Here is a 57,671-nt window from a genome sequence, read left to right as displayed (position 1 = left end):
CACCGTACAGCAGCAGTGATACGCCGCCCATAACCGGCAGTGGGATAATTTGGATCGCCGCCGCCAGTTTACCCACGCAGGAGAGCAGAATGGCGAAAATTGCCGCACCGCCGATAACCCAGGTACTGTAAACGCGGGTAATCGCCATTACGCCGATATTTTCGCCGTACGTGGTGTTCGGCGTAGAGCCGAAGAAACCAGAGATTACCGTAGACAGACCGTTGGCAAACATAGAACGATGCAAGCCAGGATCGCGAATCAAATCTTTTTTCACGATATTCGCCGTCACCACCAGATGCCCGACGTGTTCGGCGATGACCACCAGCGCCGCTGGCAGGATGGTCAGAATGGCAACCCATTCAAAACGCGGCGTGTAGAACGTCGGCAGCGCGAACCAGTGGGCCTGCGCAATCGGCGTAGTGTCCACAACGCCCATCACGAAGGAAAGCGCATAACCGGCCAGCACCCCGATCAGAATCGGGATAATCGCCATAAAACCGCGGAACAATACAGAGCCAAATACGGTTACCGCCAGCGTTACCATAGAAATGATGATGGTTTTCGAATCCGGTAATTGCCCCTCAGCAGGCAGTAACCCCGCCATACCCGCAGCAACGCCAGCCAGCTCCAGACCGATGACGGCAACGATTGCGCCCATCGCCGCAGGCGGGAACATGACATCCAGCCAGCCGGTTCCTGCCTTCTTAACAATAAAAGAAACCAGGCAGAACAGGACGCCACACATAATGAAACCGCCCAGCGCCACTTCATACCCTAACGGCAGCAGCAGCAGTACCGGGGAAATAAAGGCAAAGCTGGAACCCAGATATGCGGGAATTTTACCCTTACAAATAAAGAGATACAGCAACGTACCAATGCCGTTAAACAGCAGAACGGTAGCCGGGTTGATGTGGAACAGGACTGGCACCAGTACCGTTGCGCCAAACATGGCGAACAGGTGCTGCAAACTAAGCGGGATTGTCTGTAAAAGCGGCGGTCTTTCACTCACCCCGATAGCACGGCGCGTCATAGTGTTTTCCTCTGAGTGTTGTTTGTTATTAGCCATTGGGTTGTTTTATTCAAAAAAAAGCCGACTCTTAAAGTCGGCTTCTTTTCACTTATTCGTTTACTTAGTACCAAAAATCTTATCGCCGGCATCGCCGAGCCCCGGAATAATGTATCCGTGCTCGTTCAGTCCCTGATCGATGGAGGCGGTGTACAGCTCCACATCCGGGTGCGCTTTTTCCAGTGCCGCGATACCTTCCGGTGCTGCAACCAGGACCAGCACTTTAATGCTGGTGCAGCCTGCATTTTTCAGCAGATCGATAGTGGCGATAACAGAGCCGCCGGTTGCCAGCATTGGGTCAACGATCAGCGCCATACGCTCATCGATGTTAGAAACCAGCTTCTGGAAATACGGAACCGGCTCCAGCGTCTCTTCGTTACGGTACATACCAACAACGCTGATACGCGCGCTCGGAACGTTTTCCAGAACGCCTTCCATCATGCCCAGACCCGCACGCAGGATAGGCACAACGGTGATTTTTTTGCCTTTGATTTGGTCAACTTCAACTGGACCGTTCCAGCCTTCAATGGTCACCTTTTCGGTTTCCAGACCAGCGGTTGCTTCATAAGTCAGCAGACTGCCAACTTCCGAGGCGAGTTCACGAAAGCGTTTAGTGCTGATGTCGTTTTCACGCATCAGTCCCAGCTTGTGTTTGACGAGTGGGTGTTTGACTTCCACGATCTTCATACTCTTCTCCTTTCCTCAGACGAATGGCAACCACAAAAAAAATCGCCGGATTATACCGCTTTTCCTCTCTGGCGCAACACTGCATACGCTTGATATGGATCAACCAAAGTCATTTGCGTCTGAATGATGAGTATAAAACAAGCCCCGCACTGATGGCGGGGCTCGCTGTCAATGCTATGAATTTTAAAGATATTCAGCATTGGTCTGGATGACTTTTTGATACCACGAAAAAGATTTTTTAGGTGAGCGCGTTAATGTCCCGCCACCGTCATTATTTTTATCGACATAGATAAACCCGTAGCGTTTTTTCATCTCCCCTGTCCCGGCAGAGACTAAATCAATGCAGCCCCACGGGGTATATCCCATCAGATCCACGCCATCTTCCACCACCGCTTTTTTCATCTCACGTATGTGGGCGGCAAGGTAGTCGATACGGTACTGGTCGTTAACTGTACCATCGTCCTCGCGCACATCAATGGCGCCAAATCCATTCTCCACAATAAATAGTGGCAGTTGATAATGATCCCAGAACCAGTTCAGTGAATAACGCAGGCCAACCGGATCAATCTGCCAGCCCCAGTCCGATTTCTGCACGTACGGGTTGGAAACCAGGCTTTTCGACTCGTCGTAATCCAGCTGTGGGTTGTCCGCCGTTGCCTGGGTCGCGAAAGACATATAATAGCTAAAGCCGATGTAATCAACGCAGCCCTTGGCCAGCGCCTGACGGTCTTCCTCGGTGATATCCAGTTCAAAGCCACGACGGGCAAAGTAGTTGAGAAGATGCCGCGGGTATTTGCCGCGCACATGGACGTCAGTAAACCAGTAACGCCGGTGCATGGCATTCATCGCCATCATCATATCGTCTGGCGCGCAGGTCAGCGGATAGATTGGACACATGGCAATCATGCACCCTATTTGTAATTCCGGGTTAATCTCACGCGCGACCTTTACCGCCAGCGCGCTTGCCACCAGCTCATAGTGCGCCGCCTGGTACATGACCGGCTCGCGGTCTTCGCCAGGCTGGTATTTCAGACCTGAGTTAGTAAAGGGCGCGAAATCTTCGTGATAATTTGCCTGGTTGTTAATCTCATTAAACGTCATCCAGTACTTCACTTTGTGCTGGTAACGAGTGAATACCACCCTGGCAAAACGGACAAAGAAATCGATAAGCTTGCGGTTGCGCCAGCCGCCGTACTCCGTCACCAGATGGTAAGGCATCTCAAAATGCGACAGCGTAATCACCGGCTCAATGCCATATTTCAGGCATTCGTCAAACAGGTCATCATAGAACTGTAGGCCAGCCTCATTGGGTTGTTCTTCATCGCCTAAGGGGAAAATACGTGTCCAGGCAATAGAGGTGCGAAAACATTTAAACCCCATTTCGGCAAACAGCTTTATGTCGTCTTTATAGCGATGATAAAAATCGATGGCCTCATGGTTAGGGTAATTTTTACCGGCAGTCACACCGTCGGTAATTTCACGCGCCACACCATGCGCTCCCGCGGTCATGACATCAGCAACGCTGACGCCTTTTGCGCCCTCCTGCCAGCCACCTTCCAGTTGATGAGCAGCGACAGCACCACCCCACATGAAATCTGCTTTAAATCCTGACATACCCTTCCCCTATCATGATGACTCTGCGCAAAACGCTGTTGATGAGGTCCGCAACAGAAAACAGAAACCGGTTTCAGTACGATACTGTGCATTCGGCTAACAGGATTCAAGCACAAGACTGTACCCGGTTTCATTTTCGTGGCGCAGCTCAAACAAATAGATAAATGATTGTAAAATGCTGAAAAAACCAGCAGATAAAACTTGATGCAGAGCAGGCTCGCAAACGTTTGCTTTCCCTGTTAGAATTGCGCCGAATTTAACTTTTACTGCAAGTAAACATGTGGGGAAGCAGGCAGTGACCGATAAAACCTCTCTTAGCTACAAAGATGCCGGTGTTGATATTGATGCAGGTAATGCTCTGGTTGATCGAATCAAAGGCGTAGTAAAGAAAACTCGTCGTCCGGAAGTTATGGGTGGTCTGGGTGGCTTCGGTGCGCTGTGCGCATTGCCGCAAAAATATCGTGAACCGGTACTGGTTTCCGGCACTGATGGCGTTGGTACAAAACTGCGTCTGGCGATGGATCTGAAACGCCACGACACTATCGGCATTGACCTCGTCGCAATGTGCGTCAACGACCTCGTGGTTCAGGGCGCTGAGCCGCTGTTCTTCCTCGACTACTATGCAACCGGCAAACTGGATGTGGACACCGCAGCCAGCGTCATTAACGGGATTGCCGAAGGCTGCCTGCAGTCTGGCTGTGCGCTGGTCGGTGGGGAAACAGCTGAAATGCCGGGGATGTACCACGGCGAAGATTACGACGTGGCAGGTTTCTGCGTTGGCGTCGTCGAAAAATCAGAGATTATCGACGGTTCAAAAGTGGCTGACGGTGACGTACTGATTGCGCTCGGCTCCAGCGGCCCGCACTCCAACGGCTACTCTCTGGTGCGTAAAATTGTAGAAGTCAGCGGTTGTGACCCAGAAACCACCGAGCTTGAAGGCAAGCCGCTGGCCGATCACTTACTGGCCCCTACCCGCATTTACGTGAAATCCATTCTGGAACTGATCGAGAAGGTTGATGTGCACGCCATTGCCCACCTGACCGGCGGCGGCTTCTGGGAAAATATTCCACGCGTTCTGCCAGACAACACGCAGGCAGTGATCGACGAATCTTCATGGCAGTGGCCAGCCGTCTTCAACTGGCTGCAAACGGCGGGTAACGTCAGCCAGCATGAGATGTATCGCACCTTTAACTGCGGTGTAGGTATGGTTATCGCCCTGCCAGCTCCGGAAGTGGACAAAGCCCTTGCTTTGCTCAATGAGAAAGGTGAAAACGCATGGAAAATCGGTATCATCAAAGCTTCTGATTCCGAACAGCGTGTGGTCATTGAATGAAAAACATTGTGGTGCTCATTTCCGGCAACGGAAGCAATTTGCAGGCGATAATCGACGCCTGCGAACAGAAAAAAATCAATGGCACCATACGTGCAGTATTCAGTAACAAGGCCGATGCGTTCGGCCTTGAGCGCGCACGCGAAGCGAATATTCCGGCACACTCGCTGGAAGCCGCCCAGTTTGCCAGTCGCGAAGCATTCGACCGCCAACTGATACAAGAGATTGACGCCTATGCACCCGATGTCGTGGTGCTGGCCGGTTATATGCGTATCCTCAGCCCGGCGTTTGTCGCTCACTATGCTGAACGATTGCTGAATATCCACCCGTCTTTATTGCCGAAGTATCCCGGCCTGCATACGCACCGCCAGGTACTGGAAAACGGCGATGAAGAACATGGTACCTCAGTCCATTTCGTGACGGATGAGTTGGACGGCGGACCGGTCATTCTCCAGGCCAAAGTTCCAGTATTTGAAGGCGACAGCGAAGATGATGTCACGGCACGGGTTCAGGCTCAGGAACATACCATTTACCCGCTGGTGGTAAGCTGGTTTATCGATGGTCGCCTGAAGATGCGTGATAACGCTGCATGGCTGGATGGCGTTCGTTTGCCTCCACAAGGCTACGCCGCCGACGAATAATAAAAAAACAACCTGTAAGCCGAATGTCACCATCCGGCTTACAGGCATAACTACCTTTTCCGGTTAATACCACCGGTATTCATCTACGCTCCCCCTTTCTCTTTGCTATCAGACGGTTTATTGTCATATTTTTCTGGCACAGTTGGACATCTGAGAGCAATGCTCGCCATAATAAATCGGTAGTGTCCCGTGAATGAAACGGAGTAAAAGTGGTAATGGGTCAGGAAAAGCTATACATCGAGAAAGAACTCAGCTGGTTAGCGTTCAACGAACGTGTACTCCAGGAAGCTGCTGATAAGTCAAACCCGTTGATCGAACGGATGCGTTTCTTAGGCATCTATTCCAATAATCTCGACGAGTTTTATAAGGTTCGTTTTGCCGAACTGAAGCGCCGAATCATTATTAGCGAAGAACAGGGTTCAAACTCTCACTCCCGCCATTTGTTAGGCAAAATCCAGGCCCGCGTATTAAAAGCCGATCAGGAATTTGACGGCCTGTACAACGAGTTGCTGTTGGAAATGGCGCGCAATCAGATTTTCTTAATCAACGAACGCCAGTTGTCGGTCAATCAGCAAAGCTGGTTGCGTCATTACTTTAAGCAATATCTTCGCCAGCACATCACGCCGATCCTGATTAACCGCGAGACGGATTTAGTCCAGTTTTTGAAAGATGACTACACCTATCTGGCGGTAGAAATTATCCGTGGCGATACGATCCGCTACGCGCTGCTGGAAATTCCTTCCGACAAGGTTCCTCGTTTTGTGAATCTGCCGCCGGAAACCCCGCGCCGTCGCAAACCGATGATCCTGCTGGACAACATATTACGTTACTGCCTTGACGACATTTTCAAAGGGTTCTTTGACTACGACGCACTGAACGCCTATTCGATGAAAATGACCCGTGACGCCGAATACGATTTGGTGCATGAGATGGAATCGAGCCTGATGGAGCTGATGTCATCCAGCCTGAAACAGCGTCTGACCGCAGAACCTGTACGTTTTGTCTATCAACGCGACATGCCCAACGCGCTGGTCGAGGTACTGCGTGAAAAACTGACGATTTCTCGCTACGACTCGATTGTTCCCGGCGGGCGTTACCATAACTTCAAAGACTTTATTAACTTCCCTAACGTTGGCAAAGCTAACCTGGTGAACAAACCGCTGCCGCGTCTGCGCCATATCTGGTTCGACAACGAGAAGTTTCGTAACGGCTTTGACGCCGTTCGCGAACGCGACGTGCTGCTGTATTACCCCTATCACACCTTTGAGCACGTTCTTGAACTGCTGCGCCAGGCCTCTTTCGACCCGAGCGTGCTGGCTATAAAGATCAACATCTACCGTGTAGCAAAAGATTCACGCATTATAGATTCAATGATCCATGCCGCGCACAACGGTAAGAAAGTCACCGTGGTGGTGGAATTGCAGGCCCGCTTCGATGAAGAAGCCAACATCCATTGGGCCAAGCGTCTTACCGAAGCAGGCGTTCACGTCATCTTCTCCGCGCCAGGCCTGAAAATTCACGCCAAACTGTTCCTTATCTCGCGTAAAGAAGGTGATGAAGTCGTGCGCTATGCGCATATCGGGACGGGGAACTTCAACGAAAAAACGGCACGCCTGTATACCGACTACTCGTTGCTAACTGCCGATTCGCGCATTACCAACGAAGTGCGTCGGGTGTTTAACTTCATCGAGAACCCGTATCGCCCGGTGACGTTCGATTATCTGCTGGTTTCCCCGCAGAACTCACGCCGTCTGCTGTACGCGATGATCGACAAAGAAATCGCCAACGCGCAGCAAGGACTGCCTTCCGGCATTACGCTAAAACTGAATAACCTGGTCGATAAAGGTCTGGTTGACCGCCTCTATGCGGCCTCAAGCTCTGGTGTGCCGGTCAATTTGTTGATTCGTGGTATGTGTTCTTTGATTCCGAATCTGGAAGGTATCAGCGACAATATTCGCGTTATCAGCATCGTTGATCGCTATCTTGAACATGACCGGGTCTATATCTTCGAGAACGGAGGTGACAAGCAGGTGTATCTCTCCTCCGCTGACTGGATGACAAGAAACATCGACTATCGTATCGAAGTTGCCACACCGCTTCTTGACCCGCGCCTTAAGCAACGCGTGCTGGATATTATCGATATCCTGTTCAGCGACACGGTGAAAGCCCGCTTTATTGATAAAGAACTGAGTAATCGCTACGTACCGCGCGGAAACCGCCGTAAGGTTCAGTCACAATTGGCGATTTACGATTACATCAAATCACTCGAGCAACCTGACTAAAGATATGCCAATACACGACAAGACTCCACGACCGCAGGAATTTGCTGCGGTCGACCTTGGTTCAAACAGTTTCCATATGGTCATTGCCCGCGTGGTTGATGGCGCAATGCAAATTATTGGGCGACTGAAACAACGCGTACATCTGGCGGATGGCCTCGGCGAAGATAACAAGCTGAGCGAAGAGGCCATGGAGCGCGGGCTAAGCTGTTTATCACTGTTCGCCGAACGTTTGCAGGGGTTTCCTCCATCAAGCGTATGTATCGTGGGAACCCATACTTTGCGTCAGGCACTGAATGCGACTGATTTTCTCAAGCGAGCGGAAAAAGTCATCCCCTACCCAATTGAGATTATTTCCGGCAACGAAGAAGCCCGATTGATCTTTATGGGCGTTGAACATACGCAGCCGGAAAAAGGTCGCAAGCTGGTTATCGATATCGGCGGCGGCTCAACAGAACTGGTGATCGGCGAAGATTTCGAGCCTAAACTGGTCGAAAGCCGCCGTATGGGTTGCGTCAGCTTTGCCCAGATGTATTTCCCGCGCGGTGTAATTAACCGCGAAAACTTCCAGCGTGCCCGCATGGCGGCTGCGCAAAAGCTCGAAACCTTAACCTGGCAGTTTCGCATTCAGGGCTGGAACGTTGCGCTGGGCGCATCGGGCACCATTAAAGCAGCCCATGAAGTGCTGCTGGAGATGGGTGAAAAAGACGGTTTTATCACCCCCGAACGTCTGGACAAGCTGACATCTGAAGTGTTGAAGCACGCGTCATTTGATGCGCTCAGCTTGCCTGGGTTGTCAGAAGAAAGAAAAGCAGTGTTTGTACCCGGACTCGCGATTCTGTGCGGCGTTTTTGACGCGTTAGCTATTCGCGAACTTCGCCTTTCTGATGGTGCGTTACGTGAAGGCGTGCTGTACGAGATGGAAGGCCGTTTTCGCCACCAGGACGTTCGTAGCCGTACCGCCAGCAGCCTGGCGAACCAGTACAACATTGACAGCGAACAGGCCCGGCGCGTACTAGAAACGACGATGCAAATGTACGACCAGTGGCATACGCAGCAGCCAAAGCTGGCCAATCCCCAACTGGAAGCGTTACTGCGTTGGGCAGCAATGCTGCATGAGGTTGGGCTGAACATCAACCACAGCGGTTTGCATCGCCACTCTGCGTATATCTTACAAAACAGCGATCTACCTGGTTTCAATCAGGAACAACAGCTGATGATGGCAACATTAGTTCGTTATCATCGCAAAGCGATTAAGCTCGACGACTTGCCCCGCTTTACGCTGTTTAAGAAGAAACAGTTTCTGCCGTTAATTCAGCTGCTGCGCCTGGGCGTGCTATTGAATAATCAGCGTCAGGCGACCACCACACCGCCGACTTTGACCCTGATAACCGACGACAGCCACTGGACCTTACGCTTCCCGCATGACTGGTTTAGCCAAAATGCGCTGGTGCTGCTCGATCTGGAGAAAGAGCAGCAATACTGGGAAGCCGTAACAGGCTGGCGACTCAAAATTGAAGAAGAGAGCTCACCCGATATCGCCGCATAAGATCTCAGCAGGTGTCAGTTCATCTGGCACCAGCTTTTCCAGAGTTTCACTCAACGGCAGTGGCTCACCAATCAGATACCCCTGCATGTAATCAATCCCCAGTGAAATCACCGCACTGCGTATTTCTTCGCTTTCGACGTACTCCGCAACCACCAGCATTCTTTTCATCCGCGCCAGATGGCAAATAGAGGCCACGATTTGGTAGTCGAGGCTGTTCGAAACAATATTGCGAATAAAGCTACCGTCAATTTTCAGGATATCGGCATTCACATTTTTCAGCCGCGCATAGCTGGCATACCCAGTACCAAAATCATCAATCGCAATCTGACAGCCCAGTGATTGCAGCTGCAGCAACGTTGCCTGTGCCTGTTCCGCATTGGTCAAGGCATTGCTTTCCGTCACTTCAAAGATAAGTTGCCATGCTTCAACCTTGTACTTATTCAGTAACTGATTGATGTCATTAGGAAGTCGCGCGCGACATACTGAGGTGGGTGATAAGTTGATAGCAAACCGGTGGGCGGGCATTTTTTCCCGATTCTGCGCCATAAATTTCAACGTATTTTCAATCACCCACAGATCGATACGGGATGACAAACCAAACTCATGGGCTACCGGCAAGAAGCTATCAGGGGCGATAGTTTCACCGTCATCCCCCTCAAGCCGCAGCAGGATTTCGTGATAAACGTCGCCACGCACGCCAAAAATCGGCTGCGCCTTCAGGAAAAAGCGATTGTTCTCCAGCGCCTGCTGAATACGGTTCATCATCGCAACTTTATCTTTCAGGTCGCGTTGCAGGTGCATCACACCACGCCGCTGCAAATTCTCTGGTGAATTGGTTGCCAGCGATAATTCGGCAATGGTACTTAACTCTCCCAGCAACAAATAGATATGGTTAACAGGAGAACGGACATAGCAAAAGCTGATCCCAACCTGCGGTTGCAAAGGCATTCCGTCCCAAACAAAACGAAACTGCTTGATATGCCTGTCCAGTGCTTCAATGCGTTCCTGGTGTAGCTCAGTGTTAAAACGCAGGATTAAATCATTACCTGACAATTGATAGACATGCTCATCCTGTTCAAGCAACGGTGTTATCCACTGAGCCAGTTTTTGCTTGTACTGGATACGCAGCATAATGCCGTAATTTTTCACCAGCACCTCCATGCCCGGAACACCCAAAAAGCAAAGCACTGACCATGGCGCGTTTTTCAAATCCCGGTTCAAAGCGCGCAAATTCGGAATATGCACCATAGGGTCAAAGAAGGCCAGGCGATGGTTGCGCCGGGTAACAAAACGTTGACGCGTTGCCAGGACAGCAATGAAATTCACGATGAAGGAAAAAACCAGATAACTTGATGAGGTAATGGCAAGCTGCGTATCATAACCCGAATACCAGGGCATATAGCGCTGATAATAATGGATTGCGGTAATAAGTACGACCGCCCATATTAACGAAATAAATTTATAACCGTAACGCATTGCCCCCCACAGCATGACAGGCAGTAACAGTGACAGTGTATAATTCGTGCTGAATATTGAGCTTTGTTCATTGAGCGGCATACACAACATTGCCATTAGCACAGTCAATATAATCAACCAGACCGCAAACTCTGTTTTAGTCACTTTGGTATCAAACTGCTGCTTTAACTGAGAAAAATAGCCTCTCAGATGCAAGGGGTTGCGAATTGTTCGAATGATGAAATAACACAGCGGCACACCTACAAGATTCCCCGCGAGTATGGACTGATAGTTGATCAATGTGCCTGTATTGAAGGGCATAACGCCCACCATGCCGGATTTGCTTTCATAAACACCCACAAATGCAGCAAACTGGAAGAGTATCAGAAACAGCGTTGCCGGGCAGAAGACTTGCCAGAACATACGCTGAAACAACAGATGAGAGTCGCCGTGGGAAACGTTGTTTCGTCGGGGAGAAAATACTTTATATCCTCCCCAGCTAAGCACGATTGTAACTATAAAGTGCGAAATTATTGAAAGTGTTTCAAATAACCCGACCTGCGGATATTTGTACCAGATAATGGAAATGATAATACCTGGCAATGCCGCCCAGCCAAAAAAAAGCATCAGGCTAATCATCAGCGCTAACGGCAGGTAGAAAAGAATTACGGCCCCCGTACTAATATGGGCATAGGTGGTGGCAGTGCTCAATATAGGCAACAACAAAGAAGGTAAGATGAGAGGTAATGCCCACCATCTATCTCTAATACCAATATAATTTTTATTGAGTTTCATAGATGCTCAGTAGAATCCCACACATCCTGTAGGGGGTATTCAGACAGGCATCCCACCTGACCTTAAAACGATAAAGTAAAATACATCACAATGATTCATCAATTTTAGTTGTCAGCAAAGTGTGATGCTTGATACATATCAAAAAACATGCCCCTCATTCATCAATTATTACTCTTTTCATTATTTTTTATCGTTAATACATTATTCATGCAAATAATAATATTAATTTCCATAACATAAGAAGATAAAACAACTGAAGCAATTTTACATAAGGAAGAATTGACCATTCCCTCTCAGTGTGCCTTAATGTGAGTATCGCCCTCAGTTGGGTACACTACAAGGAACCTTTTGTGAGCCAGGTTACCAGCCTACGCAAACGACACCGATTTAACAGTCGCATGATCCGGATCGTACTGCTTATCAGCTTTCTCTTCTTCTTCGGACGCTTCGTCTACTCCGCCATTGGTGCGTGGCATCACCACCAGGACAAAAAAGAATCTCAGCAGACCACTCAGCCGCAACAGACAGCTCCTGCGCAAACCGACGAACATTGATCGCTCGCCCCTGTGATATCCCCAGCATTAAGATTCCTTACCGGATGGCTAATCGCCTGACATTTAACCATCCGGTAAGGGATTTGAGTGATGAAACTTTACACACCCCTCCCCCTCTCTCGCTTAATTATCAGATAATCGACCGTATTTTTCGCACAAATGCACAATCTTTTCATCCCACTTCACCGCACCATTCGCGCTGATTTTTACGTTACGATTTAACGGACATAAAAAGACAAACAGTGCTCAAATAAACGCTAATTAATATCACCAGCAAATATCACTGACGCAAGCATTTATATTTCGCATGAAAATTAAATAGTTATTTGAATTGTTATCATTTTTAAATACTACAGGGTAATACCATGAGTGGTTTTTTATTATTCCCGAAAATAAGAAGCGGCCTTGAGTGGATCGCCGGGCACAGCGATGCTGTCATTCAATTCGGCTGGAATATCGTTGCCGCCGTGATCTTATTGTTTATCGGTAAATTTATCGCTCGTCTGCTCTCTCGTGGGCTGGAAAAGTTACTGCTTAAACGTAAAGTCGACAGAACGATCATTCAGTTCTTCACCGCGCTGGTACGTTACATTACCCTCGCCTTTTCCGTCGTCGCCGCATTAGGTCGCATCGGTATTGAAACATCCTCCATTATTGCCGTCATCGGTGCCGCCGGACTAGCCATTGGCCTCGCGCTACAAAGCTCGCTTTCCAACTTTGCCGCTGGCGTGCTGTTGGTTTCCCTGCGGCCTTTTCGCGCCGGAGAAGTAGTGCAGATTGGTGCAGTCACCGGAACAGTAGAAAAGGTGCACATCTTCTCCACCACCCTGCTAACCGCGGACAGCAAAGAAGTGGTGATTCCAAACGGTAAGATCATCGCTGACAACATCATTAACTATTCCCGTCACCCTTTTCGTCGTATCGATCTGGTGATTGGTGTGGGTTATCAGAGTCGGATTGCAGAGGTTAAGCAAGTTATTAATCACATTATCGAGCAGGACAGCCGCATCGATAAGCAACGTGGGGTAACCGTTCGTCTGGGCGAACTGGGCGCTTCAGCGTTGAATTTTTACGTGCGCGTATGGGTGCCCAATATCGAATACTGGAATACCTATTACGATCTGCTGGAAAACATTAAAGAGGCGCTGGACGCCAACCACATCGACCTACCCTATCCACAGATGGATGTGCGTATTCAGAATGTCGCACCTCAGCAACAGTCTCAGCTGCAACTGGTCGATTAGCGTACTTTCCTGCAGAACATGCGCCTGAAGTATTTGCTGAAATGCGTGCAATAAAAAACCCTCTGTAAACAGAGGGTTTTTTGCATATTACCGGTTCAAAAACCGCTAACGGAAAGGGATATTATTCCCACTCAATGGTAGCTGGCGGCTTACCGCTGATGTCATACACCACGCGGGAAATACCGTTCACTTCGTTGATAATGCGGTTAGAAACGCGGCCTAAGAAGTCATACGGCAGGTGTGCCCAGTGCGCGGTCATAAAGTCGATGGTTTCTACCGCACGCAGGGAAACAACCCAGTCGTACTTGCGGCCATCGCCCATCACACCAACGGAACGAACCGGCAGGAACACGGTGAACGCCTGGCTTACCTTGTTGTACAGGTCAGCTTTGTGCAGCTCTTCAATGAAGATAGCATCCGCGCGACGCAGCAGGTCGCAGTACTCTTTCTTCACTTCGCCAAGCACACGTACGCCCAGACCCGGTCCCGGGAACGGGTGACGGTACAGCATGTCGTACGGCAGGCCCAGCTCCAGACCAATCTTACGCACTTCGTCTTTGAACAGCTCACGCAGCGGCTCAACCAGACCCATCTTCATCTCTTTCGGCAAACCGCCCACGTTGTGGTGAGATTTGATAACGTGCGCTTTACCGGTGGCAGATGCCGCGGATTCGATCACGTCCGGGTAGATAGTGCCCTGCGCCAGCCACTTAACGTCTTCCAGCTTCAGCGCTTCTTCATCAAATACTTCCACGAATACGCGGCCAATGATTTTACGTTTAGCTTCTGGGTCGTTCTCGCCTTTCAGCGCGTCCAGGAAACGCTGCTCGCCTTCCACGTGAACGATGTTCAGGCCAAAGTGGTCGCCGAACATATCCATCACCTGCTGAGCTTCGTTGAGACGCAGCAGACCGTTGTCGACGAACACGCAGGTCAGGTTTTTGCCGATAGCACGGTGCAGCAGCATCGCGGTCACGGAGGAGTCAACGCCGCCGGACAGACCGAGGATAACTTTATCATTGCCAACCTGCTCACGAATGCGGGCAACGGCGTCATCGATAATTTTTGCCGGCGTCCACAGCGCTTCACACTGGCAGATGTCGCGCACAAAACGCTCCAGCATGCGCATACCCTGACGTGTGTGGGTAACTTCCGGGTGGAACTGCACGCCGTAGAAGCGTTTTTCTTCGTGCGCCATGATAGCGAACGGGCAGTTGTCGGTGCTGGCAACGGTCACGAAACCTTCCGGAATGGCGGTCACTTTGTCGCCGTGGCTCATCCACACGTCCAGCAGCGGTTTGCCGTCTGCGGTCAGGGAGTCTTCAATACCGCGGACAAGCGCGCTGTCGGTCTGAACTTCAACCTGCGCATACCCGAATTCACGTTCGTTAGAACCTTCAACATGACCACCGAGTTGCATTGCCATGGTCTGCATGCCGTAGCACACGCCGAACACCGGCACGCCCGCGTTGAAAACGTATTCCGGCGCACGCGGGCTGTTTTCTTCGGTGGTACTTTCCGGACCACCGGAAAGAATGATACCGCTTGGGTTGAATTCGCGAATTTGTGCTTCCGTAACATCCCATGCCCACAGTTCACAGTAGACGCCCAGTTCACGTACGCGACGTGCAACCAGCTGAGTGTACTGCGAGCCGAAATCGAGGATGAGAATGCGATGTTTATGAATATTGTCTGTCATTGACGCTAATTCCGAGGCAAGTGAAACAAATTCGCCCGGCATATAGCCGGGCGCGGAAACTTATCAGGAGCCCATGCGGTAGTTAGGGGACTCTTTGGTGATGGTCACATCGTGAACGTGACTTTCCTGAATACCCGCACCGCTGATGCGTACAAACTCTGCTTTCGTTCGCAGCGCGTCGATAGTACCACAGCCGGTCAGACCCATACAGGAGCGCAGGCCGCCCATCTGCTGGTGAATGATCTCTTTCAGGCGACCTTTATAGGCAACGCGACCTTCGATACCTTCCGGGACCAGTTTGTCAGCAGCGTTATCGCTCTGGAAGTAACGGTCAGAAGACCCTTTGGACATCGCGCCCAGAGAACCCATACCGCGGTAAGATTTGTAAGAACGGCCCTGGTACAGTTCGATTTCGCCCGGGGATTCTTCAGTACCCGCCAGCATGGAGCCAACCATCACTGCGGCAGCACCAGCAGCAATCGCTTTAGCGATGTCGCCGGAGAAACGAATACCGCCGTCGGCGATAACCGGAATACCGGTGCCTTCCAGCGCTTCAACGGCATCAGAAACGGCAGTGATCTGCGGAACACCGACGCCGGTCACGATACGGGTAGTACAGATGGAGCCAGGGCCGATACCCACTTTAACTGCGCTACAGCCAGCTTCAGCAAGCGCGCGAGCACCTGCGCCCGTAGCAACGTTACCGCCGATGATCTGCAGGTCAGGATATTTAGCGCGAGTTTCACGGATACGCTGCAGAACGCCTTCAGAGTGGCCGTGAGAGGAGTCAATCAGCAGAACGTCTACGCCAGCGGCAACCAGCGCGTCTACACGCTCTTCGTTACCTGCGCCAGCACCTACCGCTGCACCAACGCGCAGACGACCATGCTCGTCTTTACAGGCGTTAGGTTTACGTTCTGCTTTCTGGAAATCTTTTACGGTGATCATGCCGAGCAGGTGGAAGCTGTCATCAACAACCAGCGCTTTCTCAACGCGTTTTTCGTGCATTTTGGCAAAAACGACATCGCGCGCTTCGCCTTCACGAACGGTCACCAGACGCTCTTTTGGCGTCATATATACGCTAACCGGCTGGTTCAGGTCAGTCACAAAACGCACGTCACGGCCGGTGATGATGCCGACCAGTTCGTTATCTTCAGTCACTACCGGGTAGCCAGCAAAGCCGTTACGCTCGGTCAGTTCTTTCACTTCGCGCAGAGTAGTGGTTGGCAGTACGGTCTGTGGGTCAGTTACCACGCCAGATTCGTGTTTCTTCACGCGGCGAACTTCTTCAGCCTGGCGCTCGATGGACATGTTTTTGTGGATAAAACCGATGCCGCCTTCCTGGGCCAGGGCAATTGCCAGGCGCGCTTCCGTCACGGTGTCCATTGCTGCGGAGAGCATAGGAATGTTCAGGCGAATGGTTTTCGTCAACTGGGTGCTGAGGTCAGCAGTATTCGGCAGAACGGTAGAATGAGCGGGAACGAGGAGGACGTCGTCAAACGTCAGGGCTTCTTTTGCGATACGTAGCATGGGCAATATCTCACCTGGGAGGTTATTAAATATTGCCGCGGCATTATACAGAGCGTAACCGATTGCATCCACACTTTTTTGCAAAAAAACCTTGCGCTCCTCTGTGAGCATGTTACTTTCGACTGAATAACTTGCTGATTTAGAATTTGATCCCGCTCACATGTTATCCTCTCAGACCACCTCAATTTTTACCGTAAGCCGCCTTAATCAGACGGTTCGTTTGCTGCTTGAGCAGGAAATGGGACAAGTTTGGATCAGCGGTGAAATCTCGAATTTCACTCAGCCGTCCTCCGGTCACTGGTATTTCACGCTCAAAGATGACACCGCCCAGGTACGCTGCGCGATGTTTCGCAACAGCAATCGACGGGTAACGTTCCGCCCGCAGCACGGTCAGCAGGTCCTGGTACGCGCCAACATTACGTTGTACGAACCGCGTGGCGACTATCAGATAATTGTTGAGAGCATGCAGCCAGCTGGTGAAGGCTTGTTGCAGCAAAAATATGAGCAACTCAAAGCCAAACTGCAGGCTGAAGGGCTATTCGATCAGCAGTTCAAAAAATCACTACCCTCTCCGGCTCACTGCGTTGGGGTCATTACCTCGAAAACCGGGGCTGCGCTGCACGACATTCTCCACGTGCTGAAGCGCCGTGACCCATCCCTGCCCGTTATTATCTACCCGACCGCGGTCCAGGGCGACGATGCGCCAGGACAGATCGTTCGCGCCATTGAGCTGGCGAACGCGCGGGGCGAGTGCGATGTGCTTATCGTCGGGCGCGGCGGCGGTTCTCTGGAAGATTTGTGGAGTTTTAACGACGAACGCGTAGCACGGGCAATCTTTGTCAGCCGCATTCCGGTAGTAAGCGCCGTCGGCCACGAAACAGATGTCACTATTGCCGATTTTATTGCAGATTTACGGGCGCCTACGCCATCAGCAGCGGCGGAAATTGTTAGCCGCAATCAATTGGAACTGCTGCGTCAAATTCAGCATGGCCAGCAGCGTCTGGAGATGGCGATGGACTACTACATCGCCAACCGTACTCGTCGCTTTACCCAGCTTCATCACCGTTTGCAACAGCAACATCCGCAACTGCGTCTGGCCCGTCAGCAGACCGTGCTGGAGCGGCTGCGTCAGCGGATGAATTTCGCTCTTGAGAATAAGATTAAGCAGGCCAATCAGCGCCAACAGCGCGTAAGCCAACGCCTGAGCCAGCAAAACCCACAGCCGCGAATTTATCGGGCGCAAACCCGTATTCAGCAACTGGAGTACCGTCTGGCAGAAAATATCCGCGCGCGTTTAAGCGCACAGCGAGAACGCTTCGGTAATGTGGTGACGCACCTTGAAGCGGTGAGTCCTCTCTCGACGCTCGCTCGCGGCTATAGCGTCACTACCGCGACGGACGGCAAAGTGCTGAAGCAGACCAAACAGGTAAAAACCGGTGATGTGCTCACTACCCGCCTGTCAGACGGCTGGGTAGAGAGCGAAGTGAAAGGCGTAACGACGGCAAAGAAAACGCGTAAGAAAAAGCCAGATTAAACCGGCACAAATTCCACACGTTTCTTCGAGATCAGACCATGGCCATTCTGACAGAAGTAGTCCACCGCACCGCAGGCTTTTAACACCTGGAGTGGCTGATGGCACTCCGGGCAGCGCGCTTCTAACGGAATATCTTTTTTACAGTTTTCACAGTGTGCCACACCGTTTTGTGGTTCCAGTTCTGCATGACAATCCGGGCAGGTCATCGACATGGTGACTCCTTTAAATGGCGTTCAATTCTGCGCTAATTTTACCATGATACGCTTAGTGTGAACCACGCAACTGTTGCTGTAGGATCAGTAATCGTTCTACCTCCTCCAGCCTGCGCTGCGTCGTGCGGCTCACCTCCTGCGGGCTGCGTTCAAACAGACTTTGCGTCCCCAGAATATGTTCCGCCAGACAATGGGCATAAATCGTACCAGGCAGACACCAGCGTTGCACAACATCACCGTCAATCAATTCGAGCACATCGTCGGCACCCCGTCGGTCGTAGCTGATGATACGCCCATCACGCAGATAAAGGCGCAGACCTTTTTGTCCGCCAGCAGGCCCCGCGTATTTATTCAGCCAGATATCCAACGGTACACCGCTAATCAGTCCTTGCAGATGCGCCTCTCCTTCAGCCGTGGTCAGGTCACCCTGGATGATGTTACGTCCCAGACGGTCTTTAGCGCTCTTCACCTGCAGGGTCATGCTGTCATTACCGCCCAGGTAACGCACTGTTTCACGCAGCATGGCCAGTACGTGTGTGCCAATGTCCAGAATCACACCGTCCGGGTGGCGAAGCTCACGCGTATCTGGCTCACCAGTGGCAAAGTTGAGCGCGATCGGCTCTCCTGTAGCGTTATATCCGCTCGGCTCCTGCAAAAAACCGTCGATTTTAACAACGTCTGAAAAGTGAGAGACAAGTGCCTGTTGTGGGTTATCGCCCTGCCACTGCGCACCGAGTTTTCCCAATGCCAGCTGCATTGCGCCATTACGCGCCATCCAGTGGTCGAGCGCCAGCACACGGTCGGCAGCGTCGGGTTGCTCCAGCAGCGTTTTCAGTTTTTCAATTTGGGAAAGCGTGGCAACAATCGGTTTTTCAACCACGATTCGTGCGATGGGAGCGGCCAGCGCCTGTTCAAGCACATCGAGATGATGCAGAGAAGCGGTGGTGATAAACAGGGTTTCAAGCGGTGTTGCAAGAAGTTCAGCGAGCGATGCACAGCGTGTCACACCAGCGGGCTGTTTTGCGGGTTGCACGTCAAATCCCACACAGCACAGGGAATCACCGTAAAGTTTACGCAATGCGGGCAAGTATGCCGTTTCAACGACTGCGCCAAGCCCAACAAACCCTAACAGCATGTTCTCACCTCGTAAATGAATTGGCCGGGACATCACGTCTGCCCCGGCACAATCGAGGTGTTATCAGGCGCTAGTAGCCGGTTTAGTTTGCGTATTCTCCAGCATGCGACGGATCGGCACAATGAGGACGATCAGTACCGCGGCGCAGATAAGCAATGCAATCGAGCAACGAGCGAAGAGATCCGGCAGCATATCCAGTTGGTCGGCCTTCACATGACCACCAATCAGACCTGCGGCCAGGTTACCCAGCGCACTGGCGCAGAACCACAGGCCCATCATCTGCCCGCGCATTCTTTCCGGGGCCAGCAGCGTCATGGTCGCCAGACCGATCGGGCTCAGGCACAGCTCACCAAGCGTCAGCATCAGGATACTGCCCACCAGCCAGAATGGGGAGACGCCTGCGCCACCGTTACTGAGAACGTTTTGCGCTGCCAGCATCATCAGACCAAAGCCTGCAGCGGCACAGAGAATACCGATAACGAACTTGGTGATGCTGCTCGGGCGAATGTTCATGCTCGCCAGTTTCGGCCACGCCCAGCTGAATACCGGTGCCAACAGAATGATAAACAGTGCGTTTATCGACTGGAACCAGACCGCCGGGATTTCAAAATCGCCGATCATACGGTTAGTGTAGTCGTTAGCGAACAGGTTGAACGAGGTTGGCTTCTGCTCAAACGCAGACCAGAAGAACGCGGCGGAAACCAGCAGGATAAAGCAGACCAGCAGTCTGGCGCGCTCTTTACGGTTCAAACCGGCAAAGATGAACAGGTAGATAAAGTACAAGGCAACGGAGGCTGCAATCACGTATACCAGTATGCTGGCAACCGCGACCGGATTTATCACAATCACGCCCTGCGCAATCAGCGTAACGATAACAGCTACGCCGACGGCCAGCGCCAGCAGCCACGCGCCCACACCGTTACGTTTCACTACCGGGCTGTTCCAGGTTGAGTCCAGACCCACTTCGCTGTCATAACGTTTCATCGATGGAACGGCAAACACGCGGAAGATGATCAACGCCACCAGCATCCCGATACCACCGATGCCAAAGCCCCAGTGCCAACCGTGGGATTTAATCAGCCAGCCGGAGATCAGCGGCGCGATAAACGATCCCATATTGATGCCCATATAGAACAGCGAGAAACCGCCGTCGCGACGCGCATCGCCTTTTTTATACAGCGTGCCAACCATCACTGAGATACAGGTTTTAAACAGACCGGAACCGAGCACGATAAACATCAGGCCGATAAAGAACAGGTTGTTCCCCATAATGGCCGAGAGCGCGATCGACAAGTGACCGAGCGCAATCAAAATGGAACCGTACCACACCGCTTTCTGTTGGCCGAGCCAGTTATCCGCCAGCCAGCCACCTGGCAGCGCGGCGAGATACATCGTACCGGCAAAGATACCCACAATCGCCGAGGCATTTTCACGCGCCAGCCCCATGCCGCCGTCATAAACGGTAGCAGCCATAAACAGGATCAGTAACGGGCGAATGCCGTAAAACGAGAAGCGCTCCCACATCTCTGTGAAGAACAGCGAGCCGAGCGGGTAAGGATGACCGAAGAAAGTTCGGCTTTCTTTTTGATTAACAGAGGATTGCATAATTCTCCCGAAAGTTATGTCGTCGTGCGTGTAAACACCGCGATGTACGCCAGCCAGTTACGTATCTGACCGATTTTTTACATGCGGCGAAAAGTTATTTAACCATTTGATAACCTAAGGCTAGTTTTGTCTAGTACCAGCCCCCGGACTTTAAGATGAAAACTCGACAAATGTCTACTTTCTTAGATTTAAACTTGGCAAAAAACGAATAGTGATTGACTTTACACAGGGGGAGATCAGCAATGGGCAGACGAAAAAAAACCCGCGACAAGCGCGAGTTTTTATCTGCATCAGCAACAGTTACTTGCTTTTTTTGATGTGCTTAATCAAACGCTTACGCTTACGCATCTGAGTCGGCGTCAATGTATTACGTTTGTTCGCAAACGGGTTCTCCCCTTCTTTGAACTGAATACGGATCGGCGTCCCCATCACGTCCAAAGACTTGCGGAAATAGTTCATCAGATAGCGCTTGTAGGAATCCGGCAGGTCTTTGACCTGGTTGCCGTGAATCACCACGATTGGCGGGTTATAACCACCGGCATGGGCATATTTCAGCTTCACACGACGACCACGCACCAGAGGCGGCTGATGATCTTCTACTGCCATGGTCATGATGCGCGTCAGCATCGCGGTGCTCACGCGACGTGTAGAGCTATCGTATGCTTCACGGACCGATTCAAACAGGTTACCCACGCCGCTACCGTGCAGAGCTGAGATAAAGTGTACGCGCGCAAAATCAATAAAGCCCAGACGGAAGTCCAGCGTCTCTTTGACCTGCTCTTTTACTTCCTGCGTCAGGCCATCCCACTTGTTCACAACGATAACAAGTGAGCGCCCACTATTGAGGATAAAGCCCAGCAGCGACAGGTCCTGATCGGAAATCCCTTCACGCGCGTCAATCACCAGCATCACAACGTTGGCATCTTCAATTGCCTGCAGCGTTTTGATTACTGAGAATTTTTCTACCGCTTCGGTAATTTTGCCGCGCTTACGCACGCCCGCGGTATCGATGAGCACATATTCGCGTTCATCGCGCTGCATCGGAATATAAATACTGTCACGCGTGGTTCCCGGCATGTCGTAAACCACCACGCGGTCTTCGCCGAGAATACGGTTAGTAAGCGTGGACTTACCTACGTTCGGACGGCCGACGATTGCCAGTTTAATCGGCAAATCCTGCGGGTTGAAATCGTCCTCAGGCTCTTCTTCGCCGTTTTCTTTGGCTTCAAGCTGCGCCCAGTATTCTGCGTCTTCATCCACTTCTTCCTGAGGAGCAACGTCATCCATCCACGGCAGCAGAACATGCTCCAGCAGGCTGAGAACACCACGACCATGGGACGCCGCGATCGGATAAATTTCACCCAGACCCAATGAGTAGAAATCAACAACCGCCTGGTCAGGATCGAGTCCGTCAGTTTTGTTGGCGACCAGGAACGTCGGTTTCTGGCGCGAACGCAGATGTTTAGCAATAGCTTCATCCGCTGGCATCAGGCCAGCACGCGCATCCACCATGAACAGCACAACGTCTGCTTCTTCGATAGCCAACAGCGACTGTTCCGCCATACGGGTTTCAACACCGTCTTCGGTGCCATCAATACCGCCGGTATCAATACAGATAAACTCACGGCCTTCAATTTCCGCACGACCGTACTTACGGTCACGAGTCAGACCCGGGAAATCCGCAACCAGCGCATCTCGGGTGCGAGTTAGACGGTTAAATAACGTGGATTTGCCAACGTTAGGGCGCCCGACAAGCGCGACCACAGGTACCATGTTTAAAGCCTCATTTAAAAAATCATCAGACAACGGGCACATTTTTTGCCCCGTTGTTAAAAACAGTAAAACGGCCCCTGCACCAGGAGCCGTTTTTCAAAGCGAGCGGCCGGGACGATTAACGCGTAATAGAGTACAGCGTACCGTCTTTCGCCTGGATCAGCAGTTTACCATCAGCAGAGACCGGCTCGGTCAGGAAACCTGAGCTGTCGACTTTCTGCTGGGCCACAAAACGACCATCGTCAACGTTAATCCAGTGCAGGTAGCCTTCGCTATCACCGACGACCAGATTGCCATTATACAATACCGGGGACGTCAGCAGACGGTGCAGCAGATCGCTTTGCGTCCACAGCGTCACGCCGCCATCGGTGGTCAGCGCCAGTACGCGGTCATTCTGGTCAACCAGGTAGATACGGTTACCGTCGACGATGAAATCATTCACCGAGCCCAGTTCGCGTTTCCACATAATCTGACCGCTGCGCAGATCCAGCGCCGTCAGGTTACCATTATAAGCCAGCGCGTAAACAACGCCATTGACGATAACCGGCGTGGTATCAACGTCGCTCAGACGATCGATTTCCGTTGGGCCTGTCGCCTGTGAGATACGCTGCTGCCAAATCATCTGGCCTTGCTGCATCAGCACGGCGCTCACGCGACCGTTATCACCGCCGACAATAGCTGCGCCAAAGGCGGTTGCCGGAGCGGATTCACCACGCAGAGACAGGGAAGGCATGTCGAGGTTAACGGTCCATTTGATGGCGCCATCAGCTTCGTTTAATGCCTGCAACTGGCCGTTGCTGGTGTGGATCAAAACTACGCCATCGCTCACAACAGGACGAGACAGCGCTTCACCGGCGACTTTCGTCTGCCATGCGGTGGTACCGTCGCTGGTATTCAACGCATAAACCTGTGCTTTTTCGCTGCCAATGTAAACATGTCCGCCAGACACGGTTACACCGCCAGAAAGCTGTGCAGATGCACGGGAGAACCAGCCGTCTTTCTCACCCAGATTCACAGACCAGACTTCTTTACCGTCGCCTGCGTTCAATGCTTTCACTACACCAGCGCGATCGGCTGCATAGACAACGTTATCCGCCAGCGCAGGGTGAAGATTGGAATAGAAATCACCAATACCGTTACCTACGGAGGTGCTCCATTCCGTAGACGGAGTAAACTGGTTTTCAACCACCGGTAATGGGGACATCTTAACGACATCTTCTTCGCCACTAAACAGTGAACAGCCGCTCAATAGGGTAACGGAAAGCAGCCCTGGCAGAAGTAATTTACGCAATTGCATCGGGTCCCTCTCAGATGGACAAATTATTGATTTTCATCTGCATCATTTCGCTCAGAGCAGGAGAGGCATCGCTTTTCACACCCGCTTCCCATGCGCTACGCGCACCTTGTTTGTCGCCTTTGCTCAGCAACGCTTCACCGCGCAGATCGGCAACAATGGCCGTCCACCCTTCACCTTTAATGGTGTCGAGTGTTTTCAGCGCGGTATCAGCCTGTTTAAGCTGAACCTGAACACGAGCCAGACGCAGGTTAATCACCGCTTTGAGATTTTCATCGCTGGTCGCAGCCAAGCCCTGTTGCAGCTGACTTGCGGCTTTCTCAAGTTCATTTTGGTCAACAAACTGCTGCGCAAGTTCCAGTGAAGCTAGCGCGCCGTAGGTATTTTTATTCTCTGCAGCAAATTTCTCAGCGGCAGGAATGCTGTCCGGTTTACCCGCGCTAACCGCAGTCACCGTATTTTGATATGCCAAAGAAGCAGAGCGTGCGGACTCCGTCTGATGGCTGGTCCAGTAACGCCAACCAACCAGCGCGCCAACCCCTAAAATGATCCCAACAGCCAGCGCCTTGCCGTTTTCAGCAAAGAAGCGTTTTACCGCATCAACCTGGTCGTGTTCGTTCTCGTAAATTTCCACGCTGTCCTTCTCCTTAGCCCAGTAAAGTGCGCAAATGCGCGGCAACGCTATCCTGCGCTACTGCCGTTTGCTCACCAGAGCGCAAATCCTTCACTACAACAGTACCGTCAGCCACTTCGGACTCGCCCAGTACCAGTGCAACGCGGGCGCCCCACTTATCGGCACGGGCAAACTGTTTCTTAAAGTTGCCGCCACCGTGGTTTGTCATCAGTTTCACACCAGGAACTTCATCGCGCAGACGTTCTGCAAGCGTCATTGCCGCCGACTGCGTGTCCGCCCCTGAAGCGACCAGGTATATATCGACAACAGGATCTGCGTTAAATTCCGGATTAACTGCCTGAACTAACAAAACAAGTCGTTCCAGCCCCATAGCAAAGCCCACGGCTGGCGTTGCACGACCGCCAAGTTGCTCTACCAGACCGTCGTAACGACCACCGGCACACACGGTGCCCTGAGAGCCCAGGCTGCTGGTGACCCACTCAAATACGGTGCGGTTGTAGTAATCAAGACCACGAACCAGACGCTGATTGACGGTGTAGGCAATGCCTGCGGATTCCAGCAGTTTGCACAAGCCCGCGAAGTGCTCGCGAGAGTCGTCATCAAGATAGTCGCCCAGTGCAGGCGCGTCGTTGAGCAGCGCCTGTACTTCCGGGTTTTTAGAGTCGAGAACGCGCAGCGGATTGGTGTACATACGACGCTTGCAGTCTTCGTCCAGTTTCTCTTTGTGCAGTTCCAGGTAGGCGACCAGCGCATCACGGTAGTTAGCGCGGGCTTCAAGTGAACCGATTGAGTTCAGCTCAAGGCTGACATGCTGAGAAATACCCAGCGCGCGCCACCAGCGAGCGGTCAGCATAATCAGTTCCGCATCGATGTCCGGGCCTTGCAGGCCAAATACTTCGACACCCAGCTGATGGAATTGACGATAGCGTCCTTTCTGCGGACGTTCGTGGCGGAACATCGGCCCGATATACCACAGACGCTGTTCCTGATTGTACAGGAGACCATGTTCGATGCCGGCGCGTACGCAGCCCGCAGTCCCTTCAGGACGCAACGTCAGGCTGTCGCCATTACGGTCCTCAAAGGTATACATCTCTTTTTCAACCACGTCGGTGACTTCACCGATCGCGCGTTTGAATAACGGGGTCTGCTCTACAATCGGCAAGCGAATTTCACTGTAACCGTAGCTACCGAGCACGTTTTTGAGAGTGCCTTCAATGCGCTGCCAGATGGCGGTTTCGCCAGGCAGATAATCGTTCATGCCGCGAATGGCTTGAATGTTTTTTGCCACGTTTATTCTCTTTATGAATATAAAAATGAACCCTCAGCGCTAACCCGAACAATGCGGGCGCCATGCGGGTTCAATCATACACGGGAAGCACGCCGCTTCCCATCACGTTGTTATTTTTCAAGCTGCTGCACGTCGATACGACGCGCTTCGTCCAGAATACTCGCTTTAGCGCGGATGCGGGCTTCAAGCTGCGTAATCATGTCGTCGTTATCGAGTCTGTCCTTACGCACGCCGTCTTCATACAGGCCGCTTTTCTTGTTACCGCCCGTCACGCCCAGCGTAGAAACCAGCGCTTCACCAGGACCGTTTACCACGCAGCCGATGATCGAAACGTCCATTGGCGTAATGATATCTTCCAGGCGTTGCTCCAGCGCGTTAACCGTACCAATAACGTCAAACTCCTGACGCGAACAGGTTGGGCAAGCGATGAAGTTGATCCCGCGCGCGCGAATGCGCAGCGATTTCAGGATATCGAAACCCACTTTGATCTCTTCCACCGGATCGGCTGCCAGAGAAACACGCAGCGTATCGCCGATCCCTTCAGATAACAGCAGGCCAAGGCCGATCGCGGACTTCACCGAACCACTACGCAGGCCACCGGCTTCGGTGATCCCCAGATGCAGCGGTTGATCGATCTGTTTCGCCAGCAGGCGATAGGATTCTACGGCGAGGAAAACGTCAGATGCTTTAACACTGACTTTGAATTGATCGAAGTTCAGACGATCGAGGTGATCCACGTGGCGCATAGCGGATTCCAGCAGCGCCTGCGGCGTCGGTTCACCGTATTTTTCCTGCAGATCTTTTTCCAGCGATCCGGCGTTGACGCCGATACGGATTGGAATATTTTTATCACGAGCGCAATCCACCACCATGCGAATACGCTCTTCACTGCCGATATTACCTGGGTTAATACGCAGGCAATCAACGCCGTATTCCGCCACCTTCAGCGCGATACGATAGTCGAAGTGAATATCGGCAACCAGCGGGACGTTAACCTGCTGTTTGATAAGCTTGAACGCTTCTGCGGCATCCATTGTCGGTACAGAGACACGAACAATATCTGCGCCTACGCGTTCCAGCGCTTTAATCTGATTAACCGTCGCTTCCACATCCGTGGTACGCGTGTTAGTCATAGACTGTACGGCGATGGGCGCACCATCGCCGATCGGCACGTTCCCAACGTAAATGCGTGTCGATTTTCTACGTTGAATTGGAGCCTGGTTATGCATTAAAAAATCTCCCGCATTGCCGTCTGTTACTGAGCCGGTGATTGTTCGGCATTAACGGTCAGACGCGCAACCTGGTTAGTTCTGATAAAACGACTCAGATCGACAGGTTTACCCTGGAACTGAATCTGCACTGCCGCCGGGGCGCCAATTTTCAGTTTGTACGGCGCTTGACCGGTCAGGTTTAGATTGCCGTCTTTACGCTGCATCCCGCTGAACAGTTTTTTACCGGTCGCATCGGTTACTTCCAGCCAGCAATCGGCGGTAAAGTTCATCACCAGCGCGTTAGGATCGGCTGCAGGTGTAGTCACACCTGCCTGATCGGTCGGCAGAGGAGCCGCTGTAGCTGGCGCTGTTGGCGCTGCGGTTGCGGTATCGACGTTAGCCTGAGAAGGGGCAACAACGGCGTTCTGTTGCGCATCAGCGGCGGGTGCCGGGGTCGCAGCAACGTCTGGCGTTGGCGCTGCGTCCGCTACCGCACCATCGTCAGGAGCCGGAGGGGTATCCTGCCCTGCTGCTGCGCTGGTATCTAACGGTACGTTCTGCGCACCCTCTTTACCGGCATTCAGCTCAGCAGAGGATTGATCGGCCATGGTGGTGATCTCTTCCTGCTGTGCTTTATGGTTCTGCCACCACCAGGCGCCTGTCAGTCCGACAACGACAAACAGTACCAGCCAGGTAAAGGTCATTAACCAGCCGTCGCGTTTCTTACGACGTTTGCCGAGCGAGAAGCTCTGCATCGGTGCGACTTTAGCTGGTCGAATCGGAGCCTGTTTTTCCAGCCCTGGCAACAGTTCTTCTTCAGGAATATGCACCAGACGCGCATAAGAACGGATATACCCGCGCAGGAATGTTGAAGCAAGATCGGCTGGCGCCTTATCTTCTTCAATATCGCGTACCGTGGAGACCTTCAGGCAAAGTCGCTCCGCGACTGCCTGCTGGCTGAATCCGAGTTGTTCACGGGCATTGCGCAGACGAACGCCGGTGGATAGTGTTTCATTTTTGTCGTGCGTGGCTTCAGTATTCATTCGCTACAGCTGCGTAAATTTGGGTTCTGATGCCGGCGAGCCACAATGCTCACCCACACCGCGAAACATCTGGTCAGTTAACCTTCGTCAGACAGTATAAAACGGTCAGACTATCAATGACAAAACGGCGTAAACCTGAGGGCTAAACACTTGTTACGCCGTTACATACTGCCTTAAAGTCGACAAAAACGCACCGTTATTATTGACCTGACGACGACAACAAAAAACCTCATATGGCTTACGTTGCACTACGGTACAGGAATTATACCGTAGTGCGCCAACATCAAACGGTCTTAATCTCGATAGCGTCGCCCTGCATACGCTTACGCAGAGTACGCTTGGTACGGTCGATAACGTCGCCCGCCAGCTGACCGCAGGCTGCATCGATGTCATCACCACGTGTTTTACGCACGATGGTAGTGAAACCATAGCTCATCAACACTTTGGAGAAACGATCGATACGGCTGTTAGAACTACGGCCATACGGCGCGCCCGGGAACGGGTTCCACGGGATCAGGTTGATCTTACACGGCGTATCTTTCAGCAGTTCTGCCAGCTGATGCGCGTGTTCAGTGCCATCATTGATGTGATCTAACATCACATACTCAATGGTTACACGACCCTGGTTAGCGTTGGACTTCTCCAGATAACGACGAACCGCGCCAAGGAATGTTTCGATATTGTACTTTTTGTTGATAGGTACAATTTCGTCACGAATTTCATCGTTCGGCGCATGCAGAGAAATCGCCAGCGCGACGTCAATCATATCACCCAGCTTATCCAGCGCAGGGACAACGCCTGAGGTGGAGAGCGTGACGCGACGCTTGGACAGCCCAAAACCGAAGTCATCGAGCATGATTTCCATCGCCGGAACCACGTTGGTCAGGTTGAGCAGCGGCTCGCCCATCCCCATCATCACCACGTTGGTAATAGGACGCACGCCCGTAGCCTTTACCGCACCAACGATCTTCGCCGCGCGCCAGACCTGACCAATGATCTCCGATACCCGCAGGTTACGGTTAAAGCCCTGTTGCGCCGTAGAGCAGAATTTACACTCTAATGCGCACCCGACCTGTGAAGAAACACACAGGGTCGCACGATCGTCTTCCGGGATATACACCGTTTCAACGCGCTGATCGCCAACCGCGATAGCCCATTTGATCGTACCGTCAGAAGAACGCTGCTCTTCCACCACTTCCGGGGCGCGAATTTCAGCCACTTCTTTCAGCTTGTTACGCAGCACCTTGTTGATGTCAGTCATGTCATCAAAGTTGTCGCTGCAATAGTGGTACATCCACTTCATGACCTGATCGGCACGAAACGGTTTTTCGCCCATCTCTTTGAAGAATTCGCGCATTTGCTGACGGTTCAGATCCAGCAGGTTAATTTTTCCATTTTTATTTGGAACCGCAGGAATGACGACTTCAGAGGTGTTAACTAATTCAGACATAATTTTTTCCGGCCTCGTTGTTACACGTTGTGGCCCGTGGAGGGTTAAAAAGAAACGCCCCGGCAAGCGATCTGCTCTTCCAGGGCGTTGCATTGTACAAAGTCTGGCGCAGGGATGCCACGTTTGCACGAAGCATTAGCGAAAATAATATGTAAAGGAAGATCGTAGGCCTGATAAGACGCATCAGCGTCGCCATCAGGCAAAACAGTGCCGGATGCGCAAATGCTTATCCGGCCTACCCCACGAGCTTATCAGCGAGTGCGCGGGCAAACCTCACCTTCACCAAAGAAATAGGCGATTTCGCGCGCCGCTGACTCAACGGAGTCGGAACCGTGAGTACCGTTCTCGGTGAAGCTGTCAGCATAGTCTGCACGCAGAGTACCGGCCAGCGCATTCGCCGGGTTGGTTGCGCCCAGCAGATCGCGATGACGCTGTACGGCATTTTCGCTTTCCAGAACAGAAACAACGATCGGACCGGAGGTCATGAATTCAACCAGACCGTCAAAGAACGGTTTGCCATCGTGCTCAGCATAGAAGCCACGTGCCTGCTCAACGGTCAGGTGCAGCATTTTAGTGCCGACAATTTTGAACCCTGCTGCTTCAAAGCGCGCAAAGATGCTCCCAATAACGTTTTTTGCCACCGCGTTTGGTTTGATGATGGAAAAAGTACGTTCAATAGCCATGATAACCTCTGTAATGTGTTCTGTTGTTGTCTATATAGATGTACGACCTGGCGCGGATTATAAAGAGCATCCCGGCAATTGACTATTGATGAAGGTAACATTTCTTTAAAATAAGATGAATTTTAGCAACAAACAGTCACCAACTGGTCTACTGCATCGAAAATCTCACCGTCGCTACCTGACCAGCGTCATCCATCACCAGCAGTTGATAATCCCCTTTAGTCGCCAGCCGTAGCGTAAGACGACGTTCACGTTCTTCCAGCCTTTCACCGTTAAGAAACCACCAGCGTTCACCGCTCCCACCACTGGTTTGCACCGGCAATGAGGCTTGAGCAGAACCGGGTAAACGCTTCACAATCGCGCCATCACGAATGCCTGTCAACTGCAATGGCTGCGAAGCGTCTTGCCCCAGCGGCGGACACGTGGCAGAAACTGGCGGTAATCTCGCCCCACGGCGTTCTGATTCCGGTAGCCATGGCTCCAGCGGCAATGGCCAGACGATTAACGTTTGCTCGTGCGCCTGCGGGCAATCCGCCGCCACACGTTTGCCTTCATCATCCAGCCAGACAGGAAAACGAATGCCATTAACCCCTTCCTGCTCGGGCAATAATAACGTTGGCGGCTGACTGCCATCCAGTAACCAGGTTGCCAGACGGCGACGGCAGTTGCTGTCTCCTGGGGCAAGGGATTGCCCGCCCGGCCAGCACACCACGCCGCGACTCACGGAATCAGGACGTGGATCTTCCGGCTGATTGGTCCCGCGAGAGAGCAAAAGATTGTTGACCTGATTGAGCAGCGGCACGGCGCTGGCAAATCCAAACTGGCCCACCACCGGCGTTCCGTCTGGTCTGCCAGTCCAGATACCGATCACATAACGGGCGTTAACGCCAATCGCCCAGGCATCGCGATAGCCATAGCTGGTACCCGTTTTCCACGCCAGCGGAACCACTCTGCTCAGTGCGTTATCCGGCAGCGGTTGCGCTTCGTCGGCCATAATACGGCGAATAATCCACGCCGCGCCCGCCGACATCAACGGACGTTCAAGCAGTGGGTCACCCGGCTGCAGACGCAGTTTTCCCGCTTTTCCCTTACGGGCAAAGGCGCTGTACGCTGCGGCCATATCTTCCAGCCTTGCCCCCGCGCCACCTAAAATCAGCGACAGATTCGGCGCAGCCCCTGCGGGCAGATACAGCGGTAAGCCGACGTTACGTAACGATGCGGCAAAGCGCTTCGGACCATAGGCTTCGAGCACCTGCACGGCGGGTAAATTCAACGACCTTACCAGCGCTTCGCTCATACTCACCGGGCCATGAAAACCGCTGTCAAAATTCCCCGGTCGATAATCTCCGGTTCGCCGCGGGACATCCTGCAACAACGAAGCGGGATGAATGAGTCCGTCATCCAGCGCCAGACCGTAAACAAACGGCTTCAGCACCGAGCCTGGCGAACGGATCGCATTCACCATATCCACATGACCAAAGCGGGAGTCGTCATTCATATCTACCGACCCCACCCAACCACGCACGCTCATATCGGTGTGATCGACCACAATCATTGCCAGCGAACTGCGTGCAGGTAAGCGCCCCTTCCAGTTCTGCGCCAGCTCTTCCAGTTGACGCTGCAATCCGGCATCAAGGGTAGTCACGATTTTATCGCTCCGGCTTTTTCCCAGCATCATGCGCGAGAATAACGGCGCTAACTGCGGCATTTGCCGGGGCGACAGCCAGACTGGCTCTTCACGTGACTCCTGTACCTGTCTGGCAGGCCAAATACCCTGGCTCGCCATACGTTCGAGCACTTTATTACGCGCCGCTTCAGCACGGTCAGGCCAGCGATCCGGACGCAGGCGACTCGGTGCCTGTGGCAAAACAGCCAGCAGCGCGGCATCGGAGTAACTCAATTGCGCGGGTGATTTACCAAGATAGGCCCAGCTTGCCGCCCCGACGCCCTGTAGCGTACCGCCAAACGGCGCACGGTTGAGATACAGTGTCAGGATGTCGCGTTTGGAGAGATGCCATTCCAGCTGCAATGCGCGCCAGAGCTGGCGAAACTTGCCGCCGAAGGTTCGCGGATGGGGATCGAGTAATCGTGCGACCTGCATGGTGAGCGTACTGCCGCCCGAAACCACACGCCCAGAGGAGAGGTCCTGCCATGCTGCGCGCAGTACTGAAAACGGATTGACGCCGGGATGCTTCCAGAACCAGCGGTCTTCATAGTTAATTAACGCCTCAAGGTAGCGGGGCGACACCTCATCAATCGTTACCGGATACCGCCAGATACCTTCGGCATCGGCAAAGCGCCAGAGTGGCGTACCATCATGTGCCACCACGACCCGTGCCGGATCGACTTCGTGCAAGGGCAGCGGCCAGATTTTATCTGCCGCCCAAACTGCCGCCACAATCAATAGCGCAACGGCTGCCAGCCAGAGCCAGCAGCCGCGTTTACCCAACCGGCGCATCATTTACGGTCTGACAATCAAAAGTCCCTCTGTCGCACCGGTCGCGCGCCACTGCGGAACATACATTGATTCCACCTGTGGGACGGGAACCTGGTAGGTCCCCGGCGTTACCGCTCGCGCCAGATACACCAGCGTAACCGGTTGTCCTTCATTGACCGCCACCGCAGCGACAAAGCGATCGTCACGGAACTCAACGTGCTGGATATCTGCCTGCTGCATCTGATTAAGCAGATTCGCCACTTCGCTACCGCTATCCTGCAGGCTGGCGCTGCCGTTGGCCAGATTCTGGTTTTCCAGTTCCAGTCCTGCTGGCAGTAAGTCAACCACCAGCGCATCCGGCACGTTCTGGCTGGCTTTCACCTCCAGCCAAACCAGCACCAGCTCGCCGCTGCGCAGCGAATCCAGCGATTTGCTGTTTCCGTCGAGCCCCAGAATTTGACGCTCAATATGCAGAACGTTGCTGGCAGGCGTCGGTGAGGTTTGCGGATAACCGCTCACATCCAGACGCAGCCACAGCGGTTGATTACCGGTATTGGTGACGCTCAGCGTAGACAGCGCATCGGCATCCAGATTACGCGTCTGTGATTTCTCCCCGGCTAACGGTTGCTCCGAGAGTGACGTTTGCGCCTGCCATGTGCCTGGCAAGTCCTGTAACGTACGCGCGGCAAGGAACAACGCATTATTTTCCTGAGTCGAGAGCCAGCGCTGCCCAAAGGCCTGTTCTGACAACGTGTTCAGCAGCGTATTCTGCACGTCAGGTTTGAGCTTGTTCTCTTCGAGCAAGGCCAGCATCAACGCGTTATCCCGTAACGCACTGCCGTAATCCGCCATCCACTGTTGCGTATCGCGGCGCGGCGTATTCAGCGCCAGCGTCAACGCCTGTTCACTGCGGTTAGCATCGCCCATATTTTTCAGCGCGATTCCCAGTTGTAACAGCGGTAAACCAGAGGCCGCTTGCGCACGACGCTCCCAGATCTCACGCAGTGCGCCAAGCGGGGCTTTTTGCTGACGCGCCAGAACCAACGCGGCGTAGGCTTGTACGGCAAACCGGCTTGCTGAAGAGTCGTCGGTATAGCGAATCGACAACATTCCTGGATCCTGCAAATAGCGCAGCAGCCGCTCGTTGCCACGGTTAATCACCTCAACCGGGACGCTGTAGCCTTGTTCGTTCGCACGGACGAGGAAATCCATGACATACGCAGTCAGCCAGTACTCTTCTGATCCGTTTTTATCCCACAGCGCGAAACCACCGTTATCACGCTGCATCTGCACTAAACGAGAAATCCCAATATCGACTGCCGCGCGGCGTTTTTCATCGCTGTCGCCCACAATACCTAACGCCTTCAATTGCGCAGCATTGGTGTATAAGGATGGGAACAACCCGCTCGCCGTTTGCTCCAGGCAGCCGTAAGGGTAAGCCTTCAGTTCGCGGATATAACGCGCCAGATTCAGCGGCGGCTTGCCGCTGAACAGCAGTTGTCCCTGCATCGTTGCAGGGGAGAAGTTGGTCAGTTCTTCGCCCGGAAGCTGCCAGGTTGCGCCCGGCTGAAGTGCGACACCGTTATTAACGGTTTGCGCCGGGAACGCCGGACGCACGCCAATCTTCCACTGTTTATGCTGAACTGGCAGCGTTTCACCCGGTAAAGTCAGACCGCTAATTTCTGCCTGAATTTCGCCATCGCCAAACCCCTCCCGCGCACGCACCGGAATAAACAACGTAGTCCGTACGCCTGGTGCCAGATTCAATGGAGCAGGATCTTGTCCCATCAGCTCCAGTAAACCGCTGGCCGCGAGCTTAATATTCAGTGTTTGCGGTTTGTCAGTCAGGTTAGTAACGTCCAGCGTCAGTCGCGAGGTATCGCCTCCCGCCAGAAAACGCGGCATATTCAGTTCAGCAATTACCGGCGCGGCAACAATCACCTTGCTTTCACTGCTGCCAAAGTCATCCGCCGTCCAGGCCTGTGCCATTACCCGTAGCTCGCCGTTGAAATCACCAATCGGTAGCGTCACCGTACCTTCGCCCTGCTCGTTGAGCGTGACCGGCAGCGCCTGTTGCGCCACGATATTGACGTGATTGACCGGTGGCTTACCGCCGCGCTTTAATTCATCGCCATCACCACCAAAACGCAGCGCCGCCAGCCGACCTTGCCCTTCGATCACCTGGCCGTAAATATCATAAATATCCGCGCCATAGCGTTTTTGTCCGAAAAATGCCTGCCACGGATCTGGCGTGGCGTAATCGGTAATGTTCAACACCCCGCTATCAACGGCAGAGACCAGCACGTTGACCTGTTTTGGTATGTCGCCATTTTTGACGCTGGCTTTAATCTTGACGGTCAACGACTGGTTTGGACGTATTTTCGCCGGGTTTTCCAGCGCCAGCGCCAGACGACGGTTTTCATCACCTAACGGCAAATGCAGTAAACCAACCGCCCGTTTTGGCGTGGCCGAACGGGACTTGTCGCCAGGACGAACCACCAGCGCACTGAGATACAAATCGTGGCGATTCCAGGTTTTATCAATCGGGATGGAGATATCAAGACCATCCGCCGGTACGTCTATTTCTTGCCACCACAGCGGGCCTTCGCTGGACTCCACCATCGCATAACCTTTGCCAGCAGCAGGAGCGGCAACGTGCAGCTTCATGGTATCGCCAGGGCGATAGCTGGGTTTGTCCAGTTTCAGAGTCACGCGATCGGGACGCACAGCCCCACTGCCGTCGCTGTTATCCTGCCAGCTATAACCTGCCCAGAAGCGTACGCTGCTCACCGCATCATTCGGGGCTTTCACTTCCAGACGATAGGCACCCCACTCAACCGGGAAGCTGACTTTACCGGTTTCATCGGCCTTAAGATCCAGAGTCTGCTCACCTTCAACCAGATCCTTTTGATCGAACTGTGATTGCCAGCCCTCGCCTTCAGACCAGTTCCAGTAATAATCCCGGCGCTCGCGGATCAAACGCACCTGCAAACCGGACACCGCTTTTTTCTCGCCCTGCGCATCGGCATAAACAATGTCGAAAGCTGCGTTGCTGTTTTCATCAACGATAGGCTGATTCACAGTGGTATCAGTGCGGTAGTCATAGACGGCTTTTGCCGCAAACTGCGGACGAATACCCGGCAGCATGTCCGCAGGCCAGATGGCTTGTTCAGCCCGACGCGTCACCGGGCGGCCACCTGACTCCAGCAGGCTGGCTTGCAGGATCACCTGTAACGGGGAATGCGTCTCCTGCCATTGGCTGTTGGTGGTCACTTCGCCGCGACCGTGTTCATCCAGCGTAAGCTGAACTTCATCGAGGCTGCGGGACAGGTTTTCTTCGGCAATATTACCAAACTGGAACCCCGGCAATACCTGCACCGCTTCGCGCAGCGGGCGCAGGAAAAGCTGCCCTTGCAGAGCATTGCCGTTAGCGGGCGCGCCGTACAGGTAGTAGCCCACTACCGAGAACTTCACTTCATCAGCCGGAGCCACCGGAATCTTATTGGCGGAGAGATTGAGCGCCATCCGCTCAGGCATAAAATCTTCGACGTGGAAATCCCACATCCGTGACTGGTTGTCGCCCGTATTAGCACGAATATGCCACATACCGGTTGGCGCGTTGGTGTCCAGCGGCCAGCTAAAACGGTACAGACCGTTCTCCGGCTGGCTAACCACCGAACGTAACACTTGCCCGTCGGGCTTCACGACCTCCAGCTTCACCGGCTGGTCGGGCAACGTTTTGCCGTCGCTGTCACGCAGTAATCCGTTGAGGATCACCGTTTCGCCAGGACGATAGAGGTCACGGGGACCAAACATAAAGAACTGTTTGCTGTATCCCGGTGCACCGGCAATATCAAATTCAGCCAGATCCAACGCCGGGAGTTTCAAATCCAGCAGCGTGGTTTGCCCGTCTTTGCGGGCCAGCAATAAAGCCGCGTCTTTATCAGTCTCCAGTTTGACATGACCCTGCGCGTCGCTGGTAGCCTGCGCCAACGTCTGTCCTTTTTCGTTGAGTAAGGTGACCTCTATACCCTGCTGCGCAGCGCCGTTTTCCAGACTCTGCGTAAAGACATCCAGTTGATTATGGTAACGGTGCGCAGACACACCAATATCGCTGAGCGTGAACAGCGTAGCGGCATTACTGTAGTTGTATTGTCCAGCCTGATTCATCACCGCGATGTAAACACCTGCTTGCTGCAACGGCTTGATATCGCTCAGCGGCAGCAGCAACTTCTCACGGGTGTTACGCGCAGGATTGAGGTCAAAGCGTCCGGTATACACCAGTTCCGCCATTTTCAATAGATTGTCAGATTCCCAGTTCGTCAACGAATTGCGGTATTCCCACTGGCTGACAAATGCGCCGAGCGATTCAGGCTTCACACGAAAGAAGTTCACATCCACGCTGTTAACATTGAGGGCCATTACCGGCAGGCCTTCAATTACTTTTCCCGGCAACAGCGAGCCGCGACTGGCAAACCCAACGCTTGGCTGTACATCGCGGGTGGTAATGTTTTTTTCATAATCAATAGCGAACGTCGCTTTATTCAACGCCAGCAAATCACGCTCAATGGTCACCACCAGTTCCCGGTTAGGTTCCAGATGGCGTAAGCGCAGCTCTTTCAGATTTGGCGCCAGCTCCCAGGCACCATCCACTTTGCCGATTTTTTTATCAACAACGTGCACGACGCGGGAAAAATCTTGTTCTGGATCGAGGGGAATGGAGAAGGTCAAAACGAGCGTTGCCGCACCGTCGAGCTGGACCTCTGAGGCATCCAGCAGCGTCAGCGACTTGCCCTGGCTTTGCTGCATCAGCTTTTGTAATTGAGCTTTATCTTTTGCTGGCGCAGTCTGTGCCGCAGGCGCATCAGGTTTCGCAGCCGTCGGTGATTTTTCGTTATTATTATCGCACCCGACCAGTGCCAGCATTAGCATGCAGGCCGCTACGCGTAAATGTTTCATTTTTCATCCCTGGCCGTAGTGGCCCGTTAGCTACGTAGAACAACTATTATGCGTCAGATTTACGGCTGTGGAAGTCAGTAACTGAACAACGTTGTCTTAATTTAAGTGATTAATGTGGATTCACCTGACAAATCAGCCTGTTTTACTTGTCGCTTTACGGTAAACATCCGACAATTTGCCAAAACCTGGTAAAAATGGAGATGCCTATGACCACCGCCTTCTTTGTCGCTGCCGACTGGCTTGCCGAACACATTGACGACCCGGAAATACAAATTATTGATGCCCGGATGGCACCTCCAGGACAGGAAGATCGCGATGTTGGCGAGGAGTATCGTGCGGGCCATATTCCTGGCGCAGTCTTTTTTGATATTGAAGCGCTTTCCGATCATACCTCACCGCTACCGCATATGATGCCACGCCCCGAAGCCTTTGCCGTTGCGATGCGCGAGCTGGGCGTTGATCAGGATAAGCATCTGGTTATCTACGATGACGGTAATCTGTTTTCCGCGCCACGCGCATGGTGGATGCTGCGGACATTTGGCGTCGAAAATGTCTCCATTCTGGCAGGCGGTCTGGCAGGCTGGAAGCGCGATGAGTTAATGCTCAAGGAAGGCGATGAGGATTTACCTGAAGGTGAATTTAACGTGGCCTTTACGCCTGACGCAGTTGTGCGCGTTACCGATGTACTGCTGGCCAGTCATGAAAAAACGGCGCAGATCGTCGATGCCCGTCCGGCTGCGCGTTTTAATGGCGAAGTTGACGAGCCGCGTCCTGGTCTGAAACGTGGTCATGTGCCGGGTGCGCTTAACGTACCGTGGACAGAACTGGTTCGTGACGGCGAACTGAAAACCACCGATGAGCTGGATGCTATTTTCTTCAGCCACGGCGTGAGCTTTGACCGCCCTATTATCGCCAGCTGCGGCTCCGGCGTAACGGCTGCCGTCGTCGTGCTGGCACTTGCCACGCTGGGCGTTTCTGACGTCGCATTGTATGACGGCGCATGGAGCGAATGGGGAGCGCGCAACGATTTACCGGTAGAACCGCAATTATAAAGCTGGAAAAGCCGGATAGCGCTTCGCTTATCCGGCCTACAATTTAGATAATCCGGTTCTGTTTAAAGTCGCGCAGGAAACCGCCCCAGCGGCGTTCGTAGAACGGTGCGATATGCTCAGTGATAAAGTGGCTCACGCCCTTCTCACCCTTCTTCACCTGGCAGATATCAATAGGTTCATCGCCCGGCAGCGTATCGGTCGCGACGCTGCCAGCAGCGTGGATGATCTCTTCAATATCCCCTTCCGCTTCAATACCAATCAGCAGATTCGGCAGGGCTTCCGCGCTTTCTTTGATTGAGCAGAGAAACGCGCGTTTTACCGGCTTAATGGTTTTAAACAGCGTAGTCAGCGAGTCAATCATCTGCGCCGGAGGTTCAGCGACTTCAGAGAGGATCAGCGATTCACCACCTTCCAGTACTTCCTGGGTGCTGAGCGGATTCCCCTCTTCCCCCATCAGCAGGCTGATTTCACGCGGCATAAATTCTTTGCCGGTCGGCAGTTTCGCGTTGAGAAAGAGCGTTTCGCCGAGCGTCATTTCAAACAACGTACGCACCGGCATAACGACAAATGCCTGCTCATCTTCCACCGCCTGCTGCAGGGCTTCCAGAGAAGTGAAGAACGGGATCACGGTCGTTCCGTCTTCTTTTTCCCAGTGCTGCAGGTCGAGAGCGCTGTCTTCAACCACCGCCTCGCCTTCTGCGGCAGTACCCGGCACCCAGACTGTGGATTCCAGTAAAGTACGGAAAAATGCCGGACGATGCGCAGGCTCTGTTGCCGCTTGTTCCAGCAATGTTTCTAATTCGTTTTTTGTTTCGGACATAAGTATCACAAATTGGATGAATACATGTAGGCCAGATAAGCGTAGCGCCATCCGGCAATACAGTAATAAATTATGCGGTCAGCAGATTCGCAATCGTGCGCACACCCAGACCGGTTGCGCCCGCAGACCACTGCTCAACCGGCGCTTTGCGATAGGTTGCAGAGCAGTCGATATGCAGCCAGCCCTGCTGGTAGTTTTCCACGAAATGGGACAGGAAGCCCGCCGCGGTGCTTGCGCCAGCCGGGTAAGCCGCGCTACCGGTGTTATTCAGTTCGGCAAAGTTCGACGGCAACTGGCTACGGTGAAACTCTGCCAGCGGCAGACGCCAGAACGGTTCGTTTTCTTGCGCCGCACTTGCCAGCAGGCGAGCAGCCAGCTGATCATCAAAGCTAAACAGCGCGTGGTAATCGTTGCCCAGCGCGGTTTTCGCCGCGCCGGTCAGCGTGGCAGCATCAATGATCAGTTCCGGTTTCTGCGCGCTGGCATCGATCAGGCCATCGGCCAGCACCAGACGTCCTTCGGCATCGGTATTCATCACTTCAACTTTTTTACCGTTGCGATAGTGAATGATGTCGCCGAGCTTAAAGGCGTTGCCGCTAATCAGGTTATCCGCGCAGCACAGATACAACTTCACGCGCTTGTTCAGACCACGGGTGATGGCAAATGCCAACGCGCCGGTGACCGTTGCCGCACCGCCCATGTCGGACTTCATTGAGTCCATAAATGCGCTTTGCTTGATGCTGTAACCACCGGAATCAAAAGTAATTCCCTTACCAACCAGGCAGGCATAAACCGGGGCTTCTTTGTCGCCTGTTGGGTTGTAGTCCAGCGCCAGCAGCACTGGAGGACGTTCAGATCCGCGACCCACGGTATGCAGGCCCATGTAGTTCTGCTCGCGCAGATCTTCACCTTTGGTGATGCGGTAAGAGACGTTATCGCACGCGACGGAGCACAGCAGATCAACAGCGCGCTGCGCCAGCTGTTCCGGGCCCAGCTCTTCTGCCGGGGCGTTAATGGTATCGCGCACCCAGTCAATAATCTTCAGACGGCTATCCAGCTCTTTGCGCTGCGCTTCGTCCAGAGCGGCCCACTCAACTTTGCGGGTGCCTTTTGGTCCCTTGTAGCCCTGCCAGAACGACCAGCTACGTTCGGTATCCCAGCCTTCACCGTCCAGTTGAACGTGTTTAATACCCAGGCCGTCGATTTTACGCGCGGCACGCTGGATAAGGCCGAGGTCATCTTTTCCGTTCAGGTGCAGGGTAATGCCGTCATTATTAATGCTGTATGTCGCCTTTTCACCCCAGCGGGCATCGGCGGGTTGCGTGGAAAGCGTAATTTTCATGGCTTCTGTCATTTTATTTATCCTTATTTTCGCGCATACAGGAAAACGGGCCACCCGTGGGCAGCCCGTTGACTTATTCGGCTTCGTCCAGCCAGACCAGCAAAATGGCCTCAAGGATTTTTTCGTTCGATGCCTGAGGATCATCATCGAACTCTTCCAGGTCACAGATCCACTGGTGCAGATCGGTGAAACGAACGGTCTTGGGATCGAGATCGGGGAAAGCGTCATACAGCGCCTCGCCGATTTCGCGGCTATCGGTCCACTTCAGTCCCATACTACCCTCTGTTAATGCTCACGCGCATGATTGATTGTGTAACGTGGGATTTCGACCACTAAATCGTCCTCGGTTACCCGCGCCTGACAGCTTAAACGGCTCTCCGGCTCCAGTCCCCAGGCTTTATCCAGCATGTCGTCTTCTTCTTCTGTGCTTTCCGGCAAAGAATCAAAACCTTCACGCACGATGCAGTGGCAGGTAGTGCAGGCACAGGATTTTTCACAGGCGTGTTCAATCTCGATCCCGTTACGCAGGGCAACGTCGAGAATGGTTTCGCCGGTCTCAGCTTCCAGAACTGCGCCATCGGGACAGAGATCCTGATGAGGCAAAATAACAATCTTTGGCATATTAAACCTCGTCCACGGAATGGCCTTTCAGCGCACTACGGACGGATTTGTCCATGCGGCGAGCGGCGAATTCCTGGGTTTGTTTGTCTACGTTTTTAATGGCTTGTTCTATCGCGTCAACATCGTCACCCTGTGCAACCTCGCTCAAGTGCGCGGCGGCGGTGTCGATAGCCTGACGTTCTGCGGCGCTTAACAGCGCGGCATCAGCGTTCAGCGCACCGGATAAACTCTCCAGTACGCGTGCCGCTTCGACTTTCTGTTCTGCCAGCATACGGGCTTTAACGTCCTGCTCGGCAAAACTCATCGAATCCTGAATCATGGAGGCGATTTCACTGTCGGTCAGACCGTAGGACGGTTTAACCTGGATTGAGGACTCAACGCCTGTGGATTTCTCCATGGCGGTGACGCTCAGCAGCCCATCGGCATCAACCTGGAAGGTCACGCGGATGTGCGCACCGCCAGCCGGCAATGCCGGGATGCCGCGCAGCGCAAAACGCGCCAGTGAACGGCAGTCCTGCACCAGCTCACGCTCGCCCTGCATCACGTGAATGGACATCGCGGTTTGGCCATCTTTAAAGGTGGTAAAGTCCTGCGCGCGCGCCACTGGGATAGTGGTGTTACGCGGGATCACTTTCTCCACCAGACCGCCCATGGTTTCCAGTCCCAGAGACAGCGGGATAACGTCCAGCAGCAGCATTTCGCTGTCCGGTTTATTTCCGACCAGAATATCCGCCTGGATTGCCGCACCGATAGCGACCACTTTGTCCGGGTCAATAGAGGTCAGCGGCGTACGGCCAAAAAATTCACCGACGCGTTCACGTACCAGAGGCACGCGCGTTGAACCGCCAACCATCACCACTTCCAGCACATCTTGCGGCTCCACGCCCGCATCTTTCAGCGCGCGACGGCAGGCCAGCAGCGTACGCTTGACCAGTGCGGAAATGAGTTCATTAAAGGTTTCACGGGTGATTTCACCCTGCCATCCAGCCACGTTAACCGTTACAGAATCAGCGTCGCTAAGTGCGATTTTCGCTGCAATCGCGGCATCCAGCAGTTCACGCTGTACGCGGTTATCGCTGCGATCGGCCACGCCCGCCTGCTCGCGAATGTAATCGGCCAGCAGATGGTCAAAATCGTCGCCGCCGAGCGCGGAATCACCACCGGTCGCCAGCACTTCAAACACGCCACGGCTCAGGCGCAGAATAGAAATATCAAACGTACCGCCGCCAAGATCGTAGACTGCGATCACGCCTTCCTGACCGGAGTCCAGACCATACGCGATCGCCGCTGCGGTCGGTTCGTTCAGCAGACGCAATACGTGCAGGCCCGCCAGACGCGCGGCGTCTTTGGTCCCCTGACGCTGTGCATCGTCAAAGTAAGCCGGAACGGTGATTACCACGCCGTCCAGTTCGCCGGACAGCGATTCGGTAGCCCGCGCGGCCAGCGCTTTCAGAATATCAGCAGAGACGCGCACCGGATTAAGCAAACCGGCAGCGGTTTCAATCATCGGCAGACCGTTTTCGCTCGCCTGGAACGTATATGGCAGATGCGGGTAACGCGCCTGGATATCCGCCAGAGAGCGGCCCATCATGCGTTTTACTGAGCTAACGGTGTTTGCCGTATCCAACGCTGCATTGGCGCGGGCATCGTAACCGACAGAGTAGCCCTGCTGCTGATAGTGAACCACTGACGGCAACAGGTGGCGACCTTCATGGTCTGCCAGCGTTTCGGCCTGGCCGCTGCGTACGGTAGCAACCAGGGAGTTTGTGGTGCCTAAATCGATACCTACCGCCAGACGACGCTGGTGCGGCGCGGCGCTCAGACCAGGCTCACTAATTTGTAATAAGGCCATTTTCGCTTCCGGAAATTAAAAATCGAGCAGTTTTTCTTCGAGTTGTTCTGCACTGCTTCGCAGTTTATCGAGAAAACGCAGCTTACGCACGGTATCTGCCGCTGCGTCCCACGTCTCGCTATCCAGCTGTTCCACCATCAGTTGATGGCGAACGTTATACATTTCGCTGACGCGTTTCATAAACGCATCTAAACGTTGACTGTCTTTTGCCTGTTCAATCTCGTCCAGCTCTTCACGCAGCTCCAGTTGCTCCATCAGGAACGCGGTATCGCGCACCGTGTGCTGCTCGCTGCGGATATCAAAACCGTGTAAAGACAATAAGTATTCGGCGCGCATCAAAGGATGACGCAGCGTTTGCCAGGCCTGGTTGATAGTGGCGGACTGCGAAACCGCAGCAAGTTGTTCCGCCTGGGAACCGCTGGCGAATTTATCAGGATGATACTGACGTTGTAGATCCTGAAAACGTAGGCTCAGCGCCTGAGTATCGAGCTGATAACGGGCCGGTAAGCCAAAGAGGGTGAAGTAGTCCATAACATTCTCAGGGCATCGATTCTCTGTTGTTCGATGAGGCAAAACCAGAGAGTCAGGTAAAACAAACCCCACGCGCAGGCGACCACGGTGGGGTTATCAGTAAGCGCGTTACACGTGGAAGCTTTCGCCGCATCCACATTCGTCTTTCACGTTCGGGTTAGTGAACTTAAACCCTTCGTTCAGACCTTCTTTGACGAAGTCTAACTGCGTACCGTCGAGGAATTGCAGGCTCTTACCGTCGATCACGACTTTTACGCCTTTGTCTTCAAACACGGTATCTTCAGCCGCCGGCTCGTCAACAAATTCCAGTACATAGGCCATACCTGAGCAGCCGGAGGTTCTCACACCCAGACGCAGACCAAACCCTTTACCGCGGTTTGCCAGGAAGGTATTTACACGCGCTGCTGCACTGTCGCTTAAGGTAATCGACATAATAAAACCTCAACTCTTAATTATTTTGCTTCACGTTTGCTTTTGTAATCCGCAATCGCGGCTTTAATCGCGTCTTCAGCCAGAATAGAGCAGTGAATTTTCACCGGTGGCAGTTCAAGCTCGTCGGCGATATCGGTGTTTTTAATCGCCTGTGCTTCGTCCAGAGATTTCCCTTTTACCCATTCGGTAACCAGAGAGCTGGAAGCAATAGCGGAACCGCAGCCGTAAGTCTTGAAACGCGCGTCTTCAATGATACCCTCATTGTTGACTTTGATCTGCAACTTCATCACGTCGCCACAGGCCGGTGCACCCACCATGCCGCTGCCCACGTTCTCGTCGCTGTTGTCAAAAGAGCCCACGTTACGTGGATTCTCGTAATGATCGATTACTTTTTCGCTGTAAGCCATGCTGAATTCTCCTTATCGGTACCGATTAGTGATGTGACCATTCAATGCTGTTCAGATCCACGCCCTGTTTGAACATTTCCCACAGCGGAGAAAGGTCGCGCAGGCGGCCGATGGAGTTGCGAACCAGATTGATGGCGTAGTCAATCTCTTCTTCGGTAGTGAAACGACCTAAAGAGAAACGAATTGAGCTGTGTGCCAGCTCGTCGGTCATCCCCAGCGCGCGCAGCACGTAGGATGGCTCCAGGCTTGCAGAAGTACATGCAGAACCGGAGGATACAGCCAGGTCTTTCAGCGCCATAATCAGCGACTCGCCTTCAACAAAGTTGAAGCTGACGTTGAGAATGTTCGGTGCGCCCTGCTCGAGGTCACCGTTGAGGTACACCTCTTCCATATCTTTCACGCCGTTCCACAGACGGTTACGCAGACTGCGCAGGCGCGCCATCTCGGTTTCCATCTCTTCTTTAGCGATACGGTATGCTTCACCCATGCCGACGATCTGGTGCACAGGCAGCGTACCGGAACGCATACCGCGCTCGTGACCGCCGCCGTGCATCTGCGCTTCAATACGAATACGCGGTTTACGACGAACGTACAGCGCGCCGATACCTTTCGGCCCATAGATTTTGTGGCCGGAGAAGGACATCAGGTCAACTTTCAGTTGGCTCAGATCGATAGGCAGTTTGCCCACGCTCTGGGTCGCATCAACGTGATAGATGATGCCGCGAGCACGGCACATTTCGCCGATAGTCGCGATATCCTGCACCACGCCGATTTCGTTGTTCACGTGCATGATGGACACGAGAATGGTGTCGTCACGCATTGCAGCTTCAAGTTCTTTCAGGTCGATAATGCCGTTACGCTGTGGGGCGAGGTAGGTGACTTCGAACCCTTCGCGCTCCAGCTGACGACAGGTATCCAGCACGGCTTTGTGTTCGGTTTTGCTGGTGATGATGTGCTTGCCTTTTTTCTGATAAAAGTTGGCAGCACCTTTAATCGCCAGGTTATCGGATTCAGTCGCACCGGAAGTAAATACGATTTCACGCGGGTCAGCGCCCACGAGGTCGGCAATCTGGTTACGGGCGATATCTACCGCCTCTTCAGCCTGCCAGCCGAAACGGTGTGAACGAGACGCTGGGTTACCAAAGTTTCCGTCCAGGGTCAGACACTGCATCATTTTCTCGGCAACACGCGGGTCCACCGGCGTGGTTGCGGAGTAGTCGAGATAGATCGGTAATTTCATTGCTCTATAAACTCCGTACATCGCTTCAATGCAAGGAATCAGGCAACCGGCTGGATGTACGACCGAGTTAACGGGGTGTGTAGCACCCCGGCCTGATTCTAAAATACTTTTATTATGCGCGTAACTTAACGTCGATCGCGTCTTGAGCACGATTAGTGCGTGGAGCGTCATGGGTATGCTGGCGACCAGACACATCCAGGACTTCCTGATTATTTACCAGTTCGCCCAACGTAATGTTGTTGAGGAAACCGGTCAGACGATCGCTCAGATCGCGCCACAGCGCGTGGGTCAGGCATTTATCGCCGCCCTGACAACCGCCTTTGCCCTGGCAACGGGTCGCATCTACAGACTCGTCAACAGCGCTAATCACTTCACCTACTGCGATGCTGCCGGCATCTTTACCCAGCAGATACCCGCCGCCTGGTCCACGTACGCTGGAAACCAGACCGTTTTTACGCAAACGGGAAAACAGCTGCTCCAGATATGACAGGGAAATTCCCTGACGTTCAGAAATATCAGCCAACGGTACCGGGCCCGTTTCGGAGTTGAGCGCAACGTCCAACATTGCGGTCACGGCATAACGCCCTTTTGATGTCAGTCTCATGTCTTACTTAGCCTCAAACTCGCCCCTGCCCGGGGTTTTTTATTGTAAAATGGGGGTATTGCATAGCAGGGGCAAGTCTGACATTCCCGACTAAATCAGTCAACTATTTACTTGACTAATTTAGTCAGGTATTTAACCTTCAGTGCCATTTTCACTTGCCGGATGCGCTTCGTTTATCCGGCCTGCAAATCGTGCGGCCTGTAGGCCGGATAAGCGAAACGCATCCGGCATTAGTACAGTTACTTGCTTTTATTCTGCTGCTCGATTGAAGCTAAAATCCCGCGCAGGATGTTCAGCTCCTGGCTCTCTGGACGCGCGCGCGTGAACAAACGACGCAGTTTGTTCATCACCTGCCCCGGGTGCCCTTCGCGGATAAACCCGGTCGATAGCAGCGTTTGCTCCAGATGACCGTAAAAACGCTCTAAATCATCGACCAGCGGATACTCTGCTTCTTCGTAATCTACGGTCTTGTCGCTTTCCTGCGTCGCCAGCCAGGCCATGCGCACTTCATAAGAGATGACCTGCACTGCCATCGCCAGGTTGAGCGAACTGTATTCCGGGTTCGCGGCAATGGCGACGTGATAATGGCACTTCTGCAGCTCTTCGTTGGTCAGACCAACACGTTCACGACCAAATACCAGCGCCACCGGCGAGTTCGTCGCTTCAGAGACACTTTTTAAACCGCATTCACGCGGGTCCAGCATCGGCCACGGCAGCGTGCGGGAACGCGCACTGGTGCCTACCACCAGGCTACAGCCCGCCAGCGCTTCATCGAGCGTATCGACGATCTGCGCGCTGCCGATCACATCACTGGCACCCGCTGCCAGGGCGATGGCCTGGGAGTCCGGTTTAACCAGTGGATTTACCAGCCACAGATTGGTTAAACCCATGGTTTTCATTGCGCGGGCTACAGAGCCCATGTTGCCAGTGTGAGAGGTTTCCACCAGCACGATTCGAATATTTTGCAGCATTGTATTTCTTCGGCTAAAGATTATTCGGGCATATTATCATAAAACGAAGACATATTCCGAACTCGCTGCTATACTCTGCGCCGTTTTCCCGTTCTTTAACATCCAGTGAGAGAGACCGATGCATCCGATGCTGACCATCGCCGTGCGCGCAGCGCGCAAGGCGGGTAATGTAATTGCCAAACACTACGAAACCCCAGACTCTGTAGAAACCAGCCAGAAAGGCAGCAATGATTTCGTGACTAACGTCGATAAAGCCGCCGAAGCGATTATTATCGAAACGATTCGCAAATCTTACCCACAGCACACCATCATCACCGAAGAAAGCGGTGAACATGTTGGTGAAGATTTGGATGTTCAATGGGTTATCGATCCACTGGATGGCACCACCAACTTCGTAAAACGTCTGCCGCACTTCGCGGTATCCATCGCAGTACGCATCAAAGGCCGTACTGAAGTCGCCGTTGTTTACGATCCAATGCGTAACGAACTGTTCACCGCAACCCGTGGCCAGGGCGCACAGCTGAACGGCTACCGTCTGCGTGGCAGCACCGCCCGCGATCTGGATGGCACCATCATCGCCACCGGTTTCCCGTTCAAAGCCAAACAGCACGCCGCTTCTTACATGAAAATTCTGGGCAACATGTTTACCGAATGCGCGGACTTCCGCCGCACCGGTTCTGCTGCGCTGGATCTGGCCTACGTTGCCGCAGCCCGCGTTGACGGTTATTTCGAAATTGGCCTGCGCCCGTGGGATTTCGCCGCAGGTGAGCTGATTGCCCGTGAAGCTGGCGCACTGGTTTGCGACTTTACGGGTGGTCATAACTACATGGCGACCGGCAACATCGTTGCAGGTAACCCGCGCGTAGTGAAAGCCATGCTGGCTAACATGCGTGACGAACTGAGCGATGCGCTGAAGCGTTAATCGTTGATGCCGGATGGCGGCTAGCGCCTTATCCGGCCTACCAGGGAAGTTCCCCGTAGGCCTGATAAGCGAAGCGCCATCAGGCATTCATCCTACAACAGTGCTAAAACGGTCTTATCCCTCGCCCTACCGGCACCGCGCTCATCCACATCACAATCGCAGCAGCAATCAGCACCGCACCACCGGCTAATGCCAGCGTCGTCCAGCCAATCTGTCGCCACAATACCGGCGCTTTATGCCCGCTAAATTTCACCGCAAGCGAGCGGAAACTGTGTACCAACAGAGCCAGTGACGTAATCGTCAAAGAGGTTCCTGCCGCCATCGCCAGCGCCGACGCCATCCCCCAGCTAAACACGCCAACCACTTTGCTGAACAGTAAAACCATGATGGCCCCCGAGCACGGGCGCATCCCCATAGACAGCACGATCATCAACCGGGCACGCCAGTCATCACCACTTTGCAGCTGTTCAGGATCGGGCAAATGCTGATGCCCGCAGCCGCAACCCTCGTGATGCACATGATGCGGCGTGAAGGCAGTGAATTTTGGGCGGCGCAGCAGCTGGCGCAATTTCTTCAGCGCACGGACGCACAATAAAACGCCCAACACGCCAACCAGAGCATAACTCCCTTTCTCTAGCCAGAAACTACTCATATGTAGCTGTCGTGCGGGCAACTGCAAGATGGTAAGCACCACAACCACCAGTCCGATGGCGACCAGCCCCTGTAATAAAGATGAGGCTAGCGTCAGGCCAATACTCGACTTCAGCTTCGAGGGGTGCGTTGCCAGCCAGGTGGTAATGACGACTTTTCCATGTCCCGGCCCCAGCGCATGCAGAACTCCGTAGAGAAAACTAAACAGCAGCAGCGATCCCCCGGCCTGGGCCGGCCTGGCGGCAACTGCTTTCAGCAACCCGCTCATCTGTTGGTTAACGTCGCGCTGCCAGACGACACTTTTCATCATCACCTGCGGCCAGGCCTGCCATAGCCACAGTATGCCGCCTGCCGCCAACAGCAAAAAGACAGCCAGCGGCCATAGCGTCAGCCAGCGACGTCTGGCTGCGCGTTGTTGATAAACTACTGACATTGCAGCGTTACCGTCTGTGCAAACTGTTTACCCAACTCCATATCCTCCGGCGGTGCGTCTTCTTTATCCAGCGACTGCGCAAAGCTCAGCGTTTGTTCATTGGGCGTCGGCGTATGTACTGAAATCCGGCATTTCTGGCTTATGGCCTGCCCCAGCCTGGCGTCGCTGTCTTTGTCATAGCTCATATCAACGTAGTAGGTCGGGTCGAAGGTTGAAATGGTATATTTTTGACCACTCAGCGGCTGAGCTTCGGCCAGCGGCAAAACGAACGTCAGCACTGCCTGGTGTTCCTCCCGCGCCATGCCATATTCCGTCGGCCTGTTTTTAAACTTTACCTTTTTCCCGTCGTGCCACACTTCGGTGAAATAGTGCTGCCCGAGAACGTTGGCCATCACTTCCGCCGCCAGTTTCTTCCAGATCTCATCACCAGGTTTGGCATTCCCCGCATCGTAAAGCAGATCCGCCGAGGTAATTTCATCCATCGTCCAGCGCATTTTCAGCGCGACGAACTGGTCATTCTCGCTCACTATCTCAGTTTTCAGATGGATAAAGCTGTGGGGATGCGCGCCTGCGCCAAAGGACAGGACAGCGAGAAACAACGTGATAATGATACGTTTAACGCCTTGCATGAGTTCTCCACGATGAAAATCTACACCGCCACAAATAATGATGCCTGGTTTGGCGAAAGTGTGCTGAGGATACCATTGAACGAAAAAATATTGAGCACCCTTTTCCGGTATCGATTCAGTTCTCAATTTCGATAATTTCTTCTTCGGGAAATTCCCCCCAAACACCTTTTAGGCGTCAAAACTTAAGCCAAATGATAAAAAAATGTTAATTGATGGTTTCATTTTAATATTTAATTAACACTTAATTTGAAAACCTGAATGTAAAACCATGCAAATTTAACCAATTGTTAACCATTTTATTTCTATAAATTCACAATAATGGGCATATATCACATTTACCAAACTTATGATTCATTCCCTCTTCCATTCATTGTTAACTTCACGCCGTGACATGTCCTGCCCCCTACGAAAGGTACAACTATGAAATTCAAACTCGCATTACTCAGTGCAACCCTGGTTTCTGCATGCATGTTGTCCGGCACGTCCTTTGCGGCGGAAAAATATGAAATTGCTGTGGTTGCCAAAGTCACCGGGATCCCATGGTTTAACCGGATGGAAACCGGCGTAAATGAAGCAGCAAAAAAACTGGATGTGAATGCTTACCAGACCGGACCTTCAACGCCGGACCCGGCGCAGCAGGTGAAAGTGATTGAGGATCTGATCGCCAAAAACGTTAATGCGATCATCGTGGTGCCGAATGATGCCAAGGTCCTTGAGCCGGTACTGAAAAAAGCGCGCGATAAAGGCATCGTGGTGCTGACGCACGAATCCCCGGATGAGCAAATTGGCCAGTGGGATATCGAAACCATCGATAGTGAAAAATACGCACAGGCTAACGTCGATGAGTTAGCGAAAAATATGGGCGGCAAAGGCGGATATGCCATCTATGTTGGTTCGCTGACGGTCCCACTGCATAACGCGTGGGCGGATTATGCAATTAAGTACCAGAAAGAAAAATATCCGGAAATGTTCGAAGTCACTTCACGTCTGCCGGTCGCGGAAAGTATCGATAAATCCTACGCCACAACGCTGGATCTGATGAAAACCTACCCGCAGATGAAGGGCATTATCGGCTTCGGCTCACTGGGTCCAATCGGTGCGGGTCAGGCTGTGCAGAAAAAACGCGCCAAAGATAAGATCGCCGTCGTCGGGATCGCCATGCCAGCGCAGGCAGCACCTTACCTGATGCGCGGTGATATCAAAAAAGCGCTGCTGTGGGATCCAAAAGACGCGGGCTACGCGCTGGTCACCGTTGCCGATCAGCTGTTGCAGGGCAAAGAAGTGAACGCCGATCTGAGTATCGATGGTTTAGGGAAAGCCGATATCGACACGGAGAAGAAAGTGATCCGCTTTAACAAGATCCTCGAAGTCACCAAAGACAACGCACAATCACTTGGTTTCTAAGGCTTTAGCCAACACCAGGGAACCTTAACGCCGACCGTCTGGTCGGCGCTATCAACCAAACTAACACTCAGCGTCCCCCCGGACGCGCGCAGGGGTATTGTCCATGGCAGACACCACCGCATTTATCACTCTTGAGAATATCAGCAAACAATTCCCGGGCGTGCTGGCGCTGGATAACGTGAATCTGACGCTGAGAAAAGGCGAAGTTCACTGTCTGGCGGGTCAAAACGGCTGTGGTAAAAGTACCATTATTAAAGTGATCTCCGGGGTTTATCATCCGGAAAAAGGCGCGCAGATTTTACTCGACGGAAAATTATTCCATCATCTGACGCCGCAGCTCTCTTCCCATTATGGCATTCAGGTTATTTATCAGGACCTGTCGTTGTTCCCCAACTTTAGCGTCGCAGAAAATATCGCGGTCAACCGCTATCTGCCGGGTGGTGATATCTGGGTGCGTCGTGGTGCCATGAAGCAGCAGGCGCTGGCAGCCATGAAACGTATTGGGGTGAATATCGATCCCGATAAAAAAGTTGAAAAACTCTCAATTGCTGATCGACAGCTGGTCGCCATTTGCCGGGCGATTGCCGCCGATGCGCGTCTGGTGATTATGGACGAGCCCACCGCCTCGCTAACCCGCCAGGAGGTTAATGGCCTACTGCGAGTAGTTAATGAACTGAAAGCGGCCGGAATTTGCGTCGTGTTTGTCAGCCATCGTCTGGATGAGGTGATGGAAGTGGCTGACCGCATCAGCGTAATGCGCGACGGCAAACTGGTGGGTACATACCCTGCCAGCGAACTCGACAGCCACGAGCTGGCCTTCCTGATGACCGGACAACGCTTCCACTACAGCCCGTTGCCGGAAAGGCCCGCGATTGAGCAAGAGCCGCTGCTTGAGCTGCGCAATCTGAGCCGCAGAGGCAAATACCAAAACATTAATCTGTCGCTGCACGGCGGCGAGATCGTCTCCATTGTTGGTCTGCTGGGTGCCGGGCGCACTGAGCTTTGTCTGAGCCTGTTTGGTATGACGCACCCGGAAAGCGGCGAGATTCGCATTAACGGTCAGCCGGTTACTCTGCGCAATAACCATGACGCCATCCAACACGGGATCGGCTATGTCTCAGAAGATCGCCTGACGCAGGGGCTGATCATGGAGCAGTCGATCTACGACAACACCATCGTCACGGTGTTTGATCAACTGCACACCGGTAGCGGTCTGCTCGATCATCGTAAAGCGCAAAAGTTGGTCGCCGATTTAATCCGCGAACTGAATATCAAAGTGTCCGATCCGCTCCTGCCGGTCAAAACCCTTTCCGGCGGTAATGCCCAGCGTATCGCCATTGCCAAATGGGTGGCGACCAATCCCCGCATCCTGATCCTCGACTCGCCTACCGTCGGCGTGGATATCGCCAACAAAGAGGGCATTTACCAGATAGCCCGCGATTTGGCGGAACAGGGTATGGCGGTGCTGATGATTTGCGATGAAATCCCGGAAGCGTATTACAACAGCCACCGTGTGCTGGTAATGCGTCGCGGCAAGCTGGTGGCGGAATTTAATCCTCATCAATGCAGTGAAGAGGAGATTGCTGAAGTGGTCGAGGTAATCAATGAATAAGATGCATCTCTCCCGTTTAATCGGGCAACATGAGTTCTGGCTGGGCCTGCTGGTTGTAGCCCTTGCCGTTGGGCTAAGCATCAGCACCGACGAGTTCTTGTCTTTGGGGAACCTGACGGATGTGGCCACCAGCTACGCGATTCTCGGCATCCTGGCCTGTGGGCTGTTTGTGGTGCTGATTTCCGGCGGGATCGACATCTCATTTCCGGCGATGACCGCGATAGCCCAGTATGCAATGGCCAGTTGGGTTATCGGTCACGGCGGTAACTTCGCGCTGGCGTTAATCATCGCCATTGCGGTGGGCCTGCTGCTTGGGCTGATCAACGGTTTTCTGGTCTATTGGCTACGCGTTCCGGCAATCATCATTACCATCGCCACGCTGAACGTCTACTACGGTCTGCTGGTTTACGCCACCAAAGGCACCTGGCTGTACGGCTTCCCGGACTGGTTTATGAACGGCATTAACTGGTTCTCGTTCACCGCGGCGGATGGCTACGACTACGGTTTGACCCTCCCCCTGCTGTGCCTGGCGGCGGTGATCATTTTTACCGCCGTGCTGATGAACTATACCCGTCTTGGCCGTCAGGTTTACGCCATGGGCGGCAACCGAGACGCGGCCTCGCGCCTGGGGCTGAATCTGCTGAAGCTGCATTTTTACGTCTATGGCTACATGGGCATTCTGGCAGGCGTTGCCGCCGTGGTTCAGGCGCAAATCACCCAGTCAGTTGCGCCCAATTCGCTGCTCGGCTTTGAGCTGACGGTGCTGGCGGCGGTAGTACTCGGCGGAACCAGCATGAGCGGCGGGCGCGGTACGTTGACCGGAACCCTGCTCGGCGTGGTTCTGCTGGCCTTCTTACAAAATGGCCTGACGCTGCTCAGCGTCTCCTCTTACTGGCACACCGTGTTCAGCGGCGCCATTATCCTGGTCAGCATTAGCGCCACGGCCTGGAACGAAAAACGCAAACTGGCAAGGGAGCTTTGAGATGAAAACAATCGCCAGATTTTTACCCGGTGATGCCATCATTCGCCTGCAATGCGTGATTATTGTGGTCGTCGCCCTGGTCTTCTCGGCCCTACTCGGCAGCCGTTTCTTCAGCGTCGCTAACTTCCAGTCGATTGGCTCACAGCTACCAATCCTCGGCATGCTGGCCCTCGGGATGGGCATGACCATGCTGACCGGCGGCATTAACTTGTCGATTATTGCCGGGGCGAACGCATGCTCGCTGGTGATGGCGGCGATTATCGTCACCCATCCGGATAACCCGCTGTTTCTGGTGCTGGCGCTGCTGGCAGGCGCTGCCGTGGCGGTGGCTATCGGCACGCTCAACGGTGCGCTGATTGCCTGGGTCGGGGTTTCGCCTATTCTCGCCACGCTCGGCACGATGACGCTTATCTCCGGGCTGAATATTCTGCTTTCCAACGGGACGGTGATTTCCGGTTTCCCGACCGCCATTCAGTACCTTGGTAACGCCACGATTGCCGGTATTCCGGTGGCGCTACTGCTCTTTTTCCTGGTGGCAATCCTGCTGTGGGTACTGCTGGAACACACCACGCTTGGGCGCAGCCTGTATCTCGTTGGTTCCAATGAACAGGCTACCCGCTACAGCGGCGTAAATACCGTACGTGTACAAATTTCGGTGTACGTGATTTCTGCCCTGCTCGGCTGGGTCGCCGCCATTTTGATGATGGCGAAATTCAACTCAGCTAAAGCCGGATACGGTGAATCCTACCTGCTGGTCACCATCCTTGCCTCCGTCCTCGGCGGTATCAACCCGGATGGCGGCTTCGGGCGCATTATCGGCCTGGTGCTGGCACTGATTGTGCTGCAAATGCTGGAAAGCGGCCTTAACTTGCTGGGGGTCAGCAGCTATCTGACGATGGCGCTGTGGGGCGCGGTGCTGATCCTCTTTATCGCATTACAGAATCGTAAAGCCTGATTTCAGGAGAAAAAATTATGGCAAGTTACTTTATTGGTGTGGATGTCGGAACCGGAAGCGCCCGTGCTGGCGTGTTTGATCTCAACGGCAGAATGGTCGGTCAGGCCAGTCGGGCCATCGAGATTTACCGCCCGCAGGCCGATTTTGTTGAGCAGTCTTCCGATAACATCTGGCAGGCGGTGTGTAACGCGGTTCGCGATGCGATTAACCAGTCGGATATCAACCCTATCCAGGTTAAAGGTCTCGGCTTTGACGCGACCTGTTCACTGGTGGTGCTGGACAAAGAAGGTAAACCACTGACCATTAGCCCGTCCGGGCGCAGCGAACAGAACATCATTGTGTGGATGGATCACCGCGCCATTACTCAGGCCGAGCGCATCAACGCCCTGCATCATCGGGTGCTGGACTACGTTGGCGGCATTATCTCCCCGGAAATGCAGACGCCAAAACTGCTATGGCTGAAGCAACATATGCCCAACACCTGGGCCAATGCGGGATACTACTTTGACCTGCCCGATTTCCTGACCTGGCGCGCAACGGGCGATGACACGCGCTCATTGTGTTCGACGGTGTGTAAATGGACCTATATGGGCCATGAAGACAAATGGGATGCCAGCTATTTCCGCCAGATTGGGCTGGAAGATTTGCTGGAGCATGATGCTGCCAAAATTGGTCGCTACGTGAAAACCATGGGCGAACCGCTCGGTCACGGGCTATCCGCGCGCGCCGCCAGCGAAATGGGGCTGATTCCGGGGACCGCTGTCAGCGTCTCGATCATCGATGCCCACGCCGGTACCCTCGGCACGCTCGGGGCAAGCGGTGTTTCCGGCGAGGTTGCGGATTTTGACCGTCGTATCGCGCTGATTGGCGGCACTTCCACTGGACACATGGCGATTTCCAAAGAGCCGCGTTTTATCGGCGGCGTCTGGGGCCCTTACTACTCAGCCGTGCTGCCAGAATACTGGCTTAACGAAGGTGGACAGTCAGCAACCGGGGCGTTAATCGACCACGTTATTCAGTCGCATCCTTGCTACGAAACCCTGCTGGCGCAGGCTAAATCTCAGGGGCAGACCATTTACGAAGTGCTGAATGCGCTGTTGCGTAAAATGGCCGGTGAACCGGAAGATATCGCATTTTTAACCCGCGATATGCACATCCTGCCCTATTTCCACGGCAATCGCTCGCCGCGCGCTAACCCAACGCTCACGGGCGCCATCACCGGACTGAAGCTGTCTCGTACACCGGAAGATATGGCGCTACAGTACCTTGCGACCATCCAGGCCATTGCGCTGGGAACCCGCCATATCATTGAAACGATGAATCAAAGCGGCTACACCATCGATACGATAATGGCCAGCGGCGGCGGGACGAAAAACCCAATCTTCGTTCAGGAACATGCCAACGCCACCGGCTGCGCGATGCTGCTGCCTGAAGAGAGCGAAGCCATGCTGCTGGGTGGCGCCATGATGGGAACTATCGCCGCGGGCGTTTTCGAAACCTTCCCGGAAGCGATGTCGGCGATGAGCCGGATTGGTAAAACGGTTACCCCGCAAACAAATCGCATTAAGCAGTACTACGATCGCAAATATCGGGTATTCCACGAGATGTATCAGGATCATATGAAATACCGCCAGTTGATGCAGGAGGACGCATGAGCGACTCCTGGTCTCAGGCCACCGGCGTATTTCAGCTCTATAGCGATGCCCTGGCGGGTCTGGGGCAGCATCTGACTGAACCGCTCTGGCAGTCGCTGATGGCGGAGCTGCGCGGCTGTCAGGGGAAAATCGTCGTCACCGGCGTAGGTACCTCCGGCATTGCGGCGCGTAAAGTGGCGCATATGCTTGCGTGCGTGGAACGTCCGGCGATTTACCTCAACGCGACGGACGCGGCGCATGGCGATCTCGGTTTTTTACGCGCCAACGACCTGGTGATTATGCTGTCGCGTGGGGGGAATTCGGACGAACTCACCCGGCTGCTGCCCGGACTGAATGCGCGAAATGTGCCGATTCTGAGCGTGACTGAAAACGCCGATTCAGCCATTGCTAAAGCGTCGAGACTGGTGATTTCCACCGGCGTCCAGCGTGAGGCCGACCCGCTCAACATGTTGGCCACCACATCAATTTTACTGGTGCTGGCTATCTTTGACGCCGCCTGCGCCTGCCTGATGAGCGAAAGCGGTTACTCAAAGGAGACGCTGTTGTCTGTGCATCCCGGCGGTGATGTGGGATTAACGCTGAGCCGTGGTAAGTAGCGCCAGGCAGCGCTCTTTTTACCCCCCCTATTTGCAAGTGTAATGGCGGTCAGTTAAACATGTAAGGAGAACGTTTTACTCTGAATAAGTTTCCGTTCACCTTATGTGCATCGCTTCTCTGATATCGCTATACCCGTGAACGTGCAAGGGAGGCTCACCGCCGCCTCCCTTGCATCCCAGGCTCCCGGCGGGAAAATCGTCGCTGCGCGAGCTATTCGTCTTATTCCGTCTGCCTGTCGGGTCGGGGCCGAGCCTGCAT

At 53.4% G+C, this 57,671-nt stretch carries 47 protein-coding genes (1 of these 47 running past the window's edge); 15 read left to right on the top strand and 32 right to left on the bottom strand.

The features are described 5' to 3' along the window. From uraA to OGY67_RS00310, 3 genes are all read right to left on the bottom strand, one after another. A protein-coding gene (uraA, locus tag OGY67_RS00320; RefSeq protein ID WP_003835107.1) for a uracil permease crosses the window boundary here: on the bottom strand, positions 1–1,030 show its 5' portion. Its footprint begins 260 nt before the window's first position; only the first 1,030 of its 1,290 coding nucleotides appear in the window; its start codon is at positions 1,028–1,030; its stop codon lies beyond the left edge, outside the window. 96 nt (positions 1,031–1,126) lie between these two features. Continuing rightward, positions 1,127–1,753: a uracil phosphoribosyltransferase gene (gene upp / locus OGY67_RS00315; RefSeq protein ID WP_003835110.1), complete on the bottom strand. Its 627-nt coding sequence runs from the start codon at positions 1,751–1,753 to the stop codon at positions 1,127–1,129. A gap of 183 nt (positions 1,754–1,936) precedes the next feature. Beyond that, positions 1,937–3,367: a 6-phospho-beta-glucosidase gene (locus OGY67_RS00310; protein ID WP_286573075.1), complete on the bottom strand. Its 1,431-nt coding sequence runs from the start codon at positions 3,365–3,367 to the stop codon at positions 1,937–1,939. Between the two features lie 295 nt (positions 3,368–3,662). Between OGY67_RS00310 and purM the strand changes: the two genes are divergently transcribed. The 4 genes from purM to ppx all read left to right on the top strand — a co-directional run bounded on the left by purM (position 3,663) and on the right by ppx (position 9,166). Continuing rightward, entirely contained in the window at positions 3,663–4,700 is a 1,038-nt protein-coding gene (purM, locus tag OGY67_RS00305) for a phosphoribosylformylglycinamidine cyclo-ligase (RefSeq protein ID WP_020996702.1), read from the top strand. Next, complete coding sequence (purN, locus tag OGY67_RS00300; protein ID WP_008785442.1) at positions 4,697–5,338, top strand: phosphoribosylglycinamide formyltransferase; 642 nt, start codon at positions 4,697–4,699, stop codon at positions 5,336–5,338. The genes purM and purN overlap by 4 nt, the downstream gene beginning before the upstream one ends. 215 nt (positions 5,339–5,553) lie before the next feature. Next, positions 5,554–7,620 carry a polyphosphate kinase 1 gene (gene ppk1 / locus OGY67_RS00295; RefSeq protein WP_032944192.1) on the top strand — a complete coding sequence of 689 codons (2,067 nt, stop codon included), beginning with the start codon at positions 5,554–5,556 and terminating at the stop codon, positions 7,618–7,620. A gap of 4 nt (positions 7,621–7,624) precedes the next feature. Then, entirely contained in the window at positions 7,625–9,166 is a 1,542-nt protein-coding gene (gene ppx / locus OGY67_RS00290) for an exopolyphosphatase (RefSeq protein ID WP_032944195.1), read from the top strand. Here the strand turns inward: ppx and OGY67_RS00285 are convergent. Beyond that, the gene (locus OGY67_RS00285) at positions 9,146–11,416 is read right to left on the bottom strand and encodes a bifunctional diguanylate cyclase/phosphodiesterase (RefSeq protein ID WP_286573073.1); all 2,271 of its coding nucleotides are present in this window, start codon (positions 11,414–11,416) and stop codon (positions 9,146–9,148) included. The genes ppx and OGY67_RS00285 overlap by 21 nt on opposite strands. A 350-nt stretch (positions 11,417–11,766) precedes the next feature. Here OGY67_RS00285 and OGY67_RS00280 point away from each other — a divergent pair, with 350 nt between their 5' ends. After that, the gene (locus OGY67_RS00280; protein ID WP_008785446.1) at positions 11,767–11,970 is read left to right on the top strand and encodes a YfgG family protein; all 204 of its coding nucleotides are present in this window, start codon (positions 11,767–11,769) and stop codon (positions 11,968–11,970) included. Positions 11,971–12,335: 365 nt separating this feature from the next. Then, positions 12,336–13,214 carry a small-conductance mechanosensitive channel MscS gene (gene mscS, locus OGY67_RS00275; RefSeq protein WP_057069350.1) on the top strand — a complete coding sequence of 293 codons (879 nt, stop codon included), beginning with the start codon at positions 12,336–12,338 and terminating at the stop codon, positions 13,212–13,214. 121 nt (positions 13,215–13,335) lie between these two features. Here the strand turns inward: mscS and guaA are convergent, their stop codons facing one another. Beyond that, positions 13,336–14,913: a glutamine-hydrolyzing GMP synthase gene (gene guaA / locus OGY67_RS00270; protein WP_048216398.1), complete on the bottom strand. Its 1,578-nt coding sequence runs from the start codon at positions 14,911–14,913 to the stop codon at positions 13,336–13,338. 63 nt (positions 14,914–14,976) lie between these two features. Continuing rightward, positions 14,977–16,443: an IMP dehydrogenase gene (guaB, locus tag OGY67_RS00265; protein ID WP_003037756.1), complete on the bottom strand. Its 1,467-nt coding sequence runs from the start codon at positions 16,441–16,443 to the stop codon at positions 14,977–14,979. A gap of 160 nt (positions 16,444–16,603) precedes the next feature. On the opposite strand from guaB, the gene xseA reads away from it, so the two are divergent. Continuing rightward, a complete protein-coding gene (gene xseA, locus OGY67_RS00260; protein ID WP_057068022.1) occupies positions 16,604–17,977 on the top strand; it encodes an exodeoxyribonuclease VII large subunit in 1,374 nt (457 codons plus the stop codon). Here xseA and OGY67_RS00255 read toward each other — a convergent pair. From OGY67_RS00255 to OGY67_RS00195, 13 genes are all read right to left on the bottom strand, one after another. Then, positions 17,974–18,189, bottom strand: a complete 216-nt coding sequence (locus OGY67_RS00255) for a zinc ribbon domain-containing protein (RefSeq protein WP_003835160.1) — start codon at positions 18,187–18,189, stop codon at positions 17,974–17,976. The two genes, xseA and OGY67_RS00255, sit on opposite strands and share 4 nt — an antisense overlap. 52 nt (positions 18,190–18,241) lie before the next feature. Beyond that, a complete protein-coding gene (locus tag OGY67_RS00250) occupies positions 18,242–19,324 on the bottom strand; it encodes a Gfo/Idh/MocA family oxidoreductase (RefSeq protein WP_286573795.1) in 1,083 nt (360 codons plus the stop codon). A 63-nt stretch (positions 19,325–19,387) separates the two neighbouring features. Then, positions 19,388–20,929: a peptide MFS transporter gene (locus OGY67_RS00245; RefSeq protein WP_048225012.1), complete on the bottom strand. Its 1,542-nt coding sequence runs from the start codon at positions 20,927–20,929 to the stop codon at positions 19,388–19,390. A 300-nt stretch (positions 20,930–21,229) separates the two neighbouring features. Further along, a complete protein-coding gene (der, locus tag OGY67_RS00240; protein WP_003835168.1) occupies positions 21,230–22,702 on the bottom strand; it encodes a ribosome biogenesis GTPase Der in 1,473 nt (490 codons plus the stop codon). 118 nt (positions 22,703–22,820) lie between these two features. Further along, a complete protein-coding gene (bamB, locus tag OGY67_RS00235; protein ID WP_008785453.1) occupies positions 22,821–23,999 on the bottom strand; it encodes an outer membrane protein assembly factor BamB in 1,179 nt (392 codons plus the stop codon). 10 nt (positions 24,000–24,009) lie between these two features. Continuing rightward, the gene (locus OGY67_RS00230; RefSeq protein WP_003835172.1) at positions 24,010–24,630 is read right to left on the bottom strand and encodes a YfgM family protein; all 621 of its coding nucleotides are present in this window, start codon (positions 24,628–24,630) and stop codon (positions 24,010–24,012) included. A gap of 13 nt (positions 24,631–24,643) precedes the next feature. Then, positions 24,644–25,918 (bottom strand): histidine--tRNA ligase, encoded by a 1,275-nt coding sequence (gene hisS / locus OGY67_RS00225; protein ID WP_003835173.1) that lies wholly within the window; start codon positions 25,916–25,918, stop codon positions 24,644–24,646. A gap of 110 nt (positions 25,919–26,028) precedes the next feature. Beyond that, a complete protein-coding gene (ispG, locus tag OGY67_RS00220) occupies positions 26,029–27,147 on the bottom strand; it encodes a flavodoxin-dependent (E)-4-hydroxy-3-methylbut-2-enyl-diphosphate synthase (protein WP_003037720.1) in 1,119 nt (372 codons plus the stop codon). Between the two features lie 26 nt (positions 27,148–27,173). Continuing rightward, positions 27,174–28,172: a cytoskeleton protein RodZ gene (gene rodZ, locus OGY67_RS00215; RefSeq protein WP_032944208.1), complete on the bottom strand. Its 999-nt coding sequence runs from the start codon at positions 28,170–28,172 to the stop codon at positions 27,174–27,176. A 283-nt stretch (positions 28,173–28,455) separates the two neighbouring features. Further along, on the bottom strand, positions 28,456–29,622 hold the full coding sequence (rlmN, locus tag OGY67_RS00210) for a dual-specificity RNA methyltransferase RlmN (protein ID WP_008785455.1): 1,167 nt from the start codon (positions 29,620–29,622) through the stop codon (positions 28,456–28,458). Positions 29,623–29,873: 251 nt separating this feature from the next. Beyond that, positions 29,874–30,305, bottom strand: a complete 432-nt coding sequence (gene ndk / locus OGY67_RS00205) for a nucleoside-diphosphate kinase (protein WP_003037710.1) — start codon at positions 30,303–30,305, stop codon at positions 29,874–29,876. Positions 30,306–30,453: 148 nt separating this feature from the next. Then, entirely contained in the window at positions 30,454–32,766 is a 2,313-nt protein-coding gene (gene pbpC, locus OGY67_RS00200; RefSeq protein ID WP_286573070.1) for a peptidoglycan glycosyltransferase PbpC, read from the bottom strand. Then, positions 32,767–37,701 (bottom strand): alpha-2-macroglobulin family protein, encoded by a 4,935-nt coding sequence (locus OGY67_RS00195; RefSeq protein WP_286573068.1) that lies wholly within the window; start codon positions 37,699–37,701, stop codon positions 32,767–32,769. A gap of 206 nt (positions 37,702–37,907) precedes the next feature. Between OGY67_RS00195 and sseA the strand changes: the two genes are divergently transcribed. Beyond that, positions 37,908–38,753 (top strand): 3-mercaptopyruvate sulfurtransferase, encoded by an 846-nt coding sequence (sseA, locus tag OGY67_RS00190; protein ID WP_167820756.1) that lies wholly within the window; start codon positions 37,908–37,910, stop codon positions 38,751–38,753. Between the two features lie 43 nt (positions 38,754–38,796). On the opposite strand, the gene sseB is transcribed toward sseA, so the two are convergent. From sseB to trmJ, 11 genes are all read right to left on the bottom strand, one after another. Further along, the gene (sseB, locus tag OGY67_RS00185; protein ID WP_111465254.1) at positions 38,797–39,573 is read right to left on the bottom strand and encodes an enhanced serine sensitivity protein SseB; all 777 of its coding nucleotides are present in this window, start codon (positions 39,571–39,573) and stop codon (positions 38,797–38,799) included. A 70-nt stretch (positions 39,574–39,643) separates the two neighbouring features. Continuing rightward, entirely contained in the window at positions 39,644–40,927 is a 1,284-nt protein-coding gene (pepB, locus tag OGY67_RS00180; RefSeq protein WP_286573062.1) for an aminopeptidase PepB, read from the bottom strand. Positions 40,928–40,988: 61 nt separating this feature from the next. After that, complete coding sequence (gene iscX / locus OGY67_RS00175; protein ID WP_003037694.1) at positions 40,989–41,189, bottom strand: Fe-S cluster assembly protein IscX; 201 nt, start codon at positions 41,187–41,189, stop codon at positions 40,989–40,991. An 11-nt stretch (positions 41,190–41,200) separates the two neighbouring features. Next, entirely contained in the window at positions 41,201–41,536 is a 336-nt protein-coding gene (gene fdx / locus OGY67_RS00170; protein WP_003037690.1) for an ISC system 2Fe-2S type ferredoxin, read from the bottom strand. Between the two features lies 1 nt (position 41,537). After that, positions 41,538–43,388, bottom strand: coding sequence for a Fe-S protein assembly chaperone HscA (gene hscA / locus OGY67_RS00165; RefSeq protein ID WP_003838439.1), 1,851 nt, complete (start codon positions 43,386–43,388; stop codon positions 41,538–41,540). Between the two features lie 15 nt (positions 43,389–43,403). Beyond that, the gene (gene hscB / locus OGY67_RS00160) at positions 43,404–43,919 is read right to left on the bottom strand and encodes a co-chaperone HscB (protein WP_003835201.1); all 516 of its coding nucleotides are present in this window, start codon (positions 43,917–43,919) and stop codon (positions 43,404–43,406) included. A 108-nt stretch (positions 43,920–44,027) separates the two neighbouring features. Continuing rightward, on the bottom strand, positions 44,028–44,351 hold the full coding sequence (gene iscA, locus OGY67_RS00155) for an iron-sulfur cluster assembly protein IscA (RefSeq protein WP_003835203.1): 324 nt from the start codon (positions 44,349–44,351) through the stop codon (positions 44,028–44,030). 20 nt (positions 44,352–44,371) lie between these two features. After that, the gene (gene iscU, locus OGY67_RS00150; protein ID WP_002913991.1) at positions 44,372–44,758 is read right to left on the bottom strand and encodes a Fe-S cluster assembly scaffold IscU; all 387 of its coding nucleotides are present in this window, start codon (positions 44,756–44,758) and stop codon (positions 44,372–44,374) included. A gap of 25 nt (positions 44,759–44,783) precedes the next feature. After that, positions 44,784–45,998 carry a cysteine desulfurase gene (iscS, locus tag OGY67_RS00145; protein ID WP_003835233.1) on the bottom strand — a complete coding sequence of 405 codons (1,215 nt, stop codon included), beginning with the start codon at positions 45,996–45,998 and terminating at the stop codon, positions 44,784–44,786. 112 nt (positions 45,999–46,110) lie between these two features. Further along, positions 46,111–46,602: a Fe-S cluster assembly transcriptional regulator IscR gene (gene iscR / locus OGY67_RS00140; RefSeq protein WP_003037674.1), complete on the bottom strand. Its 492-nt coding sequence runs from the start codon at positions 46,600–46,602 to the stop codon at positions 46,111–46,113. 239 nt (positions 46,603–46,841) lie between these two features. Next, on the bottom strand, positions 46,842–47,573 hold the full coding sequence (gene trmJ / locus OGY67_RS00135) for a tRNA (cytosine(32)/uridine(32)-2'-O)-methyltransferase TrmJ (protein ID WP_003835235.1): 732 nt from the start codon (positions 47,571–47,573) through the stop codon (positions 46,842–46,844). 118 nt (positions 47,574–47,691) lie between these two features. Here trmJ and suhB point away from each other — a divergent pair, with 118 nt between their 5' ends. Continuing rightward, positions 47,692–48,495, top strand: coding sequence for an inositol-1-monophosphatase (gene suhB / locus OGY67_RS00130; protein WP_003835237.1), 804 nt, complete (start codon positions 47,692–47,694; stop codon positions 48,493–48,495). A 103-nt stretch (positions 48,496–48,598) separates the two neighbouring features. Here the strand turns inward: suhB and OGY67_RS00125 are convergent, their stop codons facing one another. Continuing rightward, complete coding sequence (locus OGY67_RS00125) at positions 48,599–49,579, bottom strand: nickel/cobalt transporter (RefSeq protein WP_218659042.1); 981 nt, start codon at positions 49,577–49,579, stop codon at positions 48,599–48,601. Then, on the bottom strand, positions 49,570–50,208 hold the full coding sequence (locus tag OGY67_RS00120; RefSeq protein WP_032944224.1) for a DUF1007 family protein: 639 nt from the start codon (positions 50,206–50,208) through the stop codon (positions 49,570–49,572). The genes OGY67_RS00125 and OGY67_RS00120 overlap by 10 nt, the downstream gene beginning before the upstream one ends. Before the next feature lie 420 nt (positions 50,209–50,628). On the opposite strand from OGY67_RS00120, the gene OGY67_RS00115 reads away from it, so the two are divergent. From OGY67_RS00115 to OGY67_RS00090, 6 genes are all read left to right on the top strand, one after another. Further along, positions 50,629–51,612, top strand: coding sequence for an autoinducer 2 ABC transporter substrate-binding protein (locus tag OGY67_RS00115; RefSeq protein WP_003037665.1), 984 nt, complete (start codon positions 50,629–50,631; stop codon positions 51,610–51,612). Positions 51,613–51,715: 103 nt separating this feature from the next. Then, positions 51,716–53,224, top strand: a complete 1,509-nt coding sequence (locus OGY67_RS00110) for a sugar ABC transporter ATP-binding protein (RefSeq protein WP_286573059.1) — start codon at positions 51,716–51,718, stop codon at positions 53,222–53,224. Next, a complete protein-coding gene (locus tag OGY67_RS00105) occupies positions 53,217–54,206 on the top strand; it encodes an ABC transporter permease (RefSeq protein WP_008785467.1) in 990 nt (329 codons plus the stop codon). Before OGY67_RS00110 ends, OGY67_RS00105 begins: the two co-directional genes overlap by 8 nt. A gap of 1 nt (position 54,207) precedes the next feature. Further along, entirely contained in the window at positions 54,208–55,161 is a 954-nt protein-coding gene (locus tag OGY67_RS00100) for an ABC transporter permease (RefSeq protein ID WP_003037658.1), read from the top strand. Positions 55,162–55,178: 17 nt separating this feature from the next. Then, complete coding sequence (locus tag OGY67_RS00095) at positions 55,179–56,816, top strand: FGGY-family carbohydrate kinase (protein ID WP_008785469.1); 1,638 nt, start codon at positions 55,179–55,181, stop codon at positions 56,814–56,816. Beyond that, positions 56,813–57,412 carry a KpsF/GutQ family sugar-phosphate isomerase gene (locus OGY67_RS00090; RefSeq protein ID WP_008785470.1) on the top strand — a complete coding sequence of 200 codons (600 nt, stop codon included), beginning with the start codon at positions 56,813–56,815 and terminating at the stop codon, positions 57,410–57,412. The genes OGY67_RS00095 and OGY67_RS00090 overlap by 4 nt, the downstream gene beginning before the upstream one ends. The last annotated feature ends 259 nt before the right edge of the window (positions 57,413–57,671 follow it).

It is taken from the genome of Citrobacter sp. Cpo015, assembly GCF_030333035.1.
In the GTDB taxonomy this organism is placed as follows: domain Bacteria; phylum Pseudomonadota; class Gammaproteobacteria; order Enterobacterales; family Enterobacteriaceae; genus Citrobacter; species Citrobacter portucalensis.
Note: the sequence above shows the minus strand (reverse complement) of the source record. Positions and strands in the feature narration are given on the sequence as shown.

Bases quoted from the DNA above. Each gene is read 5' to 3' on its own strand.
- upp (WP_003835110.1), bottom strand. From the start codon at position 1,753: ATGAAGATCGTGGAAGTCAAACACCCACTCGTCAAACACAAGCTGGGA.
- OGY67_RS00310 (WP_286573075.1), bottom strand. From the start codon at position 3,367: ATGTCAGGATTTAAAGCAGATTTCATGTGGGGTGGTGCTGTCGCTGCT.
- purN (WP_008785442.1), top strand. From the start codon at position 4,697: ATGAAAAACATTGTGGTGCTCATTTCCGGCAACGGAAGCAATTTGCAG.
- ppk1 (WP_032944192.1), top strand. From the start codon at position 5,554: ATGGGTCAGGAAAAGCTATACATCGAGAAAGAACTCAGCTGGTTAGCG.
- ppx (WP_032944195.1), top strand. From the start codon at position 7,625: ATGCCAATACACGACAAGACTCCACGACCGCAGGAATTTGCTGCGGTC.
- OGY67_RS00285 (WP_286573073.1), bottom strand. From the start codon at position 11,416: ATGAAACTCAATAAAAATTATATTGGTATTAGAGATAGATGGTGGGCA.
- mscS (WP_057069350.1), top strand. From the start codon at position 12,336: ATGAGTGGTTTTTTATTATTCCCGAAAATAAGAAGCGGCCTTGAGTGG.
- guaA (WP_048216398.1), bottom strand. From the start codon at position 14,913: ATGACAGACAATATTCATAAACATCGCATTCTCATCCTCGATTTCGGC.
- guaB (WP_003037756.1), bottom strand. From the start codon at position 16,443: ATGCTACGTATCGCAAAAGAAGCCCTGACGTTTGACGACGTCCTCCTC.
- xseA (WP_057068022.1), top strand. From the start codon at position 16,604: ATGTTATCCTCTCAGACCACCTCAATTTTTACCGTAAGCCGCCTTAAT.
- OGY67_RS00255 (WP_003835160.1), bottom strand. From the start codon at position 18,189: ATGTCGATGACCTGCCCGGATTGTCATGCAGAACTGGAACCACAAAAC.
- OGY67_RS00250 (WP_286573795.1), bottom strand. From the start codon at position 19,324: ATGCTGTTAGGGTTTGTTGGGCTTGGCGCAGTCGTTGAAACGGCATAC.
- OGY67_RS00245 (WP_048225012.1), bottom strand. From the start codon at position 20,929: ATGCAATCCTCTGTTAATCAAAAAGAAAGCCGAACTTTCTTCGGTCAT.
- der (WP_003835168.1), bottom strand. From the start codon at position 22,702: ATGGTACCTGTGGTCGCGCTTGTCGGGCGCCCTAACGTTGGCAAATCC.
- bamB (WP_008785453.1), bottom strand. From the start codon at position 23,999: ATGCAATTGCGTAAATTACTTCTGCCAGGGCTGCTTTCCGTTACCCTA.
- ispG (WP_003037720.1), bottom strand. From the start codon at position 27,147: ATGCATAACCAGGCTCCAATTCAACGTAGAAAATCGACACGCATTTAC.
- rodZ (WP_032944208.1), bottom strand. From the start codon at position 28,172: ATGAATACTGAAGCCACGCACGACAAAAATGAAACACTATCCACCGGC.
- rlmN (WP_008785455.1), bottom strand. From the start codon at position 29,622: ATGTCTGAATTAGTTAACACCTCTGAAGTCGTCATTCCTGCGGTTCCA.
- ndk (WP_003037710.1), bottom strand. From the start codon at position 30,305: ATGGCTATTGAACGTACTTTTTCCATCATCAAACCAAACGCGGTGGCA.
- pbpC (WP_286573070.1), bottom strand. From the start codon at position 32,766: ATGATGCGCCGGTTGGGTAAACGCGGCTGCTGGCTCTGGCTGGCAGCC.
- OGY67_RS00195 (WP_286573068.1), bottom strand. From the start codon at position 37,701: ATGAAACATTTACGCGTAGCGGCCTGCATGCTAATGCTGGCACTGGTC.
- sseA (WP_167820756.1), top strand. From the start codon at position 37,908: ATGACCACCGCCTTCTTTGTCGCTGCCGACTGGCTTGCCGAACACATT.
- sseB (WP_111465254.1), bottom strand. From the start codon at position 39,573: ATGTCCGAAACAAAAAACGAATTAGAAACATTGCTGGAACAAGCGGCA.
- pepB (WP_286573062.1), bottom strand. From the start codon at position 40,927: ATGACAGAAGCCATGAAAATTACGCTTTCCACGCAACCCGCCGATGCC.
- iscX (WP_003037694.1), bottom strand. From the start codon at position 41,189: ATGGGACTGAAGTGGACCGATAGCCGCGAAATCGGCGAGGCGCTGTAT.
- fdx (WP_003037690.1), bottom strand. From the start codon at position 41,536: ATGCCAAAGATTGTTATTTTGCCTCATCAGGATCTCTGTCCCGATGGC.
- hscA (WP_003838439.1), bottom strand. From the start codon at position 43,388: ATGGCCTTATTACAAATTAGTGAGCCTGGTCTGAGCGCCGCGCCGCAC.
- hscB (WP_003835201.1), bottom strand. From the start codon at position 43,919: ATGGACTACTTCACCCTCTTTGGCTTACCGGCCCGTTATCAGCTCGAT.
- iscA (WP_003835203.1), bottom strand. From the start codon at position 44,351: ATGTCGATTACCTTAAGCGACAGTGCAGCAGCGCGTGTAAATACCTTC.
- iscU (WP_002913991.1), bottom strand. From the start codon at position 44,758: ATGGCTTACAGCGAAAAAGTAATCGATCATTACGAGAATCCACGTAAC.
- iscS (WP_003835233.1), bottom strand. From the start codon at position 45,998: ATGAAATTACCGATCTATCTCGACTACTCCGCAACCACGCCGGTGGAC.
- iscR (WP_003037674.1), bottom strand. From the start codon at position 46,602: ATGAGACTGACATCAAAAGGGCGTTATGCCGTGACCGCAATGTTGGAC.
- trmJ (WP_003835235.1), bottom strand. From the start codon at position 47,573: ATGCTGCAAAATATTCGAATCGTGCTGGTGGAAACCTCTCACACTGGC.
- suhB (WP_003835237.1), top strand. From the start codon at position 47,692: ATGCATCCGATGCTGACCATCGCCGTGCGCGCAGCGCGCAAGGCGGGT.
- OGY67_RS00125 (WP_218659042.1), bottom strand. From the start codon at position 49,579: ATGTCAGTAGTTTATCAACAACGCGCAGCCAGACGTCGCTGGCTGACG.
- OGY67_RS00120 (WP_032944224.1), bottom strand. From the start codon at position 50,208: ATGCAAGGCGTTAAACGTATCATTATCACGTTGTTTCTCGCTGTCCTG.
- OGY67_RS00115 (WP_003037665.1), top strand. From the start codon at position 50,629: ATGAAATTCAAACTCGCATTACTCAGTGCAACCCTGGTTTCTGCATGC.
- OGY67_RS00110 (WP_286573059.1), top strand. From the start codon at position 51,716: ATGGCAGACACCACCGCATTTATCACTCTTGAGAATATCAGCAAACAA.
- OGY67_RS00105 (WP_008785467.1), top strand. From the start codon at position 53,217: ATGAATAAGATGCATCTCTCCCGTTTAATCGGGCAACATGAGTTCTGG.
- OGY67_RS00100 (WP_003037658.1), top strand. From the start codon at position 54,208: ATGAAAACAATCGCCAGATTTTTACCCGGTGATGCCATCATTCGCCTG.
- OGY67_RS00095 (WP_008785469.1), top strand. From the start codon at position 55,179: ATGGCAAGTTACTTTATTGGTGTGGATGTCGGAACCGGAAGCGCCCGT.
- OGY67_RS00090 (WP_008785470.1), top strand. From the start codon at position 56,813: ATGAGCGACTCCTGGTCTCAGGCCACCGGCGTATTTCAGCTCTATAGC.